Origin of the sequence: uncultured Kluyvera sp. (assembly GCF_902485085.1) — a bacterium.
Taxonomy (GTDB): domain Bacteria; phylum Pseudomonadota; class Gammaproteobacteria; order Enterobacterales; family Enterobacteriaceae; genus Kluyvera; species Kluyvera ascorbata.
On sequence record NZ_CABTJS010000082.1, the window covers coordinates 1 to 49,129 of the forward strand.

Annotated in this window: 42 protein-coding genes; 24 read left to right on the forward strand and 18 right to left on the reverse strand. The window is 54.9% G+C overall.

The window, feature by feature from the left end; translation table 11 throughout:
- Positions 1-380 precede the first annotated feature (380 nt).
- The gene (locus RDN66_RS09390) at positions 381-1,679 is read left to right on the forward strand and encodes an MFS family transporter (RefSeq protein ID WP_202217419.1); all 1,299 of its coding nucleotides are present in this window, start codon (positions 381-383) and stop codon (positions 1,677-1,679) included.
- A gap of 2 nt (positions 1,680-1,681) precedes the next feature.
- Here the strand turns inward: RDN66_RS09390 and RDN66_RS09395 are convergent, their stop codons facing one another.
- The 5 genes from RDN66_RS09395 to trxC form a co-directional block, all read right to left on the reverse strand.
- Positions 1,682-2,008 (reverse strand): YfiM family lipoprotein, encoded by a 327-nt coding sequence (locus RDN66_RS09395; RefSeq protein WP_369709355.1) that lies wholly within the window; start codon positions 2,006-2,008, stop codon positions 1,682-1,684.
- Positions 2,009-2,052: 44 nt separating this feature from the next.
- Positions 2,053-3,408 carry a CDP-diacylglycerol--serine O-phosphatidyltransferase gene (gene pssA / locus RDN66_RS09400; protein ID WP_035893798.1) on the reverse strand — a complete coding sequence of 452 codons (1,356 nt, stop codon included), beginning with the start codon at positions 3,406-3,408 and terminating at the stop codon, positions 2,053-2,055.
- Positions 3,409-3,516: 108 nt separating this feature from the next.
- Positions 3,517-6,168 carry a protein lysine acetyltransferase gene (gene pat, locus RDN66_RS09405; RefSeq protein ID WP_202217420.1) on the reverse strand — a complete coding sequence of 884 codons (2,652 nt, stop codon included), beginning with the start codon at positions 6,166-6,168 and terminating at the stop codon, positions 3,517-3,519.
- Between the two features lie 35 nt (positions 6,169-6,203).
- Positions 6,204-6,902, reverse strand: a complete 699-nt coding sequence (locus RDN66_RS09410; RefSeq protein WP_035893804.1) for a tRNA-uridine aminocarboxypropyltransferase — start codon at positions 6,900-6,902, stop codon at positions 6,204-6,206.
- Positions 6,903-6,971: 69 nt separating this feature from the next.
- Positions 6,972-7,397, reverse strand: coding sequence for a thioredoxin TrxC (trxC, locus tag RDN66_RS09415; RefSeq protein WP_123650357.1), 426 nt, complete (start codon positions 7,395-7,397; stop codon positions 6,972-6,974).
- 204 nt (positions 7,398-7,601) lie between these two features.
- Here trxC and RDN66_RS09420 point away from each other — a divergent pair, with 204 nt between their 5' ends.
- A complete protein-coding gene (locus tag RDN66_RS09420) occupies positions 7,602-8,702 on the forward strand; it encodes a tRNA/rRNA methyltransferase (protein WP_123650356.1) in 1,101 nt (366 codons plus the stop codon).
- A gap of 74 nt (positions 8,703-8,776) precedes the next feature.
- Here RDN66_RS09420 and ung read toward each other — a convergent pair whose 3' ends face one another.
- Positions 8,777-9,457, reverse strand: coding sequence for a uracil-DNA glycosylase (gene ung, locus RDN66_RS09425; protein WP_035893808.1), 681 nt, complete (start codon positions 9,455-9,457; stop codon positions 8,777-8,779).
- 319 nt (positions 9,458-9,776) lie between these two features.
- Between ung and grcA the strand changes: the two genes are divergently transcribed.
- Entirely contained in the window at positions 9,777-10,160 is a 384-nt protein-coding gene (gene grcA / locus RDN66_RS09430; RefSeq protein ID WP_035893810.1) for an autonomous glycyl radical cofactor GrcA, read from the forward strand.
- Positions 10,161-10,246: 86 nt separating this feature from the next.
- Here the strand turns inward: grcA and RDN66_RS09435 are convergent, their stop codons facing one another.
- Entirely contained in the window at positions 10,247-11,614 is a 1,368-nt protein-coding gene (locus tag RDN66_RS09435) for a PTS transporter subunit EIIC (protein ID WP_123650355.1), read from the reverse strand.
- 273 nt (positions 11,615-11,887) lie between these two features.
- Here RDN66_RS09435 and RDN66_RS09440 point away from each other — a divergent pair, with 273 nt between their 5' ends.
- Positions 11,888-13,087, forward strand: a complete 1,200-nt coding sequence (locus RDN66_RS09440; protein ID WP_202217421.1) for an enolase C-terminal domain-like protein — start codon at positions 11,888-11,890, stop codon at positions 13,085-13,087.
- 1 nt (position 13,088) lies between these two features.
- Here the strand turns inward: RDN66_RS09440 and RDN66_RS09445 are convergent, their stop codons facing one another.
- Together RDN66_RS09445 and srmB are read right to left on the reverse strand one after the other, a co-directional pair.
- Complete coding sequence (locus RDN66_RS09445; RefSeq protein ID WP_202217422.1) at positions 13,089-13,808, reverse strand: GntR family transcriptional regulator; 720 nt, start codon at positions 13,806-13,808, stop codon at positions 13,089-13,091.
- 58 nt (positions 13,809-13,866) lie between these two features.
- Positions 13,867-15,201: an ATP-dependent RNA helicase SrmB gene (srmB, locus tag RDN66_RS09450; protein WP_202217423.1), complete on the reverse strand. Its 1,335-nt coding sequence runs from the start codon at positions 15,199-15,201 to the stop codon at positions 13,867-13,869.
- Positions 15,202-15,333: 132 nt separating this feature from the next.
- On the opposite strand from srmB, the gene trmN reads away from it, so the two are divergent.
- Complete coding sequence (gene trmN / locus RDN66_RS09455; RefSeq protein ID WP_123650365.1) at positions 15,334-16,071, forward strand: tRNA(1)(Val) (adenine(37)-N(6))-methyltransferase TrmN; 738 nt, start codon at positions 15,334-15,336, stop codon at positions 16,069-16,071.
- Here the strand turns inward: trmN and nadB are convergent.
- A complete protein-coding gene (nadB, locus tag RDN66_RS09460) occupies positions 16,056-17,675 on the reverse strand; it encodes an L-aspartate oxidase (RefSeq protein ID WP_115073785.1) in 1,620 nt (539 codons plus the stop codon). The genes trmN and nadB overlap by 16 nt on opposite strands.
- Before the next feature lie 417 nt (positions 17,676-18,092).
- Here nadB and rpoE point away from each other — a divergent pair, with 417 nt between their 5' ends.
- From rpoE to acpS, 11 genes are all read left to right on the forward strand, one after another.
- The gene (rpoE, locus tag RDN66_RS09465; RefSeq protein WP_035893821.1) at positions 18,093-18,668 is read left to right on the forward strand and encodes an RNA polymerase sigma factor RpoE; all 576 of its coding nucleotides are present in this window, start codon (positions 18,093-18,095) and stop codon (positions 18,666-18,668) included.
- Between the two features lie 31 nt (positions 18,669-18,699).
- On the forward strand, positions 18,700-19,350 hold the full coding sequence (gene rseA / locus RDN66_RS09470) for an anti-sigma-E factor RseA (protein WP_035893823.1): 651 nt from the start codon (positions 18,700-18,702) through the stop codon (positions 19,348-19,350).
- Positions 19,350-20,303, forward strand: coding sequence for a sigma-E factor regulatory protein RseB (gene rseB / locus RDN66_RS09475; protein ID WP_115073787.1), 954 nt, complete (start codon positions 19,350-19,352; stop codon positions 20,301-20,303). The genes rseA and rseB overlap by 1 nt, the downstream gene beginning before the upstream one ends.
- Complete coding sequence (gene rseC, locus RDN66_RS09480; protein ID WP_202217424.1) at positions 20,300-20,776, forward strand: SoxR-reducing system protein RseC; 477 nt, start codon at positions 20,300-20,302, stop codon at positions 20,774-20,776. The genes rseB and rseC overlap by 4 nt, the downstream gene beginning before the upstream one ends.
- 298 nt (positions 20,777-21,074) lie before the next feature.
- A complete protein-coding gene (lepA, locus tag RDN66_RS09485) occupies positions 21,075-22,874 on the forward strand; it encodes a translation elongation factor 4 (protein ID WP_035891292.1) in 1,800 nt (599 codons plus the stop codon).
- A gap of 16 nt (positions 22,875-22,890) precedes the next feature.
- The gene (lepB, locus tag RDN66_RS09490) at positions 22,891-23,865 is read left to right on the forward strand and encodes a signal peptidase I (protein ID WP_185670084.1); all 975 of its coding nucleotides are present in this window, start codon (positions 22,891-22,893) and stop codon (positions 23,863-23,865) included.
- A 220-nt stretch (positions 23,866-24,085) separates the two neighbouring features.
- Positions 24,086-24,766, forward strand: a complete 681-nt coding sequence (gene rnc, locus RDN66_RS09495; RefSeq protein ID WP_202217425.1) for a ribonuclease III — start codon at positions 24,086-24,088, stop codon at positions 24,764-24,766.
- On the forward strand, positions 24,763-25,668 hold the full coding sequence (era, locus tag RDN66_RS09500) for a GTPase Era (protein WP_035891297.1): 906 nt from the start codon (positions 24,763-24,765) through the stop codon (positions 25,666-25,668). The genes rnc and era overlap by 4 nt, the downstream gene beginning before the upstream one ends.
- A 12-nt stretch (positions 25,669-25,680) precedes the next feature.
- Positions 25,681-26,388 (forward strand): DNA repair protein RecO, encoded by a 708-nt coding sequence (gene recO / locus RDN66_RS09505; RefSeq protein WP_035891300.1) that lies wholly within the window; start codon positions 25,681-25,683, stop codon positions 26,386-26,388.
- 95 nt (positions 26,389-26,483) lie between these two features.
- Positions 26,484-27,215, forward strand: a complete 732-nt coding sequence (gene pdxJ / locus RDN66_RS09510; protein ID WP_035891302.1) for a pyridoxine 5'-phosphate synthase — start codon at positions 26,484-26,486, stop codon at positions 27,213-27,215.
- On the forward strand, positions 27,215-27,595 hold the full coding sequence (gene acpS, locus RDN66_RS09515) for a holo-ACP synthase (protein ID WP_035891303.1): 381 nt from the start codon (positions 27,215-27,217) through the stop codon (positions 27,593-27,595). Before pdxJ ends, acpS begins: the two co-directional genes overlap by 1 nt.
- Here acpS and RDN66_RS09520 read toward each other — a convergent pair.
- A complete protein-coding gene (locus RDN66_RS09520; RefSeq protein ID WP_035891308.1) occupies positions 27,592-27,852 on the reverse strand; it encodes a YfhL family 4Fe-4S dicluster ferredoxin in 261 nt (86 codons plus the stop codon). The genes acpS and RDN66_RS09520 overlap by 4 nt on opposite strands.
- Before the next feature lie 93 nt (positions 27,853-27,945).
- Positions 27,946-28,794, reverse strand: coding sequence for a MurR/RpiR family transcriptional regulator (locus tag RDN66_RS09525; protein ID WP_035891310.1), 849 nt, complete (start codon positions 28,792-28,794; stop codon positions 27,946-27,948).
- 215 nt (positions 28,795-29,009) lie between these two features.
- Here RDN66_RS09525 and yfhb point away from each other — a divergent pair, with 215 nt between their 5' ends.
- Together yfhb and tadA are read left to right on the forward strand one after the other, a co-directional pair.
- Positions 29,010-29,645 carry a phosphatidylglycerophosphatase C gene (yfhb, locus tag RDN66_RS09530; RefSeq protein WP_308537803.1) on the forward strand — a complete coding sequence of 212 codons (636 nt, stop codon included), beginning with the start codon at positions 29,010-29,012 and terminating at the stop codon, positions 29,643-29,645.
- Positions 29,646-29,677: 32 nt separating this feature from the next.
- Positions 29,678-30,211: a tRNA adenosine(34) deaminase TadA gene (tadA, locus tag RDN66_RS09535; protein ID WP_072011316.1), complete on the forward strand. Its 534-nt coding sequence runs from the start codon at positions 29,678-29,680 to the stop codon at positions 30,209-30,211.
- On the opposite strand, the gene mltF is transcribed toward tadA, so the two are convergent.
- Positions 30,208-31,746 carry a membrane-bound lytic murein transglycosylase MltF gene (gene mltF, locus RDN66_RS09540; RefSeq protein WP_035891317.1) on the reverse strand — a complete coding sequence of 513 codons (1,539 nt, stop codon included), beginning with the start codon at positions 31,744-31,746 and terminating at the stop codon, positions 30,208-30,210. The genes tadA and mltF overlap by 4 nt on opposite strands.
- Before the next feature lie 245 nt (positions 31,747-31,991).
- Between mltF and purL the strand changes: the two genes are divergently transcribed.
- The 5 genes from purL to glnB all read left to right on the forward strand — a co-directional run bounded on the left by purL (position 31,992) and on the right by glnB (position 40,355).
- Positions 31,992-35,879, forward strand: a complete 3,888-nt coding sequence (purL, locus tag RDN66_RS09545; RefSeq protein ID WP_202217429.1) for a phosphoribosylformylglycinamidine synthase — start codon at positions 31,992-31,994, stop codon at positions 35,877-35,879.
- A 592-nt stretch (positions 35,880-36,471) separates the two neighbouring features.
- Positions 36,472-37,908: a two component system sensor histidine kinase QseE/GlrK gene (qseE, locus tag RDN66_RS09550; RefSeq protein WP_202217430.1), complete on the forward strand. Its 1,437-nt coding sequence runs from the start codon at positions 36,472-36,474 to the stop codon at positions 37,906-37,908.
- Between the two features lie 17 nt (positions 37,909-37,925).
- Positions 37,926-38,618, forward strand: coding sequence for a two-component system QseEF-associated lipoprotein QseG (gene qseG, locus RDN66_RS09555; RefSeq protein WP_374044011.1), 693 nt, complete (start codon positions 37,926-37,928; stop codon positions 38,616-38,618).
- Positions 38,611-39,948 (forward strand): two-component system response regulator GlrR, encoded by a 1,338-nt coding sequence (gene glrR / locus RDN66_RS09560; RefSeq protein WP_035891328.1) that lies wholly within the window; start codon positions 38,611-38,613, stop codon positions 39,946-39,948. The genes qseG and glrR overlap by 8 nt, the downstream gene beginning before the upstream one ends.
- Before the next feature lie 68 nt (positions 39,949-40,016).
- Positions 40,017-40,355: a nitrogen regulatory protein P-II gene (glnB, locus tag RDN66_RS09565; RefSeq protein ID WP_002914032.1), complete on the forward strand. Its 339-nt coding sequence runs from the start codon at positions 40,017-40,019 to the stop codon at positions 40,353-40,355.
- A 48-nt stretch (positions 40,356-40,403) separates the two neighbouring features.
- Here glnB and dtpD read toward each other — a convergent pair whose 3' ends face one another.
- The 5 genes from dtpD to hmpA form a co-directional block, all read right to left on the reverse strand.
- The gene (dtpD, locus tag RDN66_RS09570) at positions 40,404-41,867 is read right to left on the reverse strand and encodes a dipeptide permease DtpD (protein WP_308537805.1); all 1,464 of its coding nucleotides are present in this window, start codon (positions 41,865-41,867) and stop codon (positions 40,404-40,406) included.
- A gap of 68 nt (positions 41,868-41,935) precedes the next feature.
- Positions 41,936-44,080, reverse strand: coding sequence for a lysine decarboxylase CadA (gene cadA / locus RDN66_RS09575; RefSeq protein WP_308537806.1), 2,145 nt, complete (start codon positions 44,078-44,080; stop codon positions 41,936-41,938).
- 90 nt (positions 44,081-44,170) lie between these two features.
- Positions 44,171-45,502, reverse strand: a complete 1,332-nt coding sequence (gene cadB, locus RDN66_RS09580) for a cadaverine/lysine antiporter (RefSeq protein WP_202217433.1) — start codon at positions 45,500-45,502, stop codon at positions 44,171-44,173.
- Between the two features lie 353 nt (positions 45,503-45,855).
- Positions 45,856-47,373 (reverse strand): lysine decarboxylation/transport transcriptional activator CadC, encoded by a 1,518-nt coding sequence (cadC, locus tag RDN66_RS09585; RefSeq protein ID WP_202217434.1) that lies wholly within the window; start codon positions 47,371-47,373, stop codon positions 45,856-45,858.
- Positions 47,374-47,519: 146 nt separating this feature from the next.
- A complete protein-coding gene (gene hmpA, locus RDN66_RS09590) occupies positions 47,520-48,710 on the reverse strand; it encodes an NO-inducible flavohemoprotein (RefSeq protein WP_035891342.1) in 1,191 nt (396 codons plus the stop codon).
- Positions 48,711-49,036: 326 nt separating this feature from the next.
- Between hmpA and RDN66_RS09595 the strand changes: the two genes are divergently transcribed.
- On the forward strand, positions 49,037-49,129 hold a 93-nt coding region (locus tag RDN66_RS09595; RefSeq protein WP_262186823.1), incomplete at its 3' end, for a hypothetical protein.

A 49,129-nucleotide genomic window follows, 5' to 3' on the forward strand; every position in this document is an offset into this window, starting at 1 on the left:
AAGTGAAACGCCGTAGCGCCGATGGTAGTGTGGGGTCTCCCCATGCGAGAGTAGGGAACTGCCAGGCATCAATTAAGTGAAGAAGCCCATCCTGACGGATGGGCTTTTTTGCGTCTGCGGGAAAGGAAAGCGCGCTGCCGGATGGCGGCGAAAACACCTTATCCGGCCTACAAATGCCCTACCTTTAACGTTTTCAACCCACTTCGTTTGCCCCTTGTACCTGCAGTTACTCCTAAACCGTGATCTTGCTAATGAAAAATGTGATGCGAATCACTAATTTAAATATAACAATTATATAACATTTCATTTACTAAAATACCTGCCTGCGTGACGTGTACGCCCGGTTAAGGCAGGAGATCGCTTTTGGCAGGAGTTAACGAATGGCTGTAACCAGTGTGACCCCAGAAGGGACGCTTACCGGCAGCGATACTCGCCGTCGAGTCATGGCAATTGTTGGGGCATCATCGGGGAATCTCGTTGAATGGTTTGACTTTTATGTCTACTCGTTCTGTTCTCTGTATTTTGCTCATATCTTCTTTCCATCCGGAAATACGACCACCCAGCTTCTACAAACCGCGGGCGTCTTTGCTGCTGGTTTTCTGATGCGCCCTATTGGAGGATGGCTATTTGGCCGTATTGCCGACCGTCGTGGGCGTAAAGTCTCGATGCTTATTTCCGTCTGCATGATGTGCTTTGGTTCGCTGGTCATTGCCTGCCTACCCGGTTACAGCGTGATTGGTACCTGGGCTCCAGCACTGCTGCTGCTGGCTCGTTTATTCCAGGGACTCTCTGTTGGTGGGGAATATGGCACCAGTGCAACCTATATGAGTGAAGTGGCGGTGGAAGGACGTAAAGGGTTCTATGCGTCATTCCAGTATGTCACCTTAATCGGTGGTCAGCTGTTAGCGGTACTGGTCGTTGTTATCCTGCAAAACGTAATGGACAGCGACAGTCTTCACGCCTGGGGATGGCGTATTCCATTTGCTCTGGGGGCAGTACTGGCTATTGTGGCATTGTGGCTGCGCCGTCAGCTCGATGAAACATCGCAGAAAGAAACACGTACGCTGAAAGAAGCGGGCTCCTTCAAGGGGCTATGGCGTAATCGTAAAGCGTTTGTGATGGTGCTTGGTTTTACTGCTGCTGGCTCGCTAAGCTTCTATACCTTCACGACTTATATGCAGAAATATCTGGTGAACACTGCGGGTATGAGCGCTAACCTCGCCAGCGTCATTATGACGGCAGCATTGTTTGTCTACATGCTGGTACAGCCATTCTTTGGCCTGTTATCAGACAAAGTCGGTCGTCGTACCTCTATGCTTTGTTTCGGCGCTCTTGCAACGCTGTTCACCGTGCCGATTCTCTCCGCATTGCAGAACGTCACCTCACCGTATGCCGCGTTTGGCCTGGTCATGTGTGCATTGCTGATTACTAGCTTCTACACCTCGATTAGCGGGATCCTGAAAGCCGAGATGTTCCCGGCACAGGTGCGCGCACTGGGTGTCGGACTCTCTTATGCGGTCGCGAACGCGTTGTTTGGTGGTTCAGCTGAATACGTGGCGCTGTCGCTGAAGTCGCAGGGTATTGAGACCGCCTTCTTCTGGTATGTTACCGTGATGGCGGCGTTGGCCTTCCTCGTATCGCTGAAGCTGCACCGCAAAGGGAAGGGGTTACGCCTGTAGCGTTAATGCTGCGCCAGCTGCCACACCGCATAGCCGGTTGTGGCACCGGCGACATCCCACGCAAAGTCTTTCCAGCTCCAGCCGCTCCCAGCCGGGCGGCTGTCCCAGAGCTCTTTCGATGCCCCCAGACTCACCGAAAACATAAAGCCAATGGCGGCGCTGCGGTCACGGCTGATACCCTGGTGCTGCGCATACTCATTACCAGCGGCAGAGAGCATAGCTGATGCAATAAAGTGTTGTGCTTTATCCTGGCCGGTCCAGCTATCATTTGCCATGTGGCTACAACCGCTTAATACGAGCGTACAGAAAAGAACAAACACGCGGATCATTGGAGGCTCCCTGAAAAAAAGCCCCGTCGAAACGAGGCTGCAATTTAAAGGATACGGCTGATGAGTCTGTCGATACGAATACGTCGCAGACGGCGGATAAGCTTGCGTACCTTAACCGGATATTCGGCGATACTTTGCAGATCGCGGAAATCATTCACCACTGTGGTGTGTTTGCGGATCAGATCCAGCTCTTTCTGGCGCATTGAGGCCAGCTGCTTTTTCGGATCGTGGATCAGCACGGCATTTTCCAGATCCAGACGCCAGGCGCGTGGATTGAGGTTATTGCCGGTGAGCAGGATCCACTCGTTGTCAACCCACATCCCCTTCAGGTGGTAGGTATTATCCTCGTCTTTCCACAGACGCACGGTTAACTGATCGGTATTAATGTAATACTGCAGACGACTCAAGAAGCGACGCAGGTTAATTTCATACAGATAAGGCAGCGCGCCGATAATTTTAAACGGCTCGCTTTCCGGGATGTAGAAGTCATTTGCCGTTTTATCACCGACGATAATCTCGACCTTTTTTCCATCCCGCAGCAGGCGAATAATATTCCGCACCAGCAGCGCAGGCAGGTTGAAATACGGCGTGCAGATGGTGAGTTTTTCCTCAGTGCACGGCATCAGGTGGAAAATCGTCTTGTTCAGAACGCTGGTTTTACCCAGACCAACTAATGGCGTGACGGTGAGTTCATCATCGCTGGCATCGCCTTCAAAATGGTAACTGGTATCACGTAACTCCTGGCGGTACAGGCGGATATCGTTTTTGATTTCTGGGCTTTTCGGACGCTCGGTATTATCGAGACGGTTAACGCCGCGACCTTCAACCAGATTTTCCGACACCCAATTAAACATGATGTCGGCCATTTTCGGATTACGAATGCACTGATAGCGGTCATAGCGATATTTATCGTGCTGGTGCAGATAGACATCGTTGATACTCGCGCCGCTGTACAGCACGCAGTCATCAATAATGAAGCCCTTAAAGTGCAGTACGCCGAGCGCTTCACGGGTGTTGATAGGCACGCCGTAAACGGGAACCTCTACGCCCGGGTTTTCTTTCGCGGTACGGCAATACCAGTCGGCATTAGTGTTAGATGCCGCTGCACCAATACGCCCACGCTGTGCACGATGCCAGTCAACCAGCACACGGACTTCAAGTTCCGGGCGTTGACGTTTGGCGTTGTACAAGGCTTGCAGAATCGTCTTTCCGGCGTCGTCCTGTTCGAGGTACAACGCGACGATGCAGATTCGGCGCGTGGCGCTGGCGATTTTTGCGAGCAGAGCTTCACGGAAATCTGCTGGAGCATAGAAAAACTCAATATCATCAACAGACTGTGAAAGCTTGGGTAGTTGGGCAAGGTGTTGTTGATGTTTATTACGCTTAAATTTTGACAACATCACAGTGCGTTTCTTCTCTGGTTTAGTGAAGGGTCCTCTGTACCTGGCAGACGACGTAAGCGGTCAATGATATCATCTCTGTCGGGTAAGGGCAGCATTTCCAGCAACTTAGTCATTACTCAGCCTTAAGGAAAGACCCACAATCCCATCTTCCAGCTGAATATCAACGTCAAAGCCGAGCTTTCTCGCGAGCGCTATCATCCCGCGGTTATTGGGCATGGTAATGCCATTCAGGCGCAGTAAACCGTGAGCGCGGGTATAGTTAATCAGTTTATCGAGTAGCCGCCCGCCGAGCCCAAGGCCTTTCAGATCAGAACGTACCAGTACGGCGAATTCCGCATCGATATTATCAGGATCGGAAATCGCTCGTGTTACGCCGAGGATCTCTGTCTCATCGCCGGAACCATGAACGGCAACAAAGGCCATTTCTCGATCGTAGTCGATCTGCGTCATATTGGCTAAATCGTCGTGGGTAAACTCGTTAATCTCGCTGAAGTAGCGATAGTAAAGATCTTCTTTTGTGACTCGAGCGATGAACTGCTGCAACAGCGGTTCATCTTCCGGGAGGATAGGGCGGAACAAACAGCGCTCACCGTTTTTCATGATCACCCACTCCTCAAGATGTTGAGGATACGGGCGAATAGCAAGGCGGCTTTCGCTTGAACCGCTAAATGGAGCGATATCCAGCGTGACGTCCAGCGCGGTAAATTCACTGCCGGAAACTAACAGCGGATGAATATCCAGGCGTTGGATTTCCGGGCAATCGACAATCAGGTTAGAAACCTGGACTAAAAGCTGGCTTAAGCCCGGGATATCTAACGGACGGAGTGCGCTGCGGCCGCGGATTTTTTTGCTCTTAATTGCCTGAATAACCAGATAGCGCGCCAGCGTCATATTGAGCGGCGGTAGCGCAACGGCGGCCTGATCTTCCGCACGCCACTCTACACCCCCCTCGCCCAGCATAATCAGTGGGCCGAAAACCGGGTCGTGCTCAACCACCACGCGTAATTCCTGTGCGCCGGCACGGTTAGCCATACTTTGTACCAGCAGGCCGTGAATGCGCGCCTGTGGCCAGGTCATTTTGACACGGTCGAGGATTGCGTCGGCGGCTTGCTGCACTTCGGTAGCGGTGCGAAGATAGAGCATCACGCCCTGAACTTCCGATTTATGCGGGATATCCGGCGAGCGTAGCTTCAATGCCACGGGATACCCAATTTGCTCGGCGATATGAACGGCCTCTGCGCTGTCTGAGGCAATCCAGGTCGGCAGCGTATTCAGCCCGTAGGCTTCCAGAATCGGACGAACTTCGTGGGTGTCCAGCGCGCTGATGCCGTTGTCTATCGCCTGCTGTAATAGCTCGTGGGCCTGCGAGGTATTTGCCGTCAGGCTATGCGGCAGCGCCGGTGTTTCCCGCAGCTGCTTCTGGTTACGCCGGTATTCCACCATATGCATAAAGGCGGTAATCGTCCCTTCCGGCGTGCGGTAGGTTGGAATGCCCGCATCGCTGAACATGCGGCGCGCTTCCCGCGATGAGTATTCGCCGCACCAGTTGGTCAACACGCTAATATAGTTCCCGCGCGGGTGCTTCTTGATGAGGTCAATCAACGCTGTCGCGCTTTCACTTCCCGGCGCCGTGGCGCTTGGGGAGTGGATCACCATCAGGGCATCCAGGTCCGGGCTATCGAGCAGCACTTTCACCGCCGCTAAATAGTGTTCAATGCTGGCATCGTCACGCAAATCCAGCGGGTTATTGGCTTCGACGGTTTCCGGCAATAGCTGCTGTAGCTGCTGGCACGTCTCGTCGCTGAGTGTGGCGAGTTTACCGTTGCGCGCCCAGTGTTCATCCAGCGCCAGTGCCGCTGGGGCCGCGCCGTTGCTGATAATCATCAACCGCTCGCCGCGCAAGGGGCGCATGTGGCTAAGGGTTTCAACGGCAGAGAAAAGTTCGTGAGTGTCCTGTACGCGCAGCAGACCCGCGCGTTGAATCGCGGCATCCCATGCCGGGTCCATACCTGAGTTCACGTGCAGCAGGCGTTGTGCCGCTGGGCTGCGTCCGCTTTTGATCACCAGAATCGGCTTATTGCGTGAGGCGCTGCGCGCGGCAGAGACAAAACGTCGCGCATCGCTGAGCTGCTCCAGATAGAGCAAGATGGCGCTGGTTTTGCTGTCCCGCGCCAGATAATCGAGCAGGTCGTCGACATCAATGTCCAGGCTGTCGCCAAGCGCGATAAAGTAGGAAAACCCCATTTCGCGCTGTTGGGCCCAGTCGAGAATGGTATTGGAAACGGCGGCGGATTGAGAAATAAAGGCCAGTTTCCCTTTGCGAATGGGCACCGGTGAAAAGCTGGCATTCAGACCCTGCCAAGGCGCGAGCAAACCCAGGCTGTTTGGCCCAAGGAGGCGCATCTGGTAGCGGGCAGCACATGCTTTAAGTTCACTGAACTGGTCGGGCGTCGAGGAGAGAATAATGCAGGTTTTACAGCCTTTTTCCCCCAGAGCCTCCAGCAGTTCTAGGTTACGACGCGCGTGGGTACAAAGTACCGCAAGATCCGGAGAGAAGGGCAGGCTGGCAATAGTCGGCCAGGCGAGAACGCCGAGCACCGCTTTCCAGGCCGGAGTAACGGGCAGAACGGGGCCAGCAAAGCCACCGGCCAGCAGGTTCTGCATCATTAAAAAACCGGCCCGCTGTGGTTTCATCGAGGCGCCAATCACCGCAATAGATTTTGGCCTCAGAAGTGCTTCCAGCCCACGTTGACTCATAGCCGTCTTCCTTACGCGACAGTAATCCTATGAGTTTAACCGTTTTCCGCTTCGGCTGTTGTGATGTTGCCCTGATGATGAGCTTTTCCTGCAAGGTAGTTATCACGAAAGCGGGTGAAGTGCTGGCTAAGTGCTGAAGCCGCGCCGGTATCATTGGCTAAATCCAGCAGCGCAATGGCCACTTCCGCAGTGCAGTACTGACCTTCGGCATGCACCTCCCGCAGGCTGTAGGCGGATACGCGCGACAGGTCGACGGAGATAAGCGGGATATTGTCCAGCCACGGGCTTTTGCGGAACATTTTCCGCGCTTCTGGCCAGGTTCCGTCTAACATAATAAACAGCGGCGGCTTTCCAGCGGGGGGCGCGCTGAGTACCTGACGGCCCGGGTCGGCATAAGACGACGGGAAAACCACCATTGGCTGATAGTCCGGGTTTTTAACCAGCTCGAGCAGCGCCTGAGGCGGCTCGGTACGTGACCATTGGAACGCATCTGTTTGCGGCAAAATATCGGCAATCAGGCGACCCGTGTTGCTGGGCTTCATTGGTTCGGTATCGAACATCACCAGGCAAAAGCGGCTCTTTGCCGGATGCGGGGCGATGGTGTCGCACAGACAATAGCGTTGTACCAGCAGACAACGCTGGCAGCGGCGAACCCGATTACCACGGGCAAGGAAAGGTCGAGTCGCACGGGCTAAACGCTCAGCGCGCAACCGAAGAACGGCGTTATCAATCATGGGAATCGTACGGCAAAGAGACTATTGTCGCAGAGGCGGATACGGGGCACAAGATGTGCCCCGGTGGGATTATGCTTGCAGCGCTTCGTTCAGCCAGCTTTCAAACGGCGCTTTTGGTACCGCGCCGTTAAGCATATCGACGACTTCACCATTTTTGAAAATCATGATGGTCGGGATGCTACGAATACGGAAACGGGCGCTGAGCTCGCGTTCCGCTTCGGTGTTCACTTTCACAAAGCGAATTTTGCCGCTTTGTTCTTCGGCCACATCCTCGAAGATGGGCGCGAAGTTACGGCAAGGGCCACACCATGGCGCCCAGAAATCAACAACAACGGGGAGATCGTCCTTCAGCAGTTTATCCAGCGTGCTGTCCGTGGCATTAATGACTTCGCCATCAAACAGGTCTTCACCACAGCGTCCACATTTTGCCGCTTCGTTAATACGCGCTTCTGGAATGCGATTAAGCGCCTGGCAGTGGGCACAAACGGTATTCATAACTCACCTCTGGGTCATCGTGTTGCAGAACGGCAATGTTGCCGAATGTTTCTATAATGTTACGCATTATCGTTCAGAGCGTATTAATCGACAATGTGTTTTATCCAATGGGTACAATAGTCGTGGTCTTTTGTACGAAGTCATAGCTAAGCGCTAGCACATCAGGTAATCTGCGCGCTTCGCGCAGCGCAGGTGGAGAAAAACATGAGCGACGAACTGAAGAACAAAAACGGCAAGGTCAAAGTGATGTACGTCCGCAGTGACGATGACTCGGACAAACGCACCCAAAATCCTCGTACTGGTAAAGGCGGAGGCCGTCCTGGCACATCCCGTGCTGGTGCTTCCCGTGCCGAAGGCGGTCGTCGCCCTGCCCGTGATGAGAGAAAGGGTCCTAACAGCGAACGCGGCCGTGAACGTGGCCGTGACCGCGATGTAGAACGCGATCGCGATCGTGGTGAAGGCTCCCCATGGCGTACGGTTTCCCGTGCTCCGGGTGATGATGCGCCGGCGAAAGCCGATCACGGCGGGATCAGCGGTAAAAGCTTTATCGATCCAGAAGTTCTGCGTCGTCAGCGCGCGGAAGAGACCCGCGTATACGGCGAAAACGCCTGTCAGGCACTGTTCCAGAGCCGTCCGGACGCTATCGTTCGCGCATGGTTCGTACAGAGCGTAACTCCGCGCTTTAAAGAAGCGCTGCGCTGGATGGCGGCAAACCGTAAAGCCTATCACGTGGTTGATGAAGAAGAGCTGGCGAAAGCGTCCGGCACTGAACACCACGGCGGCGTGTGCTTCCTGATCAAAAAACGTAACGGGACTTCCGTACAGCAGTGGGTCGCAAAAAGCGGCGAAGATGACTGTGTACTGGCGCTGGAAGATGCGGGTAACCCGCACAACCTCGGCGCGATGATCCGCAGCTGCGCACACTTCGGTGTGAAAGGCGTGGTACTGCAGGATGCGGCTCTGCTGGAATCCGGTGCGGCTATCCGTACCGCAGAAGGTGGCGCTGAACACGTTGAACCTATTACCGGTGACGGTTTCATCGATGCGCTGGAGCAGTTCCGCGATGCGGGCTACACCATCGTAACGACCAGCGGCAACGGCCGTGGCCTGCCGCTGTTCAAATCCGAGCTGCCTAAGAAGATGGTTCTGGCGCTGGGTCAGGATCGCGATGGCGTTTCCGAAGCGGCGGCCGCTATTGCTGACATGAGCGTTTCTATCGACGGAACTCGTGCCGTTGAAGGCCTGAACGTCTCTGTGGCGACGGGCGTCCTGTTAGCCGAATGGTGGCGTCAGCATAAAGCGTAATCAAACGCGCTGTTGAAAAAAAACCGGAAGAGGCGACTCGACCGGTTTTTTTTATATCTGCAATATTTCCCGAACTATTCCGGCAGCACCGGCATCCAGTCAATCGGCGCTTCGCCACGCTGCTCTAGCCACTCATTCGCCTTCACAAAATGGTTACTGCCAAAGAACCCGCGGTGCGCAGAGAGCGGCGATGGGTGAGGTGCTTTCAGCACGCAGTGGCGCTGAGTATCAATAATCGCGCCTTTTTTCTGCGCGTGCGATCCCCATAATAAGAACACGACGCCTTCGCGATGTTCGTTAATCAGCGCGATCACTTTATCGGTAAAAGTTTCCCAGCCAAGGCTTGCGTGCGAGTGCGCCTGTCCTGCACGAACGGTCAGCACGGTGTTAAGCAGCAGCACGCCCTGGCGCGCCCAGCTCTCAAGATAGCCGTGGTTTGGGCGCGTAAAACCGGGGATGGTTCCTTCAAGCTCTTTATACATATTCAAGAGGGAGGGCGGCGTCGCGATACCCGGCTGCACGGAGAAGGCCAGACCGTGCGCCTGATTGGGACCGTGATACGGGTCCTGCCCGAGGATCACGACCTTCACATCGTTTAACTCGGTAAAGCGAAAAGCGTTAAAGACATCTTTCTGCGGCGGATAGATAGTCTGGCCGGACTGACGCTCGCTGGCGACGGTGGCTAGGGTGTTCACAAAATAAGGCTGCTCTTTCTCAGCGGCCAGCACGTCGTGCCAGGTTAATGGGGTGGTCATCTCGCTCTCCTGCGAATTGCTATCGGTATAGCTTAACTGCTTCTTTCGACATCACAAAATCAGAAGGCAGCAGTTATCGCTGGTGGCACAAAAAAAGTTGAATCTTTACAAAGATTTTTGTGTGTATCGCAGGGCGTAACTTGATGCAAAACAAGTATTTTCAGATATGACCTCTTTTATGGTGTGGTTTTTATTGATTTAAATCAAAGAATCAAGGGTGTTCGAGGGGTATATATACACTCAAGCAACAATGGTTTTACCAATTGGCCGCGGTCAGGCCGGTTAAAAACGAATATAAAGAGCCTTAGGGAGGCATCAAATGATTACAGGTATCCAGATCACAAAAGCTGCAAACAAAGACCTGCTGAACTCATTCTGGCTGCTCGACAGCGAGAAAGGCGAAGCACGCTGCCTGTGTGCAAAAGGCGGTTACGCAGAAGATGACGTTGTAGCCGTTAGCGCGCTGGGCGACATTGAATACCGTGAAATCCCGGTTGAAGCGAAACCAGAAGTTCGCGTAGAAGGCGGTCAGCACCTGAACGTAAACGTGCTGCGTCGTGAAACTCTGATGGACGCGGTTGAGCATCCAGAAAAATACCCACAGCTGACCATCCGTGTTTCTGGTTATGCAGTGCGCTTTAACTCACTGACTCCAGAGCAGCAGCGCGACGTTATTGCTCGTACCTTTACTGAGAGCCTGTAATTTCTCAGGGGTGGGAAAATGGCGTGCCGGGCTAGCCCGGCATCAGTAGACGAATCCCTCCGCAGGGTGCCTGCGGGGGGATTTTTTTATTTTGCTTCTTCGCGTCCAACCAGAAGGGTAGTGAGCGTAAAGGAGAGGATTAGCGCGATGGCCACGCCGGAAAGCGCAAAGACAAAGTAGGGGCCGATATAGGCGGGCAGGCTAAAAATACTTGATAAAATATAGCCATACAGCCGCACGCCAAAGAAGGCGATAAACGCCGATGCCAGAGAACTGGCGATGGTCGCCGCGATAAACGCTTTTTTGTAACGCGTAAGTACGCCGAACAGCGCGGGCTCGGTAATGCCCAACAGCGCGGAAATCGCGGCGGAAAGCGTCACCGTCCGGTTCTCTTTGCTCACTCGCCAGATGGCAAAGGTGGAGCCTGCGATGGCCATGTTAGCCATAAACATCATCGGCATCAGCATGTCGTAGCCACGGTCGCTAAAGTTTTGCAGGGCAATCGGCGTCATGGCGTGATGCATTCCGGTCAGAATCGCCACCGGACGAATCGCGCCGACAACCAGCCCGGCGAAGCTTGCCGATACGCCAAACAGCCCTTCGATAAACCACGCCAGCATTTTACCCAGCCAGATACCAATCGGACCAATGATGACCAGCGCTGCCAGCGCGGCAAGGAACAGCGTCAGCGTTGGGGTAAAGACCGTTTTCAATACCTCCGGCATGATTTTGTCGACCGCTTGATGAATGTATTTCAGCGCCAGAATCGAGAAAATGACCGGGATAACGCTTGAGGCGTAGTTAAAGACCGAGACCGGAATGGCGTTAAATAACCAGAGCGCAGAGGCAGCATCCGCCTGATGGGCCGCCAGCGCTTTTGCGGCGTCAATTAGCGTCGGATACATCAGGCATGCCGCAACCGCCGCCGCCAGATACTCATTGGTCTTGAAGATCTTCGCTGCCGAAACGGCCAGGAAAAACGGTAGGAAGTAGAAAACACCGCTCGCGATCAGGTCGATTATCATCACGGTATCACTTTTCGGCGACACCAGCTTCAGTGCGATAAGCCCGGCCAGCAGCCCTTTAATCATCCCGGCGCCCGCAATTGCGGGAACGATTGGACCAAATACGCCAGAGACCGTATCCATAAACAGCGATACCAGGCTTTTACGCGCTTTAGGCGTGCTGTGAGATACGTTCTGGCCGCCGGTGCCTAAGGTCTCCTGCAGTTGTTCGTACCAGCTATTGACCCTGGGCCCGATAATTATTTGAAACTGATCGCTTTGTAGCTGTGCGCCCAGAACGCCAGGCAGGTTTTTAATTTCTTCCTGCGCGACTTTATTATCATCAATTAAATCAAAGCGTAACCGCGTCATACAGTGCCAGACTTTATTGATATTTTCCCGACCACCCACCAGACCAATAATTCGGCTGATAGCCTCTTGCGTCCCCATAGCGGCTCCTGCGATATGTATGTTGTTATCTTTGTCTGTAGAAATGGTAAATAAGCTAATCAGTAAAAACAAACCAATAAATGATGATGAAAATCACATTCTTTTCTGTATTTGGCATTGAGTGGTAGGTAATTAGTAAATTGGTACGTTTTTTAAATATAAATATCTCTATTTCCAGACCAAAATATTTATTCGATAAAAAGGTTTACCGAACCCTGAAAATAGGGTGAAGATAATAAGAAATTGATATTTATTTTGCACAGGGAGCTTTCTGTGAAACCGACGTTGATTACTGCGATTGAGTGCTTTATCACCCGCCCAGACCGCCACAATCTGGTGACGGTGCGGGTGACAGCGGATAATGGAGTGGTGGGGTTGGGCTGCGCAACGTTCCAACAGCGCCCGCTGGCGGTGAAAACGCTGGTGGATGAATATCTTCAACCGTTGCTGGTGGGGCGAGACGCCAACAATATCGAAGACCTCTGGCAGATGATGAACGTTAATGCTTACTGGCGTAACGGCCCGGCGATGAATAACGCCATTTCAGGTGTGGATATGGCGCTGTGGGATATCAAAGCGCAGCTTGCTGGTATGCCGCTGTATCAGCTGTTGGGGGGAAAATCCCGCGATGCGATTGCGGCCTATACCCATGCCAGCGGCGAAACGCCAGATGAGCTGTTTATCTCTGTCGATAAACTTCTGGAGCAGGGCTATCGCCATATTCGCTGCCAGCTTGGTTTTTACGGCGGTACGCCGCGAGAAATGCATACGCCGGAGAACCCGACGCCGGGAGCATGGTTCGATCAGGACGAGTACGTGCGCAATACGGTTGAGATGTTCCGGCTGCTTCGCGCGCGTTACGGGCATCGTTTCCACATTTTACATGATGTCCACGAACGCCTCTTTCCGCAGCAGGCGCTACAGCTGGCAAAGCAGCTTGAACCCTATCAGCCGTGGTTTATTGAAGATATTTTATCGCCGCAGCAGAGCCCGTGGCTGGCGCAGATTCGCCAGCAGAGCAGCGTGCCGTTAGCGATGGGAGAGTTATTCAATAACCCTGCTGAGTGGCATGACCTTATCGTCAACCGGCAGATTGATTTTATCCGTTGCCATATTTCGCAGATTGGCGGCATTACGCCTGCGCTGAAGCTGGCGGTACTGTGCCAGGCCTTTGGCGTGCGCCTGGCATGGCACGGTCCTGGGGATATGACGCCTATCGGCGTGGCGGTGAATACGCACCTGAATATCCATCTGCACAATGCCGCTATCCAGGAGTTTATCCCACGCTCTGCCATGACGGATGCGGTATTCCCCGGTGCGCCTGAGGTGAAAAATGGCTTTATCTACCCGCCGACGGTGCCCGGCATTGGCGTAGGTTTTGATGAAGCGCTGGCGTTGCAGCATCCGGTAGCATACCGCCCGCACGAATGGACCCAGAGCCGTCTACCAGACGGCACTATTCACACGCCGTAAATCAGCCCTGAGGCTGCTGGCGGAAGGTGAGGTTATCGCGGTTATGTGGGATCACGTAGGTGCAGCTGTAGTTGATATCGATAATGTCGCTTATCTCATACACACGCCCGCCGTCGAGGATCCCGCGGTTATTGATGTGCATCGCTGGGCTGCCCTTTTTGCAGCCCAGCAGCATTGACTGCTCGCGGCTTACGCTGACCGCCCGGTAGCTGGTCAGCAGGTGGGAAATCTGCAACCCTTTGCTCAGCACGTATTGCTGCAACGAGCGTTCAATCACGACCTGATTGAGATCGCTGAACATCGCGGCGGGCATGCGGGAGATTTCAATTTGGGTTGCGACGTCATCGACAAAGCGTAACCGGCAGAACTGCCAGATAAAATCATCATCGGTGAGGCCGAAAATTTGCCTGTCTTCCCGTTCGGGCCGCTTTTTGTGCAGGCTTATCATACGATAGCGCATCTGATCGAAGCGCTTTTCGGTTATTGAGTTATAGACCAGCGGGTTGTTGCGCGTCTGCTCGTTAATCCAGATACCGGAACCTTGCACAATGCGAACCACCCCGATACTGGCGAGTTTCTCCAGCGCCTGACGAATGGTAAAGCGCGACACGCCGTACTCCTCGGCCAGCTGTCTCTCTGGCGGGAGCTTACGTGGCCCTTCGCTGTGCTGCTGGTAAATTTTGCTGAGGAGATCCTGGGTCACAAACTCTTTTTTCTTCATGGCCAGCTTCTGTTACCTTGCAATATGAAAACGCCGGGAGGTTATCCCGGCGTTTGTTTTACTCTTCGCTAGTCTGCTCTGGCGCAGCGCTGCCGCTTGGCTTGCGGCGTTTGCCAACGTTCTTGGCATCGCGATGGCGTACCTTGACGCGCGGTTTTTCTTTGTCCTTCTCTTTTTTCTTCTCAGCGCGTTTAGCGAGGACTTTTTTCGACGGTTTACCCGTCATTTTGTCGCTCGGTGCACGCGTCGTCGGACGCAGTTCTTCAATCACGCGAGACTTCAGCGGTTCTTCGATATAGCGGCCGATTTTCAGCAGCAGCAGGTGATCATGCGTTTCCACCAGGGAAATCGCCGTCCCTTTACGCCCGGCACGGCCGGTTCGACCGATACGGTGCAGATAGGTATCTGCGCCGCGCGGCATATCGAAGTTAATCACGTGGCTGACGTCGGGGATATCAATCCCGCGCGCGGCAACGTCGGTTGCGACCAGCACGTTAACGCGACCGTCGGTCAGACGCTTGATGCCCTCGTTACGCTTGATCTGCGGCATTTCGCCTTCGAGATAGCAGTTGTTGATACCGGCCTGGCGCAGGATTTCCGCCAGCTCGTGCACGCGCTCACGCTTACGCACAAACACGATGGTACGGGTGGCATCTTCCTGCTTCAGCAGGTGTTTCAGCAGCTCAACCTTGTGTTCGAAGTTATCAGCGCGATAGTACCACTGATGAATTTTCTTACGCTCGCGGGTCGACGGTGTTGCAGATACTTCGACCGGATCTTCCAGCAGACGTTCGGCAAAGTCTTTAATCGCTTCGCCTTCCAGCGTGGCGGAGAACAGCAGCGTCTGCTTACGCCAGCGGGTTTCACCGGCAATATGCTCGATGTCCTGGGCGAAGCCCATGTCCAGCATACGGTCTGCTTCGTCGAGGATCAGCGTCTCAACGGCGCGGCAGTCGAAGTTTTCTTCTTTAATATACTGCAGCAGACGACCGGTGGTCGCCACCACAATATCCTGGTTTTCGCTGAACACTTCGGCGTGGTTCATATACGCGACGCCGCCGGTGATGGTAGCGATATCCAGATGCGTGTTTTTTGCCAGCTCGCGAGCATGATCGGCGACCTGCATCGCCAGTTCACGCGTAGGCGTGAGGATCAGGATGCGCGGCGGGCCAGATTTTTTGCGCGGGAAGTCGAGCAGGTGCTGCAACGCAGGCAGCAAATACGCCGCTGTTTTACCGGTGCCGGTTGGTGCAGAACCGAGAACATCACGTCCATCGAGCGCAGGCGGAATGGCGGCAGCCTGAATGGCAGTCGGGCGTGTAAAGCCTTTGCTCCGGAGGGCTTCCAGAAGGCTTTCGTCAAGTTCAAGTTCGGAAAAAGTCGTTACAGTCATGATTACCTCTGTGTGAGGCGCTGATTATAGACGTTACGGCTCTAATCTTCATCTGTTTGTATGGCTATCTGTTCTCGGGTATTGTGCATAGCTATAAAAGCACATGCAGTTCCCCTGGCAAGGTTGACCATGATCTCTGATTCTAAATCCGCGCTGCGCCGCAACGGATTTACTTTTAAGCAGTTTTTTGTTGCCCACGATCGTTGTGCGATGAAGGTGGGTACGGACGGTATTTTACTGGGTGCGTGGTCGCCTATCGCTCGGGTTAATCGGATCCTTGATATTGGTACGGGAAGCGGCCTGTTGGCGTTAATGCTGGCGCAGCGTACCGATGAAAATGTGGTTATCGATGCCGTTGAGCTCGATGAAGATGCGGCTGAACAGGCGCGGGAAAACGCGGCCGAATCGCCGTGGGCTGAACGTATTCAGGTTCACACAGCGGATATTCAGCAGTGGGTGGCTGGATTGACGACGCGCTATAACCTGATTGTCAGCAACCCGCCTTACTATGAGCAGGGCGTGGAGTGCGCCACGCCGCAGCGCGAGCAGGCGCGTTATACCACCTCACTCGACCACGAAACGCTGCTGGCCTGCGCGGCGAATGCGATTACTGAAGATGGTTTCTTCTGCGTGGTGCTGCCGGAAAACATCGGCCAGATGTTTACTCAACAGGCGTTATCCATGGGCTGGCATTTGCGCCTGCGTACCGACGTGGCGGAAACTGAAATGCGCCTGCCACATCGCGTACTGCTGGCGTTTTCTCCAAAAGGGGGAGAGTGCTTTAGCGACAGGCTTGTGATCCGTGGGCCAGAGCAGCAGTACTCGGAAGGCTACACTGCGCTGACCCAGGCGTTCTATTTATTTATGTGAACCAGCGGCGAAAGGACGGATGGCCCCGACTCCGCTAACAGATCCGGATAATCCAGCGTGTAGTGCAGGCCGCGACTCTCTTTGCGCATCATCGCGCAGCGTACGATAAGCTCGGCAACCTGAACCAGATTACGCAGCTCCAGCAGGTTGTTCGATACGCGGAAACGTGAATAGTACTCGTCCAGCTCCTGTTGCAGCATGGTGATACGACGCAGCGCGCGCTCCAGACGTTTGGTGGTGCGCACAATGCCGACATAGTCCCACATAAAGAGGCGCAGCTCGTGCCAGTTATGCTGGATGACGACCAGCTCATCGGAGTTTTCCACGCGACTTTCATCCCACGCGGGCAGTTTTTCCGCCTGACGCGCGTACGGCATGCGCTTGTGAATATCTTCCGCCGCCGACCAACCGTAGACCAGGCACTCCAGCAGTGAATTCGACGCCATGCGGTTGGCCCCGTGCAGGCCGGTATAGCTCACTTCGCCGATGGCATAAAGGCCGTCAACATCGGTGCGGCCATAGTCGTCAACCATCACGCCGCCGCAGGTGTAGTGCGCAGCAGGCACGATCGGTACCGGTTCTTTGGTCAGGTCGATGCCAAGGCCCAGTAATTTGTCATAAATCATCGGGAAGTGCTGGCGCACAAAATCTTCTGGCTTATGACTGATGTCGAGGTACATGCAGTCGACGCCAAGGCGCTTCATTTCATGGTCGATAGCGCGCGCGACGATATCGCGAGGTGCCAGCTCAGCGCGCTCGTCAAAGTCTGGCATAAAGCGACTGCCATCAGGGCGCTTCAGATGCGCGCCTTCGCCGCGCAGCGCTTCGGTCAGCAGGAAGTTACGCGCCTGTGGATGATACAGCGCCGTCGGGTGGAACTGATTGAACTCGAGGTTCGCCACGCGACAGCCTGCGCGCCAGGCCATGGCGATACCGTCTCCAGAAGAGATATCCGGGTTGGTGGTGTACTGATAAACCTTGGATGCCCCGCCGGTGGCCAGTACGACTGATTTTGCCGCACAGGTTTCAACCTTCTCTTTATTGCGATCCCAAATCCACGCACCTACCACGCGACGGGTCCCTGGCAGGCCGACCTTATCTGAGATAATTAAATCAACGGCGTTGCTGCGCTCGAGAATACGGATATTGGGGTGGTTAATGGCCTTACTCACCAGGGTATTCTCGACTTCGCGCCCGGTAGCATCGGCGGCGTGCAGAATGCGTCGATGGCTGTGTCCTCCTTCGCGCGTCAGATGATAACTCTCTTCTCCGTTTGCCTGCACCTGAGTATCAAACAGCACGCCCTGATCGATAAGCCACTGCACGCAGTGTTTAGCGTTGCTGGCGACAAACGATACGGCCTGACGGTCGCAAATTCCGGCGCCGGCAATCAGCGTGTCATCAATGTGCGATTCAATGCTGTCCGTTTCATCGAAAACGGCGGCGATACCGCCTTGCGCATAGAAGGTTGAGCCTTCGCTAATCGGCCCTTTGCTCAGCACGATAACCGAACTGTGCTCTGCAAGACGCAGCGCCAGCGATAAACCCGCAGCCCCGCTGCCGATAATCAGTACATCACAAGAAAGTTCTGGAAGTGAGTTCATTATCTTTGTTTAATTTACTAAACACGGTGATCGCAGAGTAGCACTATAAAAGCGAGGTGTGCAGGGTTTTTTTGAACTATGGTTGTAATTGCTAAACATCTGGTGACAAAACAGGCGAGAAGAGAGGCGAAGAAATAAGAAGAACGCTATGAGGTTTGAGACGTATTTATGGTGAAATAAAAGCCGCGTTACGTTACTCTTCACGGGATTTGCGTTTTTATTTCGCAACTTACGTATTGGTAAGCATCAGCAGACTTATAATGATAGACAATGAACGGTTTGCGGCTAAAGAAAAAACAAAGCGTAACGGAACTTTACGAAACTCGAACACTCTAAGTCACTGCTTGCTCATAATGTAGTGCTGGAGTGGCATTCTGATTACGCATGGGAATAAGGTTTGGGGAGACATTACCTCGGATGAGCGAGCAGTTAACGGACCAGGTCCTGGTTGAACGGGTCCAGAAAGGAGATCAGAAAGCTTTTAACCTTCTGGTAGTGCGCTATCAGCATAAGGTTGCGAGCCTGGTCTCCCGCTATGTACCCTCTGGCGATGTGCCGGATGTGGTACAAGAGTCTTTTATTAAGGCCTATCGCGCGCTGGATTCTTTCCGGGGAGATAGTGCTTTCTATACGTGGCTGTACCGTATTGCGGTGAATACAGCTAAAAATTACCTGGTTGCTCAGGGTCGTCGTCCGCCGTCTAGTGATGTTGACGCGAACGACGCCGAAAACTTTGAAAGCGGTGGCGCTTTGAAAGAAATTTCGAACCCTGAGAACTTAATGTTGTCAGAAGAACTGAGACAGATAGTTTTTCGTACCATTGATGCGCTTCCGGAAGATTTACGCATGGCAATTACCTTGCGGGAGCTCGATGGCCTAAGCTATGAAGAGATAGCGGCTATCATGGATTGTCCGGTCGGTACGGTTCGTTCACGTATCTTCCGTGCGCGAGAAGCTATTGATAATAAAGTTCAACCGCTTATCAGGCGTTGATGGAAGCGGGATACTGGAAAAGGTATTAGGCATGCAGAAAGAAAAACTTTCCGCCTTAATGGATGGTGAAACGCTGGATAACGAGCTGCTGACAGAGTTGACGCGCTCGCCAGAGTTACAGGAAACCTGGGCAAGCTATCACCTGATCCGCGACTCGCTTCGCGGCGACACCGGTGACGTGCTTCACTTCGATATTTCCTCTCGCGTTATGGCCGCCATCGAAAATGAGCCCGTTCGTCTTCCGACAGCGCCGCTTATTCCTGAAGCCCAGCCAGCACCACATCAATGGCAGAAGATGCCGTTCTGGAGCAAGGTTCGTCCATGGGCCAGTTCGCTTACCCAGATGGGGGTGGCAGCTTGCGTATCGCTTGCTGTTATTGTCGGCGTTCAGCACTATAATGGGCAACCGGAATCCTCCCAACCTGAATCACCGGTATTCAACACGCTGCCGATGATGGGTAAAGCCAGTCCAGTGAGTCTGGGGGTTCCTTCGGAAGCGTCGGCAGGCAGCACCGGGCCGCAACAGGTTCAGGAACAGCGCCGTCGTATTAATGCTATGCTGCAGGACTATGAATTGCAGCGTCGCTTGCATTCAGAACAGCTTCAGTTTGAGCAGGCACAAACCCAGCAAGCGGCTGTTCAGGTGCCAGGATATCAAACTCTAGGAACGCAATCGCAGTAATGAAGCAACTTTGGTGTGCCATGTCACTTGTGGCTGGTAGCCTGTTCTTCACCGCCAACGCCTCGGCTGATGTATCGTCCGGGGCGTTGTTGCAGGAGATGAATCTGGCCAGTCAGTCACTCAACTACGAGCTGTCGTTCGTCAGCATTAATAAATCAGGCGTTGAATCTCTGCGCTATCGTCACGTGCGTCTTAATGGACAACCGCTGGCGGAATTGCTGCAGATGGACGGCCCGCGCCGCGAAGTGGTTCAGCGTGGAAACGAGATCAGCTACTTTGAGCCGGGTCTCGATCCGTTCACGCTGAACGGCGACTATATTGTCGACTCGCTACCCTCTCTGGTTTATACCGATTTCAAACGTCTGGCGCCTTACTACGATTTTATCTCCGTAGGACGTACGCGTATTGCGGACCGCATGTGTGATGTGATCCGCGTCGTGGCGCGAGACGGCACACGCTATAGCTATATCGTGTGGATGGACTCCGAAAGCAAGCTGCCGATGCGCGTTGACCTGCTCGACCGCGATGGCGAGACTCTGGAACAGTTCCGGGTTGTGGCTCTCTCAACGGGCGATCAGGTAAGCTCCAGCATGCAGGGGCTGGCGAAAGCCAACCTGCCACCGCAGCTCTCCTTGCCAACAGGGACCAATGCGACCTTCAACTGGACGACAAGCTGGCTGCCGCAGGGCTTTAAAGAGGTCTCCAGCAGCCGTCGCACGCTGCCGAGCGTCGACAGCCCGGTTGAATCCCGTCTCTATTCCGACGGTCTGTTTAGCTTCTCTGTGAACATCAGCCGCGCGACGGCCAACAGTAGCGAGCAGATGCTGCGTACTGGTCGTCGAACGGTCACAACGACCATCCGCAATCAGGCCGATATCACGATTGTTGGCGAGCTTCCGCCTCCGACGGCGAAACGCGTTGCTGACGGTATTCAATTCAAGGGCGCGCAATGATTAAAGAGTGGGCTACCGTTATTGCCTGGGATAACGGAATTGCGCAGGTGAGTTGCGATGTAAAAGCCTCCTGCAATAGCTGCGCATCACGTGCAGGCTGCGGCAGCCGAGTGCTGAATAAGCTGGGGCCGCAGACCACCCACACTATTTCTGTTCCTAGCGCTGAACCGCTGGTGACAGGGCAAAAAGTGGAATTGGGCATTACCGAAGGTAGCCTGCTTGGCTCTGCCATGCTGGTTTATATGTCTCCGCTGCTGGGGCTGTTCGTGGTCGCTGCACTGTTCCAGGTCCTGTTCGGCACCGATATTGCGGCGCTCAGCGGCGCGGTGCTCGGCGGCGTTGGCGGGTTCCTGATTGCCAAAGGCCTCTCGCCGCGGCTTGCCGCGAGGGAAACCTGGCAGCCCATCATCATCAGCGTGGGGCTTCCGCCCGACCTGATTCGCACGACATCGTCTACCGAAATGAGCCAGTGATTACGCTGGCTTTATTATTTTTGGAACGCTCCTCGCAGGAAGCGCTATGCTTGCGGGAAGAGCATTTCCTGGTTACGCGGTTGTAGTGTAGAATGCGGCGTTTTCGAACGACTATACACAAAATCATTCGAGTTGCATCAAGGCGGCAAGCGAATGAATCCCCGGGAACGTACACCAGTACGTGATAGGGGTGAGTGAGTGCAGCCAACGCCGAGGCAACTCGAAGGATGACGTGTATACAACGTCAGGCTCCGTACCGCGGCCTCAAAGTATTCGTAAGGCATAAATATTTTAATATATGAAGAATATACGTAACTTCTCCATCATTGCACATATCGACCACGGTAAATCGACGCTGTCTGACCGCATTATTCAGATTTGTGGTGGCCTTTCCGACCGCGAAATGGAAGCCCAGGTTCTGGATTCAATGGATCTGGAACGCGAACGTGGCATTACCATCAAAGCGCAGAGCGTGACGCTGGACTTTAAATCAGCCGACGGGGAAACCTATCAGCTGAACTTTATCGACACCCCAGGCCACGTCGACTTCTCCTATGAAGTTTCCCGTTCCCTCGCGGCCTGTGAAGGCGCATTGCTGGTGGTTGACGCCGGGCAGGGCGTAGAAGCACAGACGCTGGCTAACTGCTACACCGCCATGGAAATGGATCTGGAAGTCGTGCCGGTTCTGAATAAAATCGACCTGCCAGCCGCCGATCCAGAGCGCGTAGCGGAAGAGATTGAAGATATCGTCGGCATCGACGCCACCGATGCAGTACGCTGCTCGGCGAAAACCGGCGTGGGCGTGACCGACGTGCTGGAACGTCTGGTGCGCGATATTCCACCGCCGGAAGGTGACCCGGAAGGCCCGCTGCAGGCGCTGATTATCGACTCCTGGTTCGATAACTACCTGGGCGTGGTATCGCTGGTGCGTATTAAAAACGGCACTATGCGTAAAGGCGACAAAATTAAGGTGATGAGTACCGGTCAGGTCTACAACGCAGACCGTCTGGGTATCTTCACGCCGAAACAGGTTGACCGTACCGAGCTGAAATGCGGCGAGGTAGGCTGGCTGGTTTGTGCAATCAAAGACATCCTGGGCGCGCCGGTAGGGGATACCTTAACGACATCGCGTAACCCAGCGGATAAAGCGCTGCCGGGCTTTAAAAAGGTGAAACCTCAGGTTTACGCCGGCCTATTCCCGGTCAGCTCTGACGATTACGAAAACTTCCGTGATGCGCTCGGCAAGCTGAGCCTGAACGATGCTTCCCTGTTCTATGAGCCAGAAAGCTCTACGGCGCTGGGCTTCGGCTTCCGCTGCGGCTTCCTCGGCCTGCTGCACATGGAAATCATTCAGGAACGTCTGGAACGTGAATACGATCTGGATCTGATCACCACCGCGCCTACCGTAGTGTATGAAGTGGAAACCACGGGCAAAGAAACTATCTACGTTGATAGCCCTTCCAAGCTGCCGCCGCTGAATAACATCTATGAACTGCGTGAGCCAATCGCGGAATGTCACATGCTGCTGCCGCAGGCTTACCTCGGCAACGTGATTACGCTGTGTATTGAGAAGCGTGGCGTGCAGACCAACATGGTTTACCACGGTAACCAGGTCGCGCTGACCTATGAAATCCCAATGGCGGAAGTGGTGCTCGACTTCTTCGACCGTCTGAAGTCTACCTCCCGTGGCTATGCGTCGCTGGACTACAACTTCAAACGCTTCCAGGCGTCTGACATGGTTCGCGTTGATGTTCTTATCAACAACGAGCGCGTCGATGCACTGGCGCTGATCACGCACCGCGATAACTCTCAGAGCCGTGGCCGTGAACTGGTTGAGAAGATGAAAGATCTGATCCCGCGTCAGCAGTTTGATATCGCGATTCAGGCGGCCATCGGCACGCACATTATCGCGCGTTCGACCGTTAAGCAGCTGCGTAAAAACGTTCTGGCGAAATGCTACGGTGGCGATATCAGCCGTAAGAAAAAGCTGCTGCAAAAACAGAAAGAGGGTAAAAAGCGAATGAAGCAGATCGGTAACGTCGAACTGCCGCAGGAAGCCTTCCTCGCCATTCTGCATGTCGGTAAAGACAATAAATAATCTCTAAGGAGTTGGCATGGCGAACATGTTTGCCCTGATTCTGGTGATTGCCACACTGGTAACGGGCCTTTTGTGGTGCGTTGATAAGTTTATCTTCGCGCCCAAGCGTCGGGAACGTCAGGCAGCAGCACAGGTTGCCACTGGCGAAGCGCTGGATAAAAAGACGCTGAAGAAAGTTGGCCCGAAACCGGGCTGGCTGGAAACCGGCGCGTCGGTCTTCCCGGTGCTGGCCATCGTGTTGATCGTGCGTTCATTTATCTATGAACCGTTCCAGATCCCGTCTGGTTCGATGATGCCAACGCTGCTGATTGGTGACTTTATCCTGGTGGAGAAATTCGCCTACGGGATTAAAGATCCTATCTACCAGAAGACGCTGATTGAAACCGGTCATCCGAAACGTGGCGACATTGTGGTGTTCAAATACCCGGAAGATCCGCGCCTTGATTACATCAAGCGTGCCGTGGGTCTGCCTGGGGATAAAGTCACCTACGATCCGATCGCCAAGCAGGTCACCATTCAGCCAGGATGCAGCTCCGGTCAGGCGTGCGGCAGCGCGCTGCCGGTGACCTACTCCAACGTTGAACCGAGCGATTTCGTCCAGACCTTCTCCCGCAGCAACGGCGGCGAAGCGACCAGCGGCTTCTTTGAGATGCCACAGGGCGAAAGCAAAGCGGATGGCGTGCGTCTGACGCAGCGTCAGGAGACACTGGGCGATGTGAATCACCGTATCCTGACCGTGCCAATCGCGCAGGATCAGGTCGGCATGTATTACCACCAGTCCGGTTTGCCGCTGGCAACCTGGATAGTGCCACCGGGCCACTACTTCATGATGGGTGACAACCGCGACAACAGCGCGGACAGCCGTTACTGGGGCTTTGTGCCGGAAGCGAACCTGGTGGGTAAAGCGACCGCCATCTGGATGAGCTTTGAAAAACAAGAGGGTCAATGGCCAACCGGCGTGCGTTTAAGCCGCATCGGTGGGATCCATTAATTCTTAGCCTGACTTCACGCGGTGGCTGAATAGTCGCCGCGTGAATTATTTCGTGTTTTAATCCATTCAAACTAACGACATCCCTTGTCGTTGCGTATAGAATATCCCCCCGAAGTTTCGGATGTCTCTTATCAGGGACACGGCACACGAAACCGCATTGGTTTCCTTCAGGTCTGTTTCGTGTGCTGCATTTTTGACGCATTTATTTATTTGGTATCGCATGAACCCCATCGTAATTAATCGGCTTCAACGAAAGCTGGGCTACACTTTTGTTCATCAGGAACTGTTGCAACAGGCATTAACGCACCGCAGTGCCAGCAGCAAGCACAACGAACGCTTAGAGTTTTTGGGCGATTCAATTTTAAGCTATGTGATCGCGAACGCGCTCTATCACCGCTTCCCACGCGTGGATGAAGGCGATATGAGTCGTATGCGTGCGACGCTGGTTCGCGGCAATACGCTGGCGGAAATCGCTCGTGAATTTGAGCTGGGCGAATGCCTGCGCTTAGGGCCGGGTGAGCTGAAAAGCGGCGGCTTCCGTCGGGAATCTATTCTGGCGGATACGGTTGAAGCGTTAATTGGCGGGGTGTTCCTCGACAGTGATATTCAAACCGTTGAGAGGCTGATCCTCTCCTGGTACCAGACACGTCTGGACGAAATCAGCCCAGGTGATAAACAAAAAGATCCAAAAACACGCTTGCAGGAGTATCTGCAAGGCCGTCACCTGCCGCTGCCGTCTTATCTGGTGGTTCAGGTGCGCGGGGAAGCACACGATCAAGAATTTACTATCCACTGCCAGGTTAGCGGCCTGAGTGAACCGGTGGTCGGCACAGGTTCCAGTCGTCGCAAGGCGGAACAGGCTGCCGCCGAACAGGCGTTGAAAAAGCTGGAGCTGGAATGAGCGAAGAAAAAACTTACTGCGGATTTGTTGCCATCGTCGGTCGTCCGAACGTTGGCAAATCCACGCTGCTGAACGAACTGCTGGGGCAGAAGATCTCCATCACGTCTCGTAAAGCGCAAACCACGCGTCACCGTATTGTCGGTATTCATACCGAAGGTGCGTACCAGGCTATCTACGTTGATACCCCGGGTCTGCACATGGAAGAGAAGCGTGCAATCAACCGTCTGATGAACAAAGCGGCGAGCAGCTCTATCGGTGACGTTGAGCTGATCATTTTCGTGGTTGAAGGTACCCGCTGGACGCCTGACGACGAGATGGTGCTGAACAAACTGCGCGGCGGTAAAGCGCCGGTGATTCTGGCAGTGAACAAAGTCGATAACGTTCAGGAGAAAGCGGATCTGCTGCCGCACCTGCAGTTCCTCGGCAGCCAGATGGACTTCCTCGATATCGTACCGATGTCTGCAGAGACCGGTCTGAACGTGGATACCATCGCTGGTATCGTGCGTAAGCACCTGCCGGAAGCTATTCACCACTTCCCGGAAGACTACATCACCGACCGTTCGCAGCGCTTTATGGCCTCTGAAATCATCCGTGAAAAACTGATGCGTTTCCTGGGTGCAGAACTGCCGTATTCAGTCACCGTTGAAATCGAACGCTTCGTCTCTAACGAGCGCGGCGGATACGACGTTAACGGCCTGATTCTGGTTGAGCGTGAAGGGCAGAAGAAGATGGTTATTGGTAACAAAGGTTCCAAGATTAAAACCATCGGTATCGAAGCCCGTAAGGACATGCAGGAGATGTTCGAAGCGCCTGTTCACCTTGAGCTGTGGGTGAAAGTGAAATCTGGCTGGGCCGACGACGAACGCGCACTGCGCAGTCTCGGTTATACCGACGATCTCTGAGAATAACCCCCGATGGAAGGCTGGCAGCGCGCATTTGTCCTGCATAGTCGTCCCTGGAGCGAAACCAGTCTAATACTGGACGTCTTCACGGAAGAATCGGGTCGCGTGCGCCTTGTGGCTAAAGGCGCACGTTCCAAACGTTCCAACCTTAAAGGTGCGCTTCAGCCCTTTACCCCCTTATTAGTTCGCTTTGGCGGGCGTGGCGAAGTCAAAACGCTGCGTAGCGCGGAAGCCGTCTCTCTTGCACTTCCCTTAAGCGGCATCACGCTTTACAGCGGCCTGTACGTCAACGAGCTGCTCTCCCGCGTGCTGGAGCACGAAACCCGCTTCTCTGAACTCTTCTTCGATTACCTGTATTGCATCCAGGCGCTGGCCGGTGCGACGGGCTCGCCAGAACCCGCGCTGCGCCGCTTTGAGTTAGCGCTGCTGGGGCATCTGGGCTATGGCGTCGATTTTCTGCACTGTGCCGGGAGCGGCGATGAGGTCGATGACACCATGACCTACCGCTACCGTGAAGAGAAAGGGTTTATCGCGAGCGTGGTTATCGACAACAACACCTTTACCGGGCGCCATTTGAAGGCGCTGGAGAGCCGCGAATTTCCTGATGTGGACTCGCTGCGCGCCGCGAAACGCTTTACCCGTATGGCACTGAAGCCGTATCTTGGTGGCAAACCGCTTAAGAGCCGCGAGCTATTTCGCCAGTTTGTCCCCAAGCGGTAACCCTGATTGCACTCATCCCGTTTTTCCCTCGCCCTGTGGGCGGGTTGCTGGGGTGAGGGGAAATGAACGTTAAAAATAAAGACACGAGGATTGTCATGGCTGAATTACTGTTAGGCGTCAATATTGACCACATTGCCACCCTGCGTAACGCGCGCGGCACCGCCTATCCCGATCCGGTTCAGGCGGCATTTATCGCCGAGCAGGCCGGTGCGGATGGCATCACCGTGCATTTACGTGAAGATCGTCGCCACATCACCGACCGCGACGTGCGCATTCTGCGTCAGACGCTGGACACCCGCATGAACCTGGAGATGGCCGTCACTGAAGAGATGCTGACCATCGCCTGCGAAACCAAACCGCATTTCTGCTGCCTGGTGCCGGAAAAACGTCAGGAAGTGACCACTGAAGGTGGTCTGGACGTAGCCGGTCAGCTCGACAAAATGCGCGATGCCTGCAAACGCCTGGCCGACGCTGGTATTCTGGTGTCGCTGTTTATCGATGCCGATAACGCACAGATTAAAGCCGCTGCCGACGTTGGCGCGCCGTATATCGAAATCCATACCGGCTGCTATGCCGATGCCACCACCGATGCGGAACAGGCTAAAGAGCTTGAGCGCATTGCGAAAGCGGCGACCTATGCAGCCAGCCTGGGGCTGAAGGTTAATGCGGGTCACGGCCTTACCTACCACAACGTTAAAGCCGTTGCCGCGCTGCCGGAAATGCACGAGCTGAATATCGGCCATGCAATTATTGGTCGTGCGGTAATGACCGGCCTGAAAGAGGCGGTTGCCGAGATGAAACGCCTGATGCTGGAAGCGCGCGCGTAATGGCGATTCTGGGGCTCGGTACCGATATCGTCGAAATCGCCCGTATTGAAGGGGTCATTGCCCGTAGCGGCGATCGCCTTGCACGCCGCGTGCTCAGCGATAACGAATGGGCCATCTGGGAGACGCACCAGCAGCCGGTGCGTTTTCTGGCGAAGCGCTTTGCAGTCAAAGAAGCGGCCTCAAAAGCGCTGGGTACCGGTATTCGTAACGGTCTGGCGTTTAACCAGTTTGAAGTTTACAACGATGAGATGGGTAAACCGAAGCTGCGGTTATGGGGTGAGGCAAAGCTGCTGGCAGAGCGAATGGGCGTGGCGCATATGCATGTGACGCTCGCCGATGAGCGTCACTACGCCTGCGCAACGGTGATTATCGAAAGCTAGATCTTGTCCGCGTGATGCATCTGGACGAATTTATCCCACAGCTGCTCTTCGCTTTCTGCATGTGCCGGATCCTTGAGAATGGTATTCGGGATCGGGCACACTTTCTGACAGGTTGGTGTGTCGTAATGGCCAATGCACTCGGTGCAGCGATCGCTGTTGATCTCATAGATGCTATCACCCATCGAAATCGCCTCGTTCGGGCATTCCGGTTCGCACATATCGCAGTTGATACATTTTTTGGTGATTAACAGCGCCATCAGGACATTCTCAGAAACGAAATAAACAGGGCGCGCATTATACGCTCATTTTCCGCCCAGGCCATACCTTTTCTGTGGTAATAGCACCGGCGATCAAACCAGCTTTTTCACCAGCGCTTCGCTATGGCGAATACGCTCCGGCGCGTTTTCCAGGTCCTGCTGTACCAGTCCCATAAACAGCAGGTCGGTCAGCATCATCTGCGCGCTGGTCGAAGAGATAGCCGCGCTGCGGGTGGCTTGCTCTTCGGCAATGGTATACAGACAGTGTGTCGCACGCTGCTGAAGGGCATTGGGCGAAAAGCCGGTGATAGCCACCACCTTGCCACCGACACGCAGCATCTCATCGGCGGCGAGATTAATTTCACGACGCGCACCGGAGTAAGAGATAGCCAGCAGCAAATCATCCTGAGTCATCGCCTGAACGGTAGCCAGCAGGGCGTGCATATCCTGCTCGGAAACGGCGTTCAGACCGATTTTCATCAGCTTCCAGCTAAAGTTACGCGCAACCAGGCCGGAGGCACCAATCCCCGTCAGGACAATGCGGCGCGCGTTGCGCAGCAGGTTGACTGTCTCCAGCAGCTTGTCTTCAGTGTTGACATCGAGCGAAGCGTGCATCGCCGCCACGTTGTCTTTAATCAGTTTCTCACCGACAAGACGCAGGGGGTCATCACCGCAGATCTGGTTATGAACCGGCACGGAATGCGGATTCGCGTTGCTGGCGAGGGCTTCGCTCAGTGCGAGTTTAAGCGCGGGAAAGCCTTTAAAGCCGAGCTTCTGGGCGAACTTCACCACGCTAGATTGGCTGACGCCAGACTGGCTGGCGAGCTGCTGCGAACTTAAATGCCGCGCTAAATCAGGCTGCGCCAGAATAAAATCGGCGAGCTTTCTATCGCTTTGCGCCAGCTGGGGATAACGCTGACGAATACTGAGTAAACAATTCATAATAACCTCGCGGGCACAATGAGCACGACGTGCCAGGCCACCATTCTGCTCGTTTGCAAGAATTTTGTATTCTATTATAACGGAATATATCGAATTAAATGTGCTATGTGTTTGTAAAAACGTCGCTATTTTTATCAAACGCGCCCGGTGGCGAAAGTCAGAGGGTTCTCTGATAGTCTGTAATCTGGAACGTCAGGAACTGACAGGAGTTGCATTTGGCTAATCACGTTCGCCGCGTGGTGTTTTTTGACCTTGATGGCACGCTGCACCAGCAGGATCTGTTCGGTGCTTTTTTACGATATCTGCTGCGCCGATTACCGCTGAATACGCTGCTGGTGCTCCCTTTGCTGCCGATTATTGGCGCGGCGATGCTGGTGAAAGGCCGCGCGGCGCGCTGGCCGGTGAACGTGTTGCTGTGGGCATGCACCTTTGGCCGTCGTGAGACCACGCTAAGGGCGCTGGAGGCCGGCTTTATCGTCAGGTTTCGCGCTGCCGTCACGCCGTTTCCTGCGGTTCAGCAGCGGCTGGATAGCTACCTCCAGCATCAGGATGTCGACGTCTGGCTTATCACCGGCTCCCCCCAAACGCTGGTAGAGCGCGCATATGTGGATGCGCGTTGGATGACGCAGGTGAACCTGATTGGCAGCCAGATGCGTCGGGCCTTCGGCGGCCGAGTGTTATCGGTGCGCTGTCTGGGGCGTGAAAAAGTGGTGCAGCTTGAACAGCGCCTCGGCGCGCCGCTGCGTTTATACAGCGGCTACAGCGACAGCAAGCAGGATAACCCGCTACTCTTTTTCTGCGAGCATCGCTGGCGGGTGACTTCTCACGGCGAGCTGGAGCAACTGGAATAGTCAGCGCTGCGCTTTCGCGGAATTTGTGTATAATGCGCCGCGTTTTATCATCTGGAGTCCCCACGTTGTCCGACATTGAACTGAATCATGAATACTGGATGCGCCATGCGCTTGTGCTTGCCCAACGAGCCTGGGACGAGGGGGAAGTACCGGTGGGGGCTGTGCTGGTGCATAACAATCAGGTGATAGGTGAAGGGTGGAATCGCCCGATTGGCCGTCATGATCCTACTGCGCATGCGGAAATCATGGCGCTGCGCCAGGGAGGACTGGTGCTGCAAAACTACCGTCTGATTGATACTACGCTGTATGTGACGCTGGAACCCTGCGTGATGTGTGCCGGTGCGATGGTGCATGGGCGTATAGGTAATCTGGTCTTCGGCGCGCGTGACGCCAAAACCGGCGCGGCAGGGTCGTTAATCGACGTGCTGCATCATCCGGGAATGAACCACCGGGTAGAGATAACCGAAGGGGTGCTGGCTGAGGAATGCTCAGCGATGCTTAGCGACTTCTTCCGCCATCGTCGCCAACAGCAAAAGGCGCTCAGGCAGGCGGAGAAGGGCAGCTAGTTTTTCGAGGTGAAGCGCAGCAGCGGTGAGTCGCTGTTATTGCGATCGCCCCGGCGCAGGAACGAAAAAATGCCCGTGTCGTTTTCGCTGTGCTGTAACTCATGTGGCGATACCGCCGGATAGGCTTCCGCTATCGCCATCTCTTCCGTCGCTTTCTTCTCTTTTTCCTGCAAATAGCCCACCAGGCTTATCTGGTACTTACGGATGTTTTCCACATAGGCATAGGCCTCGTGCCCGCGGGCGTAGCCGTAGGTGAGCTTGCTGTACCAGGGTTTCTGGCTGAGCAGCGGAAGCCGCTGTTTGACGTCGGCCCAGCTATCCGGATTGCCTTTCTGCTTCGCCGTCAGCGCGCGGGCGTCGAGCATATGCGCATAGCCCATGTTATAAGCCGCCAGCGCAAACCAGATTTTTTCATCCTGCGGCACGCTGTCCGGCACTTTGCTCATCATATCCTGTAGATAGCGCATCCCGCCGCTGATGCTCTGCTCGGCATCGGTACGGTCGCTGAGTCCAAGACTCTGCGCGGTATTTTTGGTCAGCATCATCAGGCCGCGCACGCCAGTAGGCGAGGTGGCAAGCGGGTCCCAATGTGATTCCTGGTAGGAGATGGCGGCGAGCAGCTTCCAGTCGATTTCGCTCGCGTACTTCTCAAATAGCGGCTGCAGGTCTGGCAGTACGCTATCGACCGCGCGCAGGAACGAGCGGGTATCGACATAGTCGAAATCGTCGCCGTGGCCGAGGTACTTCTCTTCCAGGCGGGCAAGGGTGCCGTCTTCATTAATATTGTTGAAGAAGTCGAGCATCGCCGCGGAGAGCGTGTTGTCGTCATCTTGCAGGCTAAACCAGGTGACTGGCTGTTCGTCGGTGACATCAAGGGCCACCGCGAGCTCCGGGTGTACGCGCTGGAACAGGCCGATAGCCACGGAGTCGGCGATGGTGTAGTCGAGCTTACCGTCGATAACCGCCTGCATCAGATCGGCTGAACTGCGTTTTTCATCAACGGTCCAGGAGAGGTCCGGATATTTCTGTGCCTGCAAATTTTGCAGGTCGCTGATGACCACCTGACCAGGGGCAATGGTCAACTGGTCGGCGGTTACGTTGCTAAGATTTTTCGGCCGCGTGCTGCCAACGCGGTAAACCAGCTGCTGGGAAACCGAATAGTATGTCGGCCCCGCTTGGTAGCTTTTGATGCGCTCGCTGTTATAGACCAGACCGGCGGCCAGCATATCGGCATCGCCATGGTCCAGGTCGTCAAATAGCTGGCTGATGTTTTGTCGCACCGTGACTTTCAGCTTCACGCCCAGGTAGTCGGCAAACTGCTGGGCAAGCTCATAATCAAGCCCGTAGTCTTTATCATTGACGGTGGTGTAGGTCAGCGGGGACTGCACGGTACTGACGCGCAGCTCCCCCCGCTCTTTAATCGCGGCGATACGATTCTCTGGTTTGCCAAACCAGGGAATAGAGGGCCAAAGCGCCGCCGCGAGCAGCAGCGTAACCAGGCCAATGAGCAGGTAATTAATCTTTAACTTTTTCAAATAGTTAATTCACTGCGTTGCCAGAAAAGTAACCCGATAATCTAAAGTGTTGTTCCAGAATGAGCGGCATTTTGCTTAACATTACGCCAGTTGGCAACTTATTCGAGAGATACGTCACATCTATTGATAAAGAAAAGAGATGCGTTTATTTCGACGCAAACGGTTTCGTCGGGACGCAGGATTCTCTATAATAGCGCCCGTTCTCCCCCATTGCGCACACTGAAAGCTGAGAAGACGAGAGACTTATGATGGAAATTCTGCGTGGTTCGCCTGCACTGTCTGCATTTCGTATTAACAAACTGCTGACGCGGTTTCAGGCAGCCAACCTCCCGGTAAGCAATATTTACGCCGAGTATGTCCATTTTGCTGACCTGGACGCGCCGCTTAATAAAGAAGAGCGAGCGCGACTTGAGCGACTGTTGCAGTATGGCCCAAGCCTCAATAGCCATAACCCAACCGGTAAACTGCTGCTCGTCACCCCTCGCCCTGGCACCATCTCCCCCTGGTCTTCAAAAGCTACCGATATCGCCCACAACTGCGGCTTAGCGCAGGTTCTGCGTCTGGAACGCGGCGTGGCGTACTACATTGACGCTGCCAGCCTGACCGTTGAGCAGGTGAGCGCGGTGGCGGCCGAACTGCACGACCGCATGATGGAGAGCGTATTTGACTCGCTGCAGGACGCCGAAAAACTGTTTGCCCATCACCAGCCGGCACCGGTTGCCAGCGTGGATCTGCTGGGGCAGGGTCGTCAGGCGCTGATTGATGCCAACATTCGTCTGGGCCTGGCGCTGGCAGACGACGAAATTGACTACCTGCAGGATGCGTTCACCAAGCTGGGTCGCAACCCGAACGACATTGAGCTCTACATGTTCGCCCAGGCGAACTCAGAGCATTGTCGTCACAAGATTTTTAACGCCGATTGGATTATCGATGGTAAACAGCAGCCGAAGTCGCTGTTTAAGATGATCAAAAACACCTTTGAAACCACGCCGGATCACGTGCTGTCTGCCTATAAAGACAACGCCGCGGTGATGGAAGGCTCTGAAGTCGGCCGCTACTTTGCCGACCACAAAACCGGACGCTACGATTTCCATCAGGAGCCTGCGCATATCCTGATGAAAGTAGAAACCCATAACCACCCGACGGCTATCTCTCCATGGCCGGGCGCGGCAACCGGCTCTGGCGGGGAAATCCGTGATGAAGGTGCAACCGGTCGCGGCGCGAAGCCAAAAGCGGGGCTGGTGGGCTTCTCCGTTTCCAACCTGCGTATTCCTGGCTTTGAACAGCCGTGGGAAGAAGATTTCGGCAAACCGGACCGTATTGTTACCGCGCTGGATATCATGACCGACGGCCCGCTGGGCGGCGCAGCGTTCAACAACGAATTCGGTCGTCCGGCGCTGACCGGCTACTTCCGTACCTACGAAGAAAAAGTGAACAGCCACAACGGCGAAGAGCTGCGCGGTTATCACAAGCCGATCATGCTGGCGGGCGGGATCGGCAACATCCGCGCCGATCACGTACAGAAAGGTGAGATCGTGGTGGGCGCGAAGCTGATCGTGCTCGGTGGCCCGGCGATGAACATCGGCCTGGGCGGCGGTGCGGCCTCTTCAATGGCTTCCGGCCAGTCTGACGCCGACCTCGACTTCGCTTCCGTACAGCGCGACAACCCGGAAATGGAACGCCGCTGCCAGGAAGTTATTGACCGCTGCTGGCAGTTGGGCGATGCCAACCCGATTCTGTTTATCCACGACGTGGGCGCGGGCGGTCTGTCTAACGCCATGCCGGAACTGGTGAGCGACGGCGGACGCGGCGGTAAATTCCAGCTGCGCGACATCCTGAGCGATGAGCCGGGCATGAGCCCGCTGGAAATCTGGTGTAACGAATCCCAGGAACGCTACGTGCTGGCGGTAGCCGCTGATCAGCTTCCGCTGTTCGATGAGCTGTGTAAGCGTGAACGCGCGCCGTACGCGGTCATCGGTGAAGCCACCGAAGAGAAGCACCTGACGCTCAGCGACAGCCACTTCGACAATCAGCCAATCGACATGCCGCTGGACGTACTGCTCGGTAAAACGCCGAAGATGACCCGCGACGTGCAGACGCTGAAAGCGAAAGGCGAAGCGCTTGCGCGTGAACACATTACGATTGCCGATGCGGTGAACCGCGTGCTGCACCTGCCAACCGTGGCGGAGAAAACCTTCCTCGTGACCATCGGCGACCGTACCGTCACCGGCATGGTTGCGCGCGACCAGATGGTCGGCCCGTGGCAGATCCCGGTCGCCAACTGCGCGGTGACTACCGCCAGCCTCGACAGCTACTACGGCGAAGCAATGTCTATCGGTGAGCGTGCGCCTGTTGCGCTGTTGGACTTCGCGGCTTCCGCCCGTCTGGCGGTAGGCGAAGCGCTGACTAACATCGCCGCGACCCAGATTGGCAACATCAAACACATTAAACTCTCGGCAAACTGGATGTCGGCGGCAGGTCACCCTGGCGAAGACGCCGGTCTGTACGAAGCGGTGAAAGCGATCGGCGAAGAGATGTGCCCACAGCTGGGTCTGACCATTCCGGTGGGCAAAGACTCCATGTCAATGAAAACCCGCTGGCAAGAAGGCAACGAGCAGCGCGAAATGACCTCGCCGCTGTCGCTGGTGATTTCCGCCTTTGCCCGCGTTGAAGATGTGCGTCACACCATCACGCCGCAGCTGGTCACCGAAGACAACGCCCTGCTGCTGATTGACCTTGGTAAGGGTCATAACGCGCTGGGTGCGACCGCGCTGGCGCAGGTTTACCGTCAGCTGGGCGATAAACCGGCCGACGTGCGTGACGTCGCGCAGTTGAAAGGCTTCTACGAGGCGATTCAGGCGCTGGTCGCGCAGCGTAAGCTGCTGGCCTATCACGACCGTTCCGACGGCGGCCTGCTGGTGACCCTGGCCGAGATGGCCTTTGCCGGTCATTGCGGCGTGGAAGCTGACGTGGCAACTCTTGGCGACGATCGTCTGGCGGCGCTGTTTAACGAAGAGTTGGGTGCGGTGATTCAGGTTCGTGCCGCTGACCGTGAAGCGGTAGAAGCGATTCTAGCGGCCAACGGCCTGTCTGGCTGCGTACACTTCCTTGGTAAAGCCGTTGAAGGCGACCGCTTCACCCTGACCGCCAACGGTCAGCCGGTATTCAGCGAAAGCCGCACTACGCTTCGTATGTGGTGGGCTGAAACCACCTGGCAGATGCAGCGTCTGCGCGATAACCCAGAGTGTGCCGATCAGGAACACGACGCGAAAGCGAACGATAACGACCCGGGCCTCAACGTGAAGCTCACCTTTGATATCGACGCTGACGTGGCGGCACCCTACATTGCGACCGGCGCGCGTCCGAAAGTGGCGGTGCTGCGCGAGCAGGGCGTTAACTCCCACGTTGAGATGGCGGCTGCTTTCCACCGTGCGGGCTTTGATGCCATCGACGTACACATGAGTGACCTGCTGGCAGGACGTACCGGTCTGGCAGACTTCCAGGCGCTGGTGGCCTGCGGTGGCTTCTCCTACGGTGACGTACTCGGTGCCGGCGAGGGCTGGGCGAAATCCATCCTGTTCAACAACCGCGTACGCGATGAGTTTGCGACCTTCTTCCATCGCCCTCAGACGCTGGCGTTGGGCGTGTGTAACGGCTGTCAGATGATGTCTAACCTGCATGAGCTGATCCCAGGCAGCGACCTGTGGCCGCGTTTTGTGCGTAACCATTCTGACCGTTTTGAAGCGCGCTTCAGCCTGGTGGAAGTGGCCAGCAGCCCATCGCTGCTGCTCGCCGGTATGGAAGGTTCCCGCATGCCAATCGCCGTTTCTCACGGTGAAGGCCATGTAGAAGTTCGCGACGGTGCGCATCTGGCACAGCTTGAAAGCAAAGGGCTGGTGGCACTGCGCTTCGTAGATAACTTCGGCAAAGTCACCGAAGCTTATCCGGCGAACCCGAACGGCTCGCCAAACGGGATCACCGCCGTGACTAACGAAAGCGGTCGCGTCACCATTATGATGCCGCACCCGGAGCGCGTGTTCCGTACGGTCTCCAACTCCTGGCACCCGGAAAACTGGGGCGAGGACAGCCCGTGGATGCGTATCTTCCGCAATGCGCGTAAGCAGCTTGGCTAAGACTAACGCTTAACGTATCAAGCCCCTCCTGGTGAGGGGCTTTTTTGTTTCTGCGCTTTCCCGGCATTGCGTTTCTCGGCCGGGCTACATTCGAGGCGATGCGAGGGTGTCGGGAAACCCCGACATTGATGGTATTGCAGTGTCGCCAAATGGAGACGTTTAATTTAATGATTTATATATAGTTTTTAATAATCGATTTTTGGTGTTGCTAATTAGCGACAGAAAGCCCAAAAGCCGCTCAGCAGTGACCAATATGGTTATTGGTATATTTTCTATATTTATCATTATGTTAATTTATTGTTTTGTATTGTGGCACGCATCGTGCATAATATTAACCAGTGGCTCATTCACCTTCTTATGTCAGCCCCTTCGGGACGTGCTACATAAACTTCGAATGACGCACAACAAGGTGCCTGCCGTCCAGCAACTGATAATAGCGCTGCTTTATCAACCATCGGGCGAAACGTTGAGTTAGGCACCGCCTTATTCCATAACAAAGCCGGGCTTCTGCCCGGCTTTGTTATTTCTGGCCTTTCCCTCATCGATAACCTCAGTTAGCATTCCGTTACGTTGATTGACTGAGACATCTCTTTTGAAACGCCTCTCGCTTTCCCCACGATCGCTTCGCCAACTGGTGACGCTGGCTTTCCTGCTGATTCTGCTGCCACTGCTGGTGCTTGCCTGGCAGGCATGGCAGAGCCTCAATATGCTCAGCGCGCAGGCCGAACAGACCAACCGCACCACGCTGATGGATGCCCGACGTAGCGAAGCGATGGCGAACGTCGCGCTGGATATGGAGCGCAGCTACCGCCAGTACTGTGTGCTGGATGACCCGACGCTGGCGAAGGTGTATCAGAGCCAGCGTAAGCGCTATAGCGACATGCTGGAGGCGCACGCAGGCGTGCTGCCGGACGACACGCTTTATCAGCGGCTGCGGCAGAATCTTCATGACCTGACGACGCTCCAGTGCACCAACAGCGGCCCGGAAAAGCAGGCGGTGGCGAAGCTCGAAGCCTTCTCCAGCGCCAACGGCGAGCTGGTGCAGGCGACGCGAACCGTGGTCTTCTCTCGTGGACAACAGCTACAGCAAGCGATTGCTGAACGCGGCCAGTTCTTTGGCTGGCAGGCGCTGGTGCTGTTCCTGGTCAGTCTGGCGATGGTGCTGCTGTTTACCCGTATGATAATCGGCCCGGTGAAGGGCATTGAGAGCATGATTAACCGGCTGGGCGAAGGGCAATCGCTGGACGGCGAAGTGATGTTCCGCGGCCCGCGTGAATTGCGCTCCGTTGGGCAGCGTATTATCTGGCTCAGCGACCGCCTCTCCTGGCTGGAGTCGCAGCGTCACCAGTTCCTGCGTCACCTCTCCCACGAACTGAAAACGCCGCTGGCCAGCATGCGCGAGGGCACCGAACTGTTAGCCGATCAGGTTGTCGGCCCGCTGACGGCGGAGCAAAAAGAGGTGGTGGCTATTCTCGACAGCAGCAGCCGCAATCTGCAGACCCTGATTGAACAACTGCTGGACTACAACCGTAAACTCAGTGAAACCACCGTACGCATGGAGTACGTGGCGCTGGCACCGCTGGTGGAAATGGTGGTTTCCGCGCACAGTCTCCCGGCACGGGCTAAACTGATGCACACGCAGGTTGACCTACAGGCGCCAGCTTGTCTGGCTGAGCCGACGCTTCTGATGAATGCGTTGGATAATCTCTACTCGAATGCGGTGCACTATGGCACTGAATCCGGTAACATTTATCTTCGTAGCCATCGGGATGGCGCGCGGATAGCCATAGACGTTATCAATACCGGTACGCCGATCCCGGACGGCGAAAAATTAATGATTTTCGAGCCTTTCTATCAGGGCAGCCATCAGCGTAAAGGTGCGGTGAAAGGAAGCGGCCTGGGGTTAAGCCTTGCGCGTGACTCCGTTCGGAAAATGCACGGAGAGCTTCAGCTTCTCGACACCCCGGACGGCAGCGTCTGTTTTCGCATTGAGCTTCCCGTACCAGGGCTTGAAAAAACAATCACATGAATCAAAATCGAGTCACTATGCCCCAATTTTTAGCACGGACAAGTCGGATACCACGGCGGTGGTGCGGCGGGTTAATTGGACTCGCCTGCCTGATGCTTTCCGGGTGTAATAGCACGCTGACGCCGCACAGCCTTGGCAGCAGCGCCGAAGGCGGCGAACCGCGCCAGCAGGTCGCGGATTATCTGTCGACCAACTGTGACGATATCTGGTCGCTGGACGGCGACACCGCCGAGAACAACCCCCTTTACTGGCTGCGCGGCGTAGACTGCGCCAACCGTTTGTCGGCGGCGCGCGCACGTGCCGAAGCCAGCCCGCTGACAACGGACACCTGGCAGGGCGCGTTGAAGCGCGGCATCCTGCTGGCTAATGCTAAAATCACCCCGACCGAGCGTCGGCAGGTGGTCACGGCTATTGATAACCTCAGCCCGCAAATACCGGTCCGCATTCGCCCGCTGTACCAGCTCTGGCGCGATGGACAGGTATTACAGCTGTCGCTGTCTGATGAACGTCAGCGATACAGCAAACTACAGGAGACCAGCGACGGGCAGTTGGATGCGCTACGCCTGCAACAGCAGCAGCTACAGGGCGAACTGGATTTAACCACCCGCAAACTGCAAAACCTGACGGATATCGAACGCCAACTCTCCACCCGTAAACCGGGCGCTGATATGTCTCATGGCGCGGCAGCTGACGAGGATAAACATGACTAACCGTAAACCTGCGCACCTGCTGCTGGTGGATGATGACCCCGGCCTGCTGAAACTTCTCGGGATGCGTCTGACCAGCGAAGGCTATCGGGTCGTTACGGCAGAAAGCGGCCAGCAGGGGCTGCGTGTGCTGGCGAAAGAGCGTATCGACCTGGTGATTAGCGATCTGCGCATGGACGAGATGGACGGCCTGCAGCTGTTCAGCGAAATTCAGAAAGTGCAGCCGGGGATGCCGGTGATTATCCTGACCGCTCACGGCTCAATTCCGGAAGCGGTCTCGGCGACCCAGCAGGGCGTGTTCAGCTTCTTAACCAAACCGGTAGACAAAGACGCGCTGTATAAAGCTATCGATGAAGCGCTGGAGCGCACGTCACCGGCTAACGATGAACGGTGGCGCGAAGCGATTGTCACCCGCAGCCCGCTGATGCTACGTCTGCTTGAACAGGCACAGATGGTGGCGCAGTCGGACGTCAGCGTGCTGATTAACGGCCAGAGCGGCACCGGCAAAGAGATTCTGGCGCAGGCCATTCATAACGCTAGCCCGCGCCACGCTAAGCCGTTTGTGGCTATTAACTGCGGGGCTCTGCCGGAGCAGCTTCTGGAGTCTGAACTGTTTGGTCATGCGCGCGGCGCGTTTACCGGCGCGGTCAGCCACCGGGAAGGTCTGTTCCAGGCGGCGGAAGGCGGCACGCTGTTTCTTGATGAAATTGGCGATATGCCCGCGCCGCTGCAGGTGAAACTGCTGCGCGTATTGCAGGAGCGCAAGGTGCGTCCGCTCGGCAGCAACCGCGACCTCGATATCAACGTGCGCATTGTCTCCGCCACCCACCGGGATCTGCCGAAAGCGATGGCCCGCGGCGAGTTCCGTGAAGATCTCTTCTACCGCCTGAACGTGGTAAATCTCAAGATCCCAACCCTTGCCGAACGTACCGAAGATATTCCTCTGCTGGCAAACTACCTGCTGCGTCAGGCGGCGGATCGCCATAAGCCGTTCGTTCGCGCCTTTTCCACCGACGCGATGAAGCGCCTGATGGCAGCCAACTGGCCTGGCAACGTGCGCCAGTTGGTCAACGTGATTGAGCAGTGCGTGGCGCTGACCTCATCGCCGGTTATCAGCGATGCGCTGGTCGAACAGGCGCTGGAAGGGGAGAACACCGCGCTGCCCACCTTCGTGGAAGCGCGCAATCAGTTTGAACTCAACTACCTGCGCAAGCTGCTGCAAATTACCAAAGGTAACGTCACTCATGCGGCACGTATGGCCGGACGAAACCGTACGGAGTTCTACAAATTGCTCTCCCGACATGAACTGGATGCGAACGACTTTAAAGAGTAGCACCCGAAATACGTCTGATTTATGATACGGTGAGCAACCGGTTACGCGATAAAAACGACAGGAACACCATGAAAAAGATTGATGCGATTATTAAACCCTTCAAACTGGATGACGTACGTGAAGCGCTAGCGGAAGTTGGCATCACCGGGATGACGGTAACGGAAGTGAAAGGTTTTGGCCGTCAGAAGGGCCACACCGAACTGTACCGCGGTGCGGAGTACATGGTGGACTTTCTGCCGAAGGTAAAAATTGAGATCGTGGTGACCGACGATATCGTCGATACCTGTGTGGATACCATTATTCGTACCGCGCAGACCGGTAAAATCGGCGACGGCAAAATCTTTGTCTTCGACGTGGCGCGCGTGATTCGTATCCGTACCGGCGAAGAAGACGACGCAGCAATCTAATCGAGGTGGGCCGGATGATGGCGTAAACGCCTTATCCGGCCCACTGCTTTACTCGTCGGCCTGCGCCAGCGGTACGCTGGACGAACCCAGCAGACGTTTCAACGCTACCAGCACCACAATCAACGCCACCACGCCCAGCGTCCATTCCCCCATCTGCGAGAAAAAGTGCCCATAGGCATCGATAGCCGTATCGCTAATTTGTGATTCGGTGGTTTTCTGCGCCACCACGCCCGCCAGCCAGTTGGCCACCGAGCCGGTTGCCAGCATGTAGATGCCGGTCAGCACGCCGGTTACGCCGGGCAGGTTCAGTCGCGTAATCTGCGCCATCGCCACCGGGTCAATAAACAGTTCGGCGAAGCCCATCAGCGCTAGTCCGGCGACCATCATGCCCATCGATGCCTGACCGTGCAGTTGAGCACCGTGCGCGTTCAATGCCAGCAGCATAAAGCCCGCGCCCATTAGCAGCAGCCCGAACGCGAACTTCAGCCATACCCGCAGGGCGGAGCTGATGCTGCTTTCCGGACGCGCAAGCCAGGCCAGCACCACGCCCGCCGTCATCACTGCCACGGCGTTGACCGACTGGAAGAGGGCGGTAGGCACCTCGAAACTCAGCCAGTGACGGTTAACAAAATGGTCGATGAACAGACTGATAGAGCTACCGCCCTGCTGGGCCAGCACCCAGAACAGCGTCCCGGTCAGCATCAACAGAATGATTTGCCACAGCGCGCGGCGATGTTCCGGGAAACGCAGCATAATGCGCGCGACGATAACCGTCGCGACCGCGCAGACCAGCGCCAGTAGATAGCCTGACCAGTCATTTTGCAGCAGCAGGGTGAAAAACAGCGGTGCGGCGCACAGCATCAGCACCAGCCAGCCCCAGGTCGGCAGGACGAACTTCACCGCCCGTAGCGCCGGTTGGTTAACCCCCTGCGTATGACGGAAGTGGCGATGGCCGCTTAAGAACACGATAAGGCCAATGAACATGCCGATGCCCGCCAGCGCGAAGCCGACGTGCCAGCCGTACCACTGCGCTGCCAGCCCGCAGGCGATAGGCGCGGCGATAGAGCCGATATTGCCAGCGGCGTAGAGCAGCGAGAAACCACCGTCACGGCGATGGTCGTCTGGTTCGTACATTTCACCCAGCAGGCAGCTGATGTTGGACTTAAACAGGCCGTAGCCGCAGATAATAATCGCCAGTGCGAGATAAAGGCTCCACGTGGAGTCCGATTCCACGCCGAGCACGATATGCCCGATCGTCATCAGCAGCGCGCCTGCAATGACAGCGGTGCGGTTGCCGAGCAGGCGGTCGGCGAGCCAGCCGCCCAGAATAGGGGTCACATAGACCAAAGAGGCGTAGGCGCTGAAGAGGTCGATAGCGTGGCTATCGTTGAAGCCAAGCTGGCGGGTAAGATAAAGGATGAGCAGGGCACGCATGCCGTAAAAACTGAAATATTCCCAGATTTGAATCGCCACGATGTAGTAGATCGCGCGCGGTTGTGAGGGTGTTTTCATCTCGACTCCTTGCTGTGTGAATGCATGAAAAAGGGAAGTGGCAAGCCACTTCCCTTTGGTCTTTCTAATTATTTTTTAGCGTCTTTCAGCACTTTAACCGTGTAACGACCATCGGCTTGACGATACGCGCCGTGGATGTCGGTTTCAAAGCCTGGGTAATGCGCGCCGATTTCGCACAGCATCTGCAGGAACTCCAGCACCGGACGGCTCTCTTCGGTGATCATCTCGCCTGGCATCACCAGCGGTACGCCTGGAGGATATGGCAGGATCATGTTGGCGTTGATGCGGCCAACCACTTCATCCAGGTACACCTCTTCCGTTTCGCCGTGCAGCTCTTTCTGGAACGCTTCGAACGGCGTGATTTCCATGGCTGGCAGCACTTCGAACGCACGGAACATCAGATCCGGCAGGTTGTGGTGCTCAACCAGTTTATGGATGCTCTGCGCCAGCTCCTGGATACGCATGTTTTCATAGAATTCAGGCGCTTCCTGGTACAGCGAAGGCAGAATGTTTTTCACGCGCAGGTTCAGGTCAAAGGCGCGTTTGAACTCGGTCAGCGCGCGCAGCAGGCTCAGCGCTTTGGTTTTATCGATGCCGATGCTGAACAGGAACAGCAGGTTGTATGGGCCCGTTTTCTCAACGATGATGCCGCGCTCGTCGAGATACTTCGCCACCAGACTCGCCGGAATACCGAAGTCGTCCATGGTACCGTCTTTCTTCATGCCCGGAGTCAGGATAGTGACTTTGATCGGGTCGAGGTACATGTGTTCATTGTCGATATTTTTGAAGCCGTGCCATGCGCTGTCAGAACGCAGCGGCCAGCAGTCAGGGCCGTCGATGTGCTCAGGCTGCCAGACGTCGAAGAACCAGCCTTCGGACTGGCCTTTCAGACGTTTGATCTCTTTACGGAACTTGATAGCGCGTTCGATAGAACCGTTAATCAGACGCTTACCGGCATTGCCTTTCATCATCGCCGCGGCGGTTTCAGTGGATGCCACGATACCGTAATGCGGAGAGGTGGTGGTGTGCATCATGTAGGCTTCGTTGAAGGTCTCTTCGTTGATGTCGCCCTTCACGTGGATCATCGATGCCTGAGAGAACGCTGCCAGCAGTTTATGCGTGGATTGGGTCTCATAAATCACTTTGCCTTCAACACGGTCGCCGCTCATCCCGCATTTACCCGCATAGATTGGCGAGAAGTTGGTGTAAGGCACCCAGGCTGAGTCGAAGTGGATGGATTTCACATCCAGCGTCTTCTTGATGTAGTCGGTGTTGTACAGCAGGCCATCATAGGTGGAGTTGGTGATCACCGCGTGCACCGGCCAGGTGGCGTTTGGCGTAGCTTTCACGCGTTTTTCAATGGTAGCGCGCTGGAATTCGCTCTGCGGGATGCCGCCGAGAATACCGTAAGCGTTACGGGTCGGGCGGAAGTAGATCGGCGTGATGTTGCTCATCATCATCAGATGCGTCAGCGATTTATGGCAGTTACGGTCGATAAGCACCGTGCTGCCCGCCGGTGCGGAGTACATCCCGACGATTTTGTTCGCGGTAGACGTACCGTTAGTCACCATATAGCTACGTTCGGCGTTAAAGACGCGCGCAATATACTCTTCGGCTTCTTTGTGCGGGCCAGAATGGTCCAGCAGAGAACCCAGCTCGGAAACGGAGATGGAGATGTCAGATTTCATCGCGTTAGGGCCGAAGAAATCATGGAAGATGCTGCCTACCGGGCTTTTCTGGAAGGCGGTGCCGCCCATGTGGCCTGGCGTACAGAAGGTGTATTTGCCCTCACGCACGTATTTGAACAGCGCTTTGGTCAGCGGTGGCAGAATGGTATCGATGTATTCGTCGGTGCTCTGGCGGATTTTCGCCGCGATGTCTGCCGCTGCGCCCAGCGCATACTCGAAGAAGCGAACCTGCATGCGCAGATCGTTGAGGCTAACGTCCAGCGTGGAGTAGCTGTTGGCAAAAGCGTAAACCGGCATGTACTCGTTCAGCGCGCTGATCTCTTCGCACAGCTCAAGGTTGTACTTATCCCAGTCGAAAATCACGCCGCAAAGATTGGCATTATTTTCAATCAGCTTCAGCAGGTCTTCACGGTCATTTGGGTAAACGATGCGGAAGTTCAGGCCTTCCAGCGCACGATGAAGTTCACGAATAGGCTCTTCTTTAAAGTAGACGCCCATGTGGTTCATGATAGCAATAACGTTCATAGTCATAGTCATGTTTCCGGATAAAGAAGGCCCCTCCCGCAATGATGTTGCAGGTGAAGGAAGGAGCCTTAGAGAAATGAGGGGGAGCGATTAAAGCGCTTCAGCCGTTTTGTTTTCGTCGTCGTTATGCTGACGCTGGTGCATTTTGCGACCATAGAACATCAGGATGACCAGGCTGACGATAAAGGTGCCGGACAGTTCGAAGGAGCTTGCGCCCATCAGCGCGATGAAGCAGAACGCACAGCCCAGAACCGAACAGATAAGGCTCACGAAGTTGCGCACGTTGATGCCTTCGAAGCGAATCAGGTCAACGCAGGAGTAGAAGTAAGGCAGCATGGTCAGCAGTACGGCAATACCGGTCAGTTCGCCGAACAGGTCAGAGGCTTTACCGCCGCTGGAGTTCATCACAGTGATGATAATCATCAGACCGGTCATTTTCAGGGCCGCCAGCAGCAGGCCTTTCTTAGGAATGCCGTTTTTATCAAGCTCGCCATACACTTTCGGGAAGTTGCCGTCGTCGGCGGCACGCACGCCTGCCTGACCAACCAGCATCATCCAGGAGCCCAGAGAAGTCAGGCACGCGAAGGCGGTAAAGGCGGAAACCAGCGGTGCTGCCCAACCACCCAGAATGGTAGAGGCGCTGACGGCAAACGGTGCACCGGAAGAGGCCATCACGGAAGCCGGGTACATACCGGAAATAACCTGAGTGGCGGCGATATAAACGATACCTGCCAGCGCGGTACCCAGCATGGTTGCCATCGGTACGGTACGTTTCGGGTTTTTCACCATGCCGGTGCTGACAGCGGCAGATTCCACGCCGACGAACGCCCACAGGCACAGCAGAATACTTTTGATAACCGCATGTGGATCGGTGGTGGTTGAGGTGTTCCAGTTTGCGTGGTAGGTCGCCATATCAAACCAGTGCCAGCCGACAACGGCAGTCAATACAACCGGAATCAACACCAGGAACAGGCCGATAGTGGTCAGACGGCTTACCCAGGTACCACCCAGCATGTTGATAAAGGTGAACAGCCACACGATGGCGATACACGCGATACCGGCAGGAATCGGGTTATTGAGAACTGGGAAGTAGGTAGATAAATAGGAGACAGCAGTAATACCGATAGCCAGGTTACCGATCCAGTTGGCGTGGTAATAAAGTACGCCTGTCTGGAAACCGAAAGCCGGAGATAATTCGCCAGCGTACGCAATTGGTCCACCCTGCTGCGGGTTTTTTGTCGCCAGTCGGGCGTAAACGTAAGCCAGTGACATGGCACCAATAATAGAAATAACCCAGCCCCAAATAGCAATACCACCGATGCTGGCGAGGTTCGCGGGTAATAGTGCAATACCGCTCCCCATCATATTCCCGGCAACAACGCCGGTACAGGCAAATAGCCCGATCTTCTTGGCAGAACTCATGTTCGTTTCTCCTGAACAGTATTTTTAGGACCGGATCGCTGAATGAGTAATACCAAGTGACCCGACCAACTGACGGCAATTATTACTGAGCAGGCTAAGAGAAGTCCTAAAGTAAAAGTGAAATTAAAACAAACACAGAAAAGATGAGGTCTTTACCTTTTTCGCGTAACACATCAGGATAAAAACTTTATATCAGGAAAAGGTAAATGATGACTAATTACAAATGGTTAGGTGGTGGTGTCTTGCGGAGGTTGATGTTGCTGCAAGGTAACAATTAACACCTTGCAGCAACATCAATATTACATTAAGAAATTGATTATTTAACCAGAATAATCGAATAGTCTGGCTAACGATTACTCATTGATTAAAAATGTTTGCAAATAAGGGACTATTTTTTCTATCGACGTCTGGAATACGCCGTTTTGAATCCAATACAGCGTGTTCTCGCCAGGACGTAAATTGAATGCCGTAATATACGCATCTGCCGCCAGTCGACTCTCGCCTTTCATTTCATAAGCCTTACCGAGCAGCACGTAGTTTAGCCATGACATCTCCAGCGCAATGCTTTTATTGATGGCGTCATAGGCATTATCAACGTGGCCTTTACTTAAATAATCGATAGCTTTAATGCGATAAAGCACAGCGCTGTTTTGAATTTCCGGCATCTGTTCCACGCGCGTTAATTCTTCATTCAGCGCTGCCAGCTGTTGGTTATCAAAAGGCTGCTGAGATTGGCGTAATACATCCACCATTGTTTTTTGTGCAAAGGCGTACGAGAAATCAGGAGAGGACTTAATAATGCTGTCGAGCAGGGTGCTGGCCTTGTTTAACGACGGCGCATCGCCAATCGACACCAGCTGCAACGCCTGGTAGAACTGCGCCAATGCCTGCGCTTCAGACAGCTTAAGCCGCGTCAGCTGCTTCTGCATGTCTTCTGGCCACGGCTGCGCCAGGACGCTGGAGAGACTATCAAAGAGATCGTTCTGGATGGAAACCAGGTTACTGTCGGTCACGAAGTAGCGTTTATCGAGCATCGTGGAAGCATCGGCGTTGTCGACCAGCAGGACGGACATAAAGCATTGCTGGGCGCGATAGTGGCGCTGGTTAACAAAGCTGATGGTCAGCGTCTTACCCGAACTGCTGGGTTCATTGACGTTATAGTTGGTTTTGTCATGAACCATAAAGGTTGAGTAAGTGTTCAGCGAGGTGGTAATCAACGTCCCGAGGCCGATGGCATAAGACTGCTGAGAAACCCAGTTATTACAGGAGGCTCCTGGCTCAAAGCGGACGTCAATATCACGCGGGTTAAGCAGCAGATGCGAACGTGTCACCTGTGGGTGCGGGCGGACTATGGTCAACAGGACCATGGCAATCAGCACGCCAAGCGACAGTAAAAAGGCGCACTGGGTCCAGAAGTTGGCAAACCAGCGGCGATTTTTCTGCGTGGCTGGCGCTTGTACAGACGGTTTTTGCGTCGGGACGACCGGCGCTATCCCGGGGGCGGTCGCATCCAGAGGTACCTGTGTTTCATCTTTTATGTCGGACTCATCAAGCCAGGTGACCGCTGCCGTTAACTGATAACCGCGTTTGGGTACGGTAATAATGTATTCAGCGTTGCTGTCTCCGCCGTCGCGCAGCGACTTACGCAGCTCTGAAATACTCTGAGTGACCACGTGACTGGTGACGATATTACGCATCCAGATGTTATCAATGAGTTCGTCACGACTCAGTACTTCCCCCGGGTGACGGGCGAAATACATTAATAGATCGATTAACCGAGGTTCGAGGGTGAGCTGGCGTCCGGGCCGGCTGATTTGATTAACTGAAGGCGTGACCAGCCATTCTCCAACGCGCACAACGGGCTGTTGCATAACAATAAGTCACCAAAGGAAAAATAATGGGAGAAGTTATCAATGATAACACAGTTGAATACCCTATTTTTTGACTCGGGAGAGCGTTAATGAAGAGAGTCTGGTGCGGTGAGCGGGTAGAAAACTACCCGCTCGGAAAGAAAAGATTACAGGACTTTATGCGGGCCGAAGCATTCGTAATGAATACGCTCGGCGTTGACGCCTAAGGCAACCAGCTGTTTTGCCGCGTGCTGCATAAAGGCAACCGGGCCGCACAGATAGAATTGCATCTGCGGGTCACGCAACTTATCGGCAAGTGTTGAGAGCGTCATCAGTCCTTCGCTGTCGAATGCGTTGGACTGGCGGTCTGCGTCGGTCGGGGTGCGATACCACAGGTGCGACGTGAAGTCAGGCAGCGCGCTACCCAGCGTTTTCACCTCATCGGCAAAGGCGTGAACGTCGCCATTTTCGGCTGCATGGAACCAGTTAACCTGCGCTGGGTGGTGGTTTTTAGACAACGTATCCAGCATCGCCAGCATCGGCGTTTGCCCCACGCCGCCGGAAATCAGCGTGACCGGCGTCTGCGGGGTGACGTTCAGGAAGAAGTCGCCAGCAGGTGCAGCCAGATAGACTACATCACCTTCTTTTGCTGCGTTATGCAGCCAGTTCGATACCTGACCGCCGTTTTCACGTTTCACGGCAATGCGGTAGCCTTTACCGTCTGGTTTACGGGTCAGAGAGTACTGACGAATTTCCTGATACTCGAAGCCTTCCGGCTTCAGCCATACCGCCAGATACTGGCCCGGCTGATAATCCGCAACTGGCTGACCGTCCACCGGTTCCATCTCGAAGCTGGTGATAAGTGCACTGCGCGGCGTCTTTTTCACGATGCGGAAGGCGCGGGTGCCTTCCCAACCGCCGGTTTTGCTGGCGTTATCCTGATAAATCTCGGCTTCGCGGTTGATAAACACGCCCGCCAGCACACCGTAGGCTTTGCCCCAGGCGTCCAGCACTTCCTGGCCCGGGCTAAACATCTCATCCAGCGTCGCCAGCAGATGCGCACCTACGATGTTGTACTGCTCCGGCTTAATCTGGAAGCTGGTGTGCTTCTGGGCAATTTTCTCTACCGCTGGCAGCAGTGCAGGCAGATTTTCAATATTGCTGGCGTAGGCGGCAATGGCGTTAAACAGCGCTTCACGCTGGTCGCCGTTACGCTGGTTGCTCATATTGAAAATCTCTTTCAGCTCCGGATTGTGGGTGAACATCCGATCATAAAAGTGGGCGGTGAGCTTCGGTCCGGTTTCAACCAGCAGGGGAATAGTGGCTTTTACGGTGGCGATGGTTTGAGCGTCTAGCATGGCAGGTCTTCCTTTCAATGTTATCTAATGTTGCATGTTAAATGCATCTTATAAAAATACCCCTGCTTTGTAAATGGTTCTTTGAAGGAATGCGCTATTGCGGTTACAACTTGAATTATTCACATCACAATCCTGAAAAGAAATCCGTTTCCCTGTCGTAGCCCTTTATTCCTCAACCCCTTGTGTGGCGCGGAGGTAAACGTTTGCGTAATTTCGTTTGTCAAGACCTGTTATCGCAGAACTAATCAGTTATACTGTTGGCCGTTGTCCAATTGGACTGCCTTTTCAGGCCAAAATTTAATTGTTAGCTGAGTCAGGAGATGCGGATGTTAAAGCGTGAAATGAACATTGCCGATTATGATGCCGAACTGTGGCAGGCTATGGAGCAGGAAAAAGTACGTCAGGAAGAGCACATCGAA

Coding starts and splice junctions, on each gene's coding strand:
- cadA (WP_308537806.1), bottom strand. CDS start 44,080: ATGAACGTTATTGCTATCATGAACCACATGGGCGTCTACTTTAAAGAA.
- RDN66_RS09390 (WP_202217419.1), top strand. CDS start 381: ATGGCTGTAACCAGTGTGACCCCAGAAGGGACGCTTACCGGCAGCGAT.
- srmB (WP_202217423.1), bottom strand. CDS start 15,201: ATGACTGTAACGACTTTTTCCGAACTTGAACTTGACGAAAGCCTTCTG.
- acpS (WP_035891303.1), top strand. CDS start 27,215: ATGGCGATTCTGGGGCTCGGTACCGATATCGTCGAAATCGCCCGTATT.
- qseG (WP_374044011.1), top strand. CDS start 37,926: ATGCCCCAATTTTTAGCACGGACAAGTCGGATACCACGGCGGTGGTGC.
- ung (WP_035893808.1), bottom strand. CDS start 9,457: ATGACCACCCCATTAACCTGGCACGACGTGCTGGCCGCTGAGAAAGAG.
- rseB (WP_115073787.1), top strand. CDS start 19,350: ATGAAGCAACTTTGGTGTGCCATGTCACTTGTGGCTGGTAGCCTGTTC.
- purL (WP_202217429.1), top strand. CDS start 31,992: ATGATGGAAATTCTGCGTGGTTCGCCTGCACTGTCTGCATTTCGTATT.
- trxC (WP_123650357.1), bottom strand. CDS start 7,397: ATGAATACCGTTTGTGCCCACTGCCAGGCGCTTAATCGCATTCCAGAA.
- pat (WP_202217420.1), bottom strand. CDS start 6,168: ATGAGTCAACGTGGGCTGGAAGCACTTCTGAGGCCAAAATCTATTGCG.
- pdxJ (WP_035891302.1), top strand. CDS start 26,484: ATGGCTGAATTACTGTTAGGCGTCAATATTGACCACATTGCCACCCTG.
- hmpA (WP_035891342.1), bottom strand. CDS start 48,710: ATGCTAGACGCTCAAACCATCGCCACCGTAAAAGCCACTATTCCCCTG.
- grcA (WP_035893810.1), top strand. CDS start 9,777: ATGATTACAGGTATCCAGATCACAAAAGCTGCAAACAAAGACCTGCTG.
- RDN66_RS09410 (WP_035893804.1), bottom strand. CDS start 6,902: ATGATTGATAACGCCGTTCTTCGGTTGCGCGCTGAGCGTTTAGCCCGT.
- era (WP_035891297.1), top strand. CDS start 24,763: ATGAGCGAAGAAAAAACTTACTGCGGATTTGTTGCCATCGTCGGTCGT.
- tadA (WP_072011316.1), top strand. CDS start 29,678: ATGCGCCGCGTTTTATCATCTGGAGTCCCCACGTTGTCCGACATTGAA.
- RDN66_RS09520 (WP_035891308.1), bottom strand. CDS start 27,852: ATGGCGCTGTTAATCACCAAAAAATGTATCAACTGCGATATGTGCGAA.
- pssA (WP_035893798.1), bottom strand. CDS start 3,408: ATGTTGTCAAAATTTAAGCGTAATAAACATCAACAACACCTTGCCCAA.
- cadB (WP_202217433.1), bottom strand. CDS start 45,502: ATGAGTTCTGCCAAGAAGATCGGGCTATTTGCCTGTACCGGCGTTGTT.
- RDN66_RS09395 (WP_369709355.1), bottom strand. CDS start 2,008: ATGATCCGCGTGTTTGTTCTTTTCTGTACGCTCGTATTAAGCGGTTGT.
- RDN66_RS09525 (WP_035891310.1), bottom strand. CDS start 28,794: ATGAATTGTTTACTCAGTATTCGTCAGCGTTATCCCCAGCTGGCGCAA.
- lepB (WP_185670084.1), top strand. CDS start 22,891: ATGGCGAACATGTTTGCCCTGATTCTGGTGATTGCCACACTGGTAACG.
- glnB (WP_002914032.1), top strand. CDS start 40,017: ATGAAAAAGATTGATGCGATTATTAAACCCTTCAAACTGGATGACGTA.
- dtpD (WP_308537805.1), bottom strand. CDS start 41,867: ATGAAAACACCCTCACAACCGCGCGCGATCTACTACATCGTGGCGATT.
- glrR (WP_035891328.1), top strand. CDS start 38,611: ATGACTAACCGTAAACCTGCGCACCTGCTGCTGGTGGATGATGACCCC.
- rpoE (WP_035893821.1), top strand. CDS start 18,093: ATGAGCGAGCAGTTAACGGACCAGGTCCTGGTTGAACGGGTCCAGAAA.
- rseA (WP_035893823.1), top strand. CDS start 18,700: ATGCAGAAAGAAAAACTTTCCGCCTTAATGGATGGTGAAACGCTGGAT.
- RDN66_RS09420 (WP_123650356.1), top strand. CDS start 7,602: ATGAGCGACGAACTGAAGAACAAAAACGGCAAGGTCAAAGTGATGTAC.
- rnc (WP_202217425.1), top strand. CDS start 24,086: ATGAACCCCATCGTAATTAATCGGCTTCAACGAAAGCTGGGCTACACT.
- cadC (WP_202217434.1), bottom strand. CDS start 47,373: ATGCAACAGCCCGTTGTGCGCGTTGGAGAATGGCTGGTCACGCCTTCA.
- rseC (WP_202217424.1), top strand. CDS start 20,300: ATGATTAAAGAGTGGGCTACCGTTATTGCCTGGGATAACGGAATTGCG.
- RDN66_RS09445 (WP_202217422.1), bottom strand. CDS start 13,808: ATGAAGAAAAAAGAGTTTGTGACCCAGGATCTCCTCAGCAAAATTTAC.
- lepA (WP_035891292.1), top strand. CDS start 21,075: ATGAAGAATATACGTAACTTCTCCATCATTGCACATATCGACCACGGT.
- nadB (WP_115073785.1), bottom strand. CDS start 17,675: ATGAACTCACTTCCAGAACTTTCTTGTGATGTACTGATTATCGGCAGC.
- recO (WP_035891300.1), top strand. CDS start 25,681: ATGGAAGGCTGGCAGCGCGCATTTGTCCTGCATAGTCGTCCCTGGAGC.
- RDN66_RS09435 (WP_123650355.1), bottom strand. CDS start 11,614: ATGGGGACGCAAGAGGCTATCAGCCGAATTATTGGTCTGGTGGGTGGT.